Source organism: Nocardia nova, from assembly GCF_002933465.1.
Classification (GTDB): Bacteria; Actinomycetota; Actinomycetes; order Mycobacteriales; family Mycobacteriaceae; genus Nocardia; species Nocardia nova_B.
Genome location: NZ_PSZE01000004.1, coordinates 1 through 57671 on the forward strand (window position 1 = coordinate 1; position 57671 = coordinate 57671).

Sequence of the window (57671 nt, forward strand, 5' to 3'; positions counted from 1 at the left end):
GTGGTGGCGCCGGAGCCGGTGCGGCGGGCGCGGGGGTGGCCGGCGGCGCGGCATTCGGATCGGGTGTCGGTGGACCTGCTGGCACCGAACTGCCGGGTCCGGGCGGTGCGGGTGTCTGCGTCGGGTCCGGCGATGTGGGAGCGGAAGAGGTCGGCGGCGCCGGGGTCGGCGCCGAGGGACTCGGTGCCGGGTCGCCGGGTGCGGGCGCGGTTTGCGCCTGCGAAGGCGCGGGTGCGGGTGCGGACGGCGACTGCGGCGCGGGTGTGCCGGGCGCAGTGGCCGAGTTCGGTGCCCGATCCGGCGTCGAGGGCTCCGACTCGGACGACGGTGGGGCGGTAGGGCTTCGGTGCGATTGCGGCCGGTCGCCGTCCGGGCGCGCGGGAGCGCTGGGGCGCGGTCCGCCGGGGTCGGCTTGTGCCGGGGGTTCGGGTAGAGCCGGGACCGCGGTGCCCGCGGCCGAGTACGCCGGTTTGTAGATCATGTTCATCGCCAGAATCGCCTCTTGACGCAGGAGCTCCTGGGCGATGCGCGCATCGATCACATGCGCGGCCTCCAGCACTCGGGCGATGGCGCCCACCGGTCCGGAATCGCCCGGCGGGGGTACCGCCAGTTTGACCGCTTCCGCCGCTCCGGCGACCGCCCCGAGCCGCGCACCGACCTCGCCGAAGATGGCGGCCAACTCGTCGACGGAGGCGGCGAAGCTGTGCGCACTCGCGGCGGCGGCTTCGGCGGCCGGGCCCTGCCAGCCGGCGTGATCCATGATTCGTTCGGCTTGTGAGCGGGTAGCCGGCATGGACCCGGTCAGCGTGGCGGCCGCCTCCAGCCAGATCAGCGAGGCCTGCAGAATCTCACCGGCCTCGATCGTCTCGGTTCCGGCGTGGATCTGCTCATGCGTCATCGACTCGAAATGCTCCATGGCGCTGATGTATTGGGGGTCGGTGCGCGAAGCGGCCGGCCCGTAACGGAATTCGGCGCTCATCGCGACAGTCCGGAGGAGATCGCCCGCAGCGCGGCCGCATGCGCGGAATCGGCCTCCTCGTAGAGCCCGGCGCTGGTCAGGAAGGCCTCTTTCATGCGGTAGGCGGCGGCGATGTACTGGTCGAGCAGTTCGGCCGCATCACGCGCCTTGCGGCCGAAGCCGGCCTGCAGCTGCTGCGCGGAGAAGAAGCCTCCGAAGCCGCTGAGCTGCGCCACCGAATCGAGGCGCTGCTGTAGTTCCCGAAGCCGGTCGGCCTGCTGCTGATAGATCTCCGCGCACCCACGCGCGGCCGCCGGATCGAAGGTGACGGTTCCCCCGCGCGCGGCCTGCAAGAAACGGGTGATATCGGCCTGGCTGGTCTCGATCGTCATGCGCACCCCTGAGATCGGTCGGTCCGATCAGCCTAATGGGGAACGCCCGGAGGCGGCAGCGGAGCATTACCACGTAGGGCTCCCCATTGGGCTGTAATCACACAGCCCGATGAGGGTGGCCGAGGCGGCTTCCCGGTGAGGCTGCGAGTCGACCCAGCTTACTGGTTCCGTCGATGTCCGGTCAGCCCGAGTTGCCCGAATCCGTGCACGCCACAGTCATCGCGGAATCCGTTTTTGCAGATGAGTGCCGATCTGCTGCCGGCTCGCGGGCACGATATGGACTTCGTCGCCCGCCTTGATGAGATAGCGCCCGTCGTCGGCGACGTCGATCCAGGTGTAGTACAGCGGTGCGGGTGGGGTGGCCCGGTCCAATCCGGTTTCGATGCGGATATGTCCCTCGGCGGTATGCGGTTTCAGGAGCAGGCGGCGTATGCGCGGCGCCGGCGGCGAGGTCGGCCGGGGGCAGTCGTCGTCGCGCACCGCTTCGCTCGGCGCCGAGCGTGCGGGTTCGCTTCCGGCCGGGCACTCGGGCAGCAGGGCGGCGATCCGGGCGCCCAGTTTGGCGGTGTGACCGATCGACAAGCGGATGGACCCGCCGAATCCGGGTGTGCGTCCGGGTTCTTGGATCGCGAGTACGGCGTGGTCGTAGATCGCCGCCGCCACCGCCCGGATTTCTGTTCCCGCGCTGTGAGCGCCCCCGATCGCGACCACGCGGGTGTGCGGCGCGGCCAGGATGCGCAGACATGCGGACAGGTCGGGGTCCGCAGCGAGCGGCAGCCGTGCCTCGAGGGTCTTGCGCAAGGTGGCCGCCTCGTCCTCGGTGCGGGGTGACTCGAGGATGCGCAGCGGGAAGGGATGGCGATCGAGGTCGGTCTCGCGCCAGATGTGCGCGAACTCGTCCGGTGTGAATGTCCAACTCACGCCGAATTACACCCTCCACCGATCGTCACGAGCCTCAACGTAGCGTAGCCGCGCGTTCGGCGGGCGGCCAGCCGATCTTGTTCGGAATTCGGTTAACACCGGCGAGCGCGGCCGGTATATCGAGACAACGCCGCGGTGACCGCCTGCGCATCGGGGCATGCCGGATACGTGATCACCGGTATTCCGAAACGTCAAAACTTCAGATATATCGTTACGAACTCTGCGAGCGACCGCTGGGCAGGCGCACGGTCCGCGATGACAGGAGACCTGGTGCACGAATCCGAAGCAAGCCTTGCCGAAGCCGCGGATGCGGGCGGGAAAGCGGCCGGGCTGCGTCGATTGCGCGATGCGGCGTTGCCGGTGCCGGATTGGCTGGTCGTCGAGCCGTCGCTGTTCGAGCACATGCCGACCGAGATCGTCGCGGCGGCAGCGGATTTCGTGACCGCGACCGACCTCGACGAGGCGCTGATCCGCGGCGCCCGGCTGCGCGCGAGCATCATGACCGCCACACCTCCGGATGCTCTCGTCGGCGCGATGGACGAGGTGTGGCGGCGGCTCGGCCGTGGGCCGGTGGCGGTCCGGTCGTCGGCCGCGGTGGAGGACGGATCCGCGTATTCGTTCGCCGGGCAGTTCGATTCGTTCCTGAACGTCTCCGGCGCCGAGGCGATCGCCTCGGTGGTGACGGCCTGCTGGGCCTCGGCGTTGTCGCCGCGGGTGATCACCTACTGTTTCGCGCACGGACTGGCGCTTCCGGACATGCCGGCGGTCATCGTGCAACGCCTGGTCGCGGCGGAGACCAGCGGTGTGCTGTTCACCTGCGATCCGAGCACCGGCGCTACGGACCGGATGCTGATCAGTGCGGTCTACGGACTGGGTGAAGGACTGGTCTCCGGTGCGGTGGACGCCGATACCTATGTCGTGGACAAGTTCTCGGGCACAGTGATCGATACGATCATGGGAGAGAAGGCGACTCGCTATTGTCCCGACGGCGATCAGGGCTGCATCGCGGTGGAGGTCGATCCCGCGCTGCGTTCGCAACCGGCGCTCACCCCCGATCAGGTGACCCGGCTGATCGAGGTCGGCCGTCGGATCGAGAGCGCGACCGGCGCCCCACAGGATGTCGAATGGTCCTTCGATGCAGAAGGCCGGCTCTGGGTGCTGCAGGCACGCCCGGTGACCACCGCGGTCGGAGATTCGTTGCGCGGTGCCGGGGAAGCGGTGCCGGACGGCGACCTGCGAATCTGGGACAACTCCAACATCATCGAGAGTTTCAGCGGCATCACCTCACCACTGACCTTCACCACCGCGGCCGATATCTACGGCCGGGTGTATCGCGGATACGCCGAATCCCTGGGCGTGCCGCGGGCTCAGGTAGCGCAGACCGACAGCTGGACTCCCGTGCTCCTCGGCTACTTCCACGGCCGCGTCTACTACAACCTGCTGCACTGGTATCGGATGGTTGGCATCGCGCCCGGCTATCCGCTCAACCGCCGTGTCCTCGAGGCCGCGCTCGGCGTGGCCGAACCACTGCCCGACGACGTCGCGAAGACGCTGCGCCCGTTCACTTTCGGCAATCCGGTGCGGCGAGTGCTGTGCCGGGCCCGCACCACCGCGATCTATCTGCGCCGCATCGCCGGTATCGACGCCATGATGCGGCGGTTCCTCGACGAGTTCTACCGCGTCTACGACGATTTCGAATCCCATGACGACAGCGCCGACACCGGCGACCGAGCCTACGCTCGCTATCGCGAACTCGATCGGGAGCTGGTGCATCGGTGGGGGCCGATGATGGTTCTGGACGCCATGCTGCTGACCCTCACCGGCCTGTTGTACGTGCTCACCCGGCTATTCCTGCCGAAGGCGCCGGAGTGGTTCCTCTACGCCGTCGCCGGGCCCGGCGCCGACGTCGAATCCGCCGAGCCGGCCCGCGCGATGTCCGCGCTCGCGGCCACCGTCCGCGAGCACGCCGAACTGCGCACACTGCTGGAAAGCACTGCACCGGAAGGTGTTTACCACGCACTGGTGACGGGGGGCCACGACGACTTCCGGGCGCGCGTCGACGACTACATCGACCGCTACGGCTATCGCAGCCTCGACGAACTGAAGCTCGAGACGCCGGATCTGCGGGAGGATCCGTCGGGCCTGTTCGTCATGGTGCTGGCCGCGCTGCCGGAACAGCAGGACCGCGCCGCCGACGACGCGCAACGATATCTCGATGCGCACCTGCGCGGTTGGCGCCGTGCGATCTATGAACGCCTGCGGCGCAAGGTGGCTCGTTGTGCGGGGCATCGGGAGAGTCTGCGCTTCTGCCGCACCCGCGCCTTCGGCATGGTCAAGCGAACAATCCGAATCATGGGACGAGACCTGGTGCGGCGCAATATCATCGACGAATTCTCCGATGTGTTCTATCTGACGCTGCCGCAACTGCGGAGCTGCTACGAGGGCGGCGAGACGGCCGGTCTGCGCGCGGTGGTCGCCGCCCGCAAACAGCAGCGCGCCGCCGACGCACGCCTGGTCGCGCCGGCCCGCTTCGACACCCTCGGCGGTGGTTTCGGTCCGGCCGAGCTCGCGGCGGTCGGCTGGGTGCCGATCACCGACACTCCGGCGGCGACCGCGGGTGCGGTCTTCACCGGGACGCCGTCGGGCGGCGGTATCGGGACGGGACCGGCGGTGGTGGTCGACGAACCGCGCGATGTGGCGGGCGGTGTGCTCGTCACCTATCGAACCGACCCGGGCTGGGTGGCGGTGTTGCCGTCGGCGACCGCACTGGTCGTCGAGCGCGGCAGCCCGCTCACTCATGTCGCCATCGTCGCGCGCGAACTCGGTGTGCCGACGGTGGTGCAGATTCCGGGCGTCACCAGATCCGTTCGTACCGGTATGCCGTTGCGGGTCGACGGCAGCAGCGGAACCGTCACCGTGCTCGACCAAGGGGAGGCAAGCGATGCCCAGTGAACTGCCGACGACCAGCGACGACCAGGAATTGGTGCGCGGCTGGCTGGTGAATCCCGCCACCGCCACCGGCATCCACCTCGCCGACGAAGCGGACGGCTGGCAGTTCCGCAGCTACGCGGAGCTCGCCGAGCTGACCTGGTCGGTCGCGGGCCGGCTGCGCGAACGGGGGCTCGCGGGCGATGACGAGGCCGGTGTCTGCGTCGTCATGCCGACCGGATTCCCCTGTGTCGCCGCGTTTTACGCCGTCTGGGCCTGCGGCGGGGTGTTCACGCCCATCGCGCCGCCGATGTTCGCCGATGTGGAGCAGTACATCGCGCATGTCGCGGCGATACTCGACCAAGCCGCGCCCCGCGTGGTCGTCACCTCGGTGGAGCTGGAAGCACTGGTCCGGCAGGCGATGACCGCGGCCGGGCGCGCCGACGAACCGGTCGTCGTGGCCGAAACCGGGACGCCCGCCGAACGAACGCTCGCGCCCGTGGTCGAGACGGCACTGCTGCAATTCACCTCCGGGTCGACCGGAACCCCGCGCGGCGTGCGCGTGTCGTGGCACAACCTGGCCAACAACATCCGGATGATCAGCCGGCTGATCGACTGGCGGCCAGGCGAGGCGATGGTCTCGTGGCTGCCGCTCTACCACGATATGGGCCTCGTCGGCGCATTCCTCACCACGGTCGCCAATCAGGGGGACCTGTATCTGATGCGGCCCGATCAGTTCGTGCGCGACCCCGCGCGCTGGCTGCGGGCGATGGCGCACGCCCAGCATTCGCCGTCGCCGTCGTTCGCCCTCGGCTATGTCGCACACCGCGTTTCCCCGGACGACATCGCCGATCTGGACCTGTCCGGATGGCGAACCCTGGCGGTCGGTTCCGAGCCGGTCGAAGTCGAGGATCTGCGGTCGTTCGCCGAACTCACCGGCGCGCGCGGCTTTTCCGCTCGGGCCTACACCCTCGCCTACGGCCTGGCCGAGGCCACCCTGATGGTCACCTCCTCGGCGCGCGACCGGCCGCTGACGGCACTGCGGGTCGATACCGCGACCCTGCGGCCCGGTGAGCGGGTGCGAGTCGACGCGGAGGTCGCACTCGCCGACGATCGGTGGGTGAGCGGCCCGGGCTGGATCACCGGACTCGGCTTCTCCACTCCCGAATCCACCGTCGTGGTGGTGGGCGAGGACGGCCGCGAACTGCCAGACGGAGTGCTCGGGGAGATGGTGGTGATCGGCGATTCGGTCGCGCTCGGTTATACCGACGGCGCCGGCGGCGCAACGCGCATCACCGACGGCCGGCTCTATACCGGCGACGCCGGATTCCGTTATCACGACGAGGTTTTCGTGCTGGGCCGGATGGGCACGAGTCTGAAGGTACGGGGACGTTCGGTGTTCATGGAGGACATCGAATCGCGGGTGGCCCGCGAAACCGGTATCACCAAGGGCAAACTCGCGGCGGTCTCGCTGTCCGGTGGCGCCGCACCCGGCATCGTGCTGTTCGCCGAAACCGCGCCGGGGGAGTGGATTGCCCGAGCCCGGACCGTGGTGCGTGGCGAACTGGGTCCCGCGGGCACCGTGGGCGTCGTCACCGGACCGCGCGGCTTCATCCGCCGCACCTCGAGCGGCAAACCGCGCCGCCGCCACATGTGGCAGCTGTATACCGAGGGGCGTTTGGCGGGCGCCACCGACCATCGCGCCACCGACCATCGCGCCACCGACACCGCCGCGACCAGCCTGTCCACCGAGCCGGCGCTGCCGCTCGATCGTGCCGAGCGGCTGCTGGCCGCCGCACTGGAAACGGTCTCGATCCCGCCGGATTCCGCCGCCCTGTTCGAGGGGTCGCTGGCGGAGGGATTCGGCAACGATGGTTCCGATATCGACTTTCTGATCGTGGCACCCGGTGCCGAGGAGATGCCGACGCTTCCGACCGTGGTGTTCGCCGACGGCCGCCGCATCGAGATCCGCACTCGATCCGAGGCGCAACTGCGGGCGCAACTCGCGCGGGTGGCCGGTGCGGACGGCGCCGGCTACCTCGACGAGGACGTGCTGAACCGCTGTCAGCGGTTCCGGAACGCGACGGTGGTGCGGTCGAGCGCGGCCGTGGATCTGGACGGGCTGTCGGCGCTGCTGCCCGCCGGCGCCTTCGCGGCGACCGTATCCGCCTGGTGGGCGCGGCGCAGTCGGCACGCGTTGTGGTTCGCGGTCGCGTTGCAGGCCATGGGCGCCGGCGCGGAAGCCGACGGGTGGGCCCGCGACGGCCTTCTCCAAGCCGTCAAGTCGTGGAGCGCGACGCGCGGGGAGACCTATATCGAGACGAAATGGCTTCCGCGACAGCTCGATCGAATCGCGTCGGCCGATCCGGGCGCCGCGGAGCTGATCGACGCCTACCGTGCTCTTCCCGACACCGCGACGCTCGACGAGCTGCTCGCACTGGCTCGGCGATTCGGCATCGCGGATGTCGCCGGTGATCTCGACCGGATTCTGCTGGCCCGGATCGACGGCGTGACCACCTGGCCCATCGGGAGCCGGATCCATGTCCTGCGCGAGGACAAGGATGTCTTCGCACTCTCGGCTCGCGGTGCCGCCGCCTGGCGTGCCGTCGTCGCCCGCAAGTCGGTCGCCGACATACTGCGCCGGTCGCCGATCGGTACCGAACTCGCCGAGTTCGTCCGCCTCGGTTTCATCGGACTGTCCCTGCGCGGCGGCGAGACACTGCGTCCCGCGCTCGCCATGTGCAAACCGCTGCGCCCCGTCACGCCGATTCCGTCCACGCGGATGCCCGCGCTCGGGCTCGCCGGTGGCGGCGCGGACCGCGATATCGCGACCCTGTCACCGCTGCCGGCTCAGCGTTTCGTCGCCTGTGCGATGGAGGTGGTTTGGTCGAACGTGGTGCTGGAGAACGCCCGCGAGGATCTGATGGGCGCGGTCAAGGCCGGCCAGGGCGCGGTTGCCGATATCGCGGCGCATCGCGCCATCGCCATGTGTGTGCGAATGATGCTGTCCACCTACGGTATTCACCCGCTGCCCGCGGACGTCGCGCCCGGTCCGACGCTGACCGCGCTGGTACCGGAGGTGGGATCGCTGCGGGAGCTGGTCGACCGCGCGTCGGCACTGCGCTTCTCCGCGGTCCTCGCAGCGGGTGCGAGCGGCCTGGACGAGCTGGCCGTGCTGGACGAACTCGCGGCGGCCGTGCGAGAGATCGCGGGCGGCACGCAGTTCCCGGCGTCGTTCGATTCGCGGGAGCAATGGCGGCGCACCCTCGACATCAGCTACGACTGGCTGCGCCCGGCCGCCTATCTCGACACCGAACTGCCCCTCGACGAGGCCCGCGACCTGCTCGGCTCGGGCGGGCGGCAACCCCACCAGCACGACGGAGGACAGTGATGACGAATGTGGACAGCCCAGTGGCGGAACGGGTTCGCCAACTCGTCGTCGCGATGGCGCCGGCGCCGCCCGCCGAACCGGGTGACCGGTTGCGGCTGATCGAGGACCTCGGCTTCGACTCGCTTCGCTTGATGGAGCTGACAATGGTCCTCGAACAGGCCTTCGGCCTACCGCGCTACCGCCCCGAACAGCTGGCCGGCGTGCGCCGCATCGGGGACGTGGTGACCCTGATCGAGGGAGTGGGACCGTGACCGGGCGCGACGCCGTACTGGTGACCGGCGCGGGCGGCTTGGTCGGTGCCGAGGTGGTGGCCCGTCTCGGGGCAGCGGGCCGGCCCGTCGTCGGTGTACTGCACAGCAACTCGCGGATCGTCGGCAACGACGGTTCCCAGCTCGACGGCATCGAGACGGTGCGCGGCGATATCCGGCGGCTGGGTTTCGGCCTGTCCCGGCACGACGCCGCCGAACTCGGTTCCCGCATCGGCTTGATCGTGCATGCCGCGGCGACCACCGCTTTCGATGCCACCACCGGGGACTACGAGGAACTGAACGTGCGCGGCACCGCGCACGCGATCGAGCTGGCGTTGCGCTGGGACGTGCCGCTGGTGTACGTGAGCACCGCCTACGTCTGCGGGATGCGGACGGGTGTCGTCGCCGAGGCGGAACTCGACGTCGGGCAAGCCTTCGGAAACGGCTACGAGGACAGTAAGTTCCGCGCCGAACGCCAGGTGCGCTGTACACCGGGACTGCGCTGGGCGGTCGTGCGCCCCGGCGTTGTGACCGGTGCCGCCGGCACCGGCGTGATCCGTGACTACAAGAACCTCTACACCGTGGTGAAGTTGATCGTCGAGGGCAAACTGCGCTCGCTGCCCGGCCGCTACGACGCCACGATCGCACCCGCGCCGGTCGACTTCGTCGCCGATGTGATCACCGCCGCCGCCATCGACTTCGAATCCACTGTGGGACAGACCTTTCACGCTGTCGGCGCCGATGCGCTGTCGCTGCGCGATATTTCGGACGTTCTCGCCGAATACCCGTCCTTCCACGTCGCGACCTTCGTTCCCCAAGCCTCGTTCGCGGTGGACGACCTGGAACCGCTGGAACGCGAATACTTCCAGCGCATCGGCGCTCTCTATACGAGCTACTTCGCCCGACGCCCGCTGTTCGACACCACCGCGACACGCGCTCTGCTCGGACGGGATTGTCCCGCGACCGGCAAGCCGTATCTGCGACTGCTCCTGGATCACTGCCTGGAGAGCGGCTACCTCGGCGATCCGCTGCCGTCGGTAGCGGAGGTGCTGGCGCGCTTCGCCTCGGGCGCGAAGGCGGGAGGCAGCCGATGAATCTGACGCAACTGCTGGCGGCGTCCACACCGCTGCCGGACAAGGCGGCCGCCTATGCCGAGGACACCTACGTTCAGGAGACCGTCGACCAACTCGGTGCGGCCGGACTCGACGTGGTCGAATTCTCCCGCCGATACTCACTGCTGTTGCTGAAACCGGATGCGATCGTGGCCCGGTCGGTCGAACCGACCCTGCAGTGGCTGCAGGACAACGATTTCCGTGTCGTGGCCGCCCGCATCTGCGCCGTCGACCGGCATCTGGTGCGTGCGCTGTGGTATTTCGCGTGGAATATCGCCTCGCCGGAGCGGCGGCGGCTGGCCGATCTGCTGACCGAGATTTCCGATGCGCTGGTCCTCGTCGTCTCCGGCGAACCCACAGGGCTGCCGACCTCGGTGCGGCTCACGGCGGCCAAGGGACCGACCGATCCGGGCAAGCGCCGGCCGGGCGAATTACGTTATGTTCTCGGCAGATACAGCTATCTGCTGAATCTGGTGCATTCACCGGACGATCCGGCCGATGTGCTGCGGGAGTTCGCGATCTACTTCGACACCGACACCCGGGCACGGGTGCTGCGGGAGATCGGGACCGGGGAGGACCGCGGTGTCGAAGCCGCCGCCTGCGGCGCGCGGCTGTACTCCCGCACTCCCGCAAGGGTTTTCGACCGTTCCGCCGCGATCGCGCGTCTGATCGCCGACCTCGGCGAGGTTCCGGCGGACTTCGATCCCGATCGGGACGAGGACTGTGCGCTGCTGTTGCGGCGCGCGTGGGCCACGGGCCGTGCGATCGATCCGTGGTCGGCCATCGTCCTCGGCTCCCAGGTACTTCCCATGCGCAACGGCGGGCGGCGCCAGATCCTGCCCCCGGTATCCGCACACGACTGGTTGGAGGCACGACCATGACGATCGACACCGCGACCATCCCGACCGCGAGCCATGTGCACACCATCTCCCGCCATCTCGCCCACCGCTGCGCGGTATCGGAGGTCTTCGTCACCTCCCTGCACGCCACGCGGTCCGACGAATTCGTGGTCGGCGCCCAGCTGCCCCGCATGCACGCCTTCTACGGCGACCACCTGGCACCGTGGGAGGGCACCTACGACCCCATGCTGGTGATGGAGGCGGCCCGCCAGGCCGCGATCGCGCTCACGCACGAATACTTCGGGGTACCACAGGATTTCGGTTTCGTCGTGCGCACCTTCAACGGTGCGGTGGCCGAGAGCGACGACTGGGCGATCGGGGCCGCGCCCGCGGATCTGGTGATGTCGGTGCAGATTTCGCGCCGCCATCGTCGCGGCGAGGTGCTGCAGGGGGTGGATATGGTGCTCGACATCGAATGCGGCGGGGTGCCGCTGATGATCGTGGACGGATCCTTCACCTGGGTGTCGCCGTCGCGGTGGGAGGGGCTGCGCAGTGGGTTGCGCACCGGACTGGGCCTCGGCGACATCGGCGCCGCGCTACCGCCCGGGCAGTCGGCGGCGGCGGTCGACGTGGGCCGGGCCAACGGGCGCAATGTGGTGATCGGCCCGATGCGGCGGGTCGGCGCGGCCGCGGTCGCCGAGCTGGTGATCGACACCGGGCATCCGATCCTGTTCGACCATCCGGTGGATCACGTGCCCGGCAGTGTACTGCTCGAGGCGGCACGTCAGACGGCCACCGCGATGTCGGTGTCGGAGCCGAGCCGGCTGATCGGGGTCTCCAGTTCCTTCGAGCAATTCGTGGAACTGGACCACCGCGCCGAATGTGTGGTGCGCCCCTCGGATTCCGTTCCGGGACAGATCGATTGCGAAATCCACCAATGCGGTGGGGTGGCCGCGCGCATCGGCCTGCGCTACGACACCGACGAGGCGGAATGCTGAGCGGTTCCGCCGGCCGGTCGGAGCAGGCAGCCCCCGCGAATCGGAATCGAGCGTCCGGATCGGCCCCCGCGCGGATCGCACGGTTCACCGTCGCGCGTTACGAAACGCATCATCTGCTCTACGCGGTCCTGTTCGTCGCCGCTGTGGAGGGCACCGCCGCGGTGGTGTCACATCCGGATGCCGCATGGCGCCCAGGATGGGCGACGGCGGTGCGCGTCGCCGTCGTCGCGGTACTGCTGTTGTATCTGCGCATGGTCGACGAGATCAAGGACCTCGACTACGACCGCGTGCACAATCCGGATCGGCCGCTGGTCACGGGTGCGGTGGGTGTCGGCGAACTGTGGGCCGCGATCGGGGTGATCGCGGTGGCGCTGACCGTGGTGTCGGCGCTGCTGTCGTGGTGGTCCGCGGCCCTCGTCGTCGCCGCGATGGCGTACGGCCTCGCGCTGTGGGGGCTGGAGAGCGTGTCGGCGCGGGTACGCGGCGACCTGCTGCTGAACCTGGCCGTGACCTACCCGGTGCAGTTGTGGATCATCGCCTACCTCGTCGGTTCGGCGATCGACACCGGTCAGGTCGAATCCGGCTGGCGGACAGCCTGGGTCGCACCGATCTTCGCGGGCGCCTTCCTGCACTTCGAATTCGCGCGCAAGACGGCGGCCGAGGTCAGGCCGGGGCAGTGGTACTACTCGAATGTGCTGGGAGTGCGGGGGAGCGTCGTCGCGACCGTGGGTTTCGCGGCCCTCGCCGTCGGTACCGATGTGGTGCTGAGCCGACCGTGGGACCATCCGCTGCCGTGGGCACTGCTGCTGTGGATACCGGTGGGACTGTTGCTACTTCCGGCCCTCGTGGCAGGCTCGTTCCTGACCCGCGCCTCGGTCCAGCCGTCGCCACCCGCGCCTGCCCGAGCCGGGCCGGCGTCGCCCGGTGAATCCGGAGGCGAGTCGGATACGACCACCCGCGCGTATCCCGTAATCCCGGCTGTGGTATTCGTACTGGTGTTGTATCTGATTCTCATCGCCACGGCCGCGGCCTGGCGATAGGTTCCCCCATGGCGGGCGGGGGCTCACGGCCCAGGGGCATCGGAAGGCCACTGAAAGGGCAGTGACCGGGCCGCCGCGAGCGCGCACGCTTGGAAGTAGCACCCGGCGCCGCAGGATTGCCCCCTTCGCATCGTGCGGCACACCGGATCCGGCGCGGTTTGCCCTTGCCGCGTCGGGCTCGCGGTCCGGTGTCTCGTTCGTGGCGTCGGGTGCAACCACGACCCCTCCGGAGGTATCCGATGTCCGCCGCCCCGCAGCCGTACGGCCGCGCCGCGCGGACCGGCCCGGGTGGGCTGCGCGGCCGGTGCGCCGCCGCGGTGGACCGGGGCGCCGTGGGGACGGGCGCCCCGGGCACGGCGGCCGAACTTCACCCCGAGATACCCGACGGGCACGAACTACTCGCCGCCTGCTGCGGCCATATCGGCGACCAGGCCGGCGACCATCCGGTCACCCGGGCCGCCCGCCAACTGGCCGAACTCCACCTCGCCCGCCGTCGCTTCCCGGTGCGGGTCGCGGAGATCGACTGCCGCAGAAGGGAAATCGTCGTCCACATCGACCGCTGGGTCAGCGACCGCACCACCGCCCCGGCGCATGCGCGGTCCCTCGGCGCGGCCGTCGACGGACTCGCCGCCGCGCAGGTGCGCGCCACGATCCTGCTGCGGGACGCCGAGACGGTCGACGACGAACGAATCAGGGCCGCATGGTTTCTGGCAGGCTCCCTGGCCAACTGGTGGGGAGAACTGGTCGAGCAGCATTTCGGCAGCGCCCGCCCGTACCCGCGCCGGCGTCCTCGCGGTCCGCGATAGCGCAGGCGGCCCTCATACCGGTCGCGCCTCGATCACGGATTCCGGTGACACCGTCGCCGTGATGCGGGTCAGCGCGAAACCACAGCGCGCGAGCAGATCGCGGTAGTTATCGGCGGTGCGCTCGCGGCCGCCGCTGTTGATCAACATCTCCAGGTCGGTGTACTTGCCCGGATGCGGCCGATTGTCTCGCGGCAGAACGATTTCCACGATGATCAGCCGGGCGTGCGGAGCCATCGCGGCGCGCACGGTCCGCAGGATCTGTTCGGCGCGCGCATCCGGCCAATCGTGAATCACGTGTTTGAGTAGATACGCCTCCGCGCCTGCGGGAACGGATTCGAAGAAGGACCCCGGCGCCACCTCGGCTCGCCCGCCGAATCCGGCGGCCGCGAACCGCTCCGCCGCACCGTCGACCACATCGGGCAGGTCGAACAGGATGCCCCGGGTGTCGGGTGCGCGCGAGAGGATCTCGGAGACCATCGCGCCGCGCCCGCCGCCGACGTCCACGATCGTCGCAAAGCGCCCGAAATCGTATGCGGCGAACAAGGACTCCGTGGTGAGCGATCCGATGCTGGTCATCGCGCGGTCGAACAGATCACCGAATCGACGGTCGGTGCGGATGTATTCGAAGAAGGGCGCCCCGTCCAGCTGCGGTCCTACCGGCTCGCCCGTCCGTACCGCATCGACCACATGTGTCCAATGCGCCCGGTGCGTCGCCGAGCCGAAGAACAGTGCCGCATCACGCAGCGATTCTGGGGAGTCGCTGCACAGCGCACGGGCGGGCGCGGTGAGCCCATACCGTCCGTCGCGTCGCTGCGCGAAGATTCCATGACTGATGAGCAGCCGCAACAGCCGGCGCAGCGCGTCCTCGTCCGCGCCCACTCGCCGCGCCAGCTCGGCACCGGTGAGCGGTCCCCGCGCCAGCTCATCGGCGATCCCCAGCGCAGCCGCCGCATGAATCGCCTGCGCCAGCCACCCCGCCGCCAGCAACTCCATCAACGACAGCGGCGCCGGCGCCAACCGTCGATAGGCTTCGCCCAGCGCGTAGCGAACGGTCTCGACGGCCCGCACCACCGGCAGCGGCGGCAGTTTCGGTAACCCGAATACCATGCACAACTCCTCCGATATGCGGACAGGGTCGCGCTCCGCAGCCTACGGCGTAAACCCGAAACGCGGCCACCGTAACGCGGGACTGCGGAAACTGCCCGTCGCGGGAGGGAGTGATCGCCGACATCGCAGCCTGGGTGACGGCGGTCGCGATCGCGGAGCCGGGGGCAGAGGCGGCCGGCGGGGGATCGTAAGGGCGCGGCCGCGAGTCGGCAGGGGTGGCGCAGCATCGCCACGACGAGGTCCTCCTTCCCGGCCGAGGAGCACGGGGTGGACATACCCTGCGGTGGCCACGGGCGGCGACGGGATCAGTAACCGGCCGCCGGATCGATTCGAGCGATGAGCTCACGCCCTTGCGCGAAGCGGCGGACGTTCTCGGCGACGTGTTCGGCGAACGCGGCGGTTCGCAGCTGCGGCGGGTTGGAGTCGTGCGGGGTGATGATCACATTCGGGAGATCCCATAGCGGATGGCCATCGGGGAGCGGTTCGGGATCGGTGACGTCCAGGCCCGCGCCGCCGATGGCGCCCTCCCGCAAGGCGGCGACCAGAGCTTCGGTGTCGATCAGCGAGCCGCGGGCGACATTGACCACCCACGAATGCGGTTTCAGTTGGGCCAGTTCGTCGTTGCCGATCAGGTGCCGGGTGCCGTCGGTCGCGGGCGCGGCGACGACCACGTGATCGGCGCGAGCCCACACCTCCGAAAGCCGTTCCGCCGGAACCGTGTCCGCCACGTTGGAGGCCTCGATCGGCCGGCCGGAGCGGTTGACGGCGATCACCCGGGCCCCGAACGGCTCCAGCATGGCGATGACCTCGCGGCCGATACCGCCCGCGCCGACCACCGCGACAGTCGCCCCGCGCAAGGTCCCGATATGGGGAAAGAACTCGCCCTGCCGCCAGCTGTGGGCGCGGATATGTTCCGGCAGATACCGCACACCGGCGAGCAGCAGCGCCATCGTGCCCTCGGCAACACTTTTCGCGAAAGCGCCTGCGGCCGAGGTGAACACCACATTCGGACGGCGTTCGAAGATGCCGGCGGCGAAGAACTCCTCGACCCCGGCGGAGTACAGCTGTACCCATTCGATCGATTCGGGCAGGTCGGGGAATCCGTTCGGACCGCCGTCCCACACCAGCGCCCTGGCCTCACCCAGCTCCGCGAGTTCCGCTCCCGCGCCGGTGATCGCCTGTGCCACACGGTCATCGGTGATCGGTGCCAGTGCGATGCGGGGTGCGCCGGTCATGCTTCGTGTGCTCCTTCGTCGTCGTCGAGATCCACCTCGACCCGGTCGCGGTCCGCCCACTCCAGCAGCGTATTCAGGTCGAAGACCGCGTCGTCGATACCCGCGTGCAGGTCGCCGAGTTCGGCGTAGCGGGCGGGGACGGTGTTGATCGTGAAGTCGTTCGGTTCGATATCGGGAATCTCGTTCCACCTCACCGGGGTCGAGACGGTCGCGGCCGCATTCCCGCGTACCGAGTAGGCGGCGGCGATCGTGTGATCGCGGGCGTTCTGGTTGTAGTCGACGAACAGCAGTGCCGGATCACGGTCGCGGCGCCACCACGTCGTGGTCACATCATCGGGGGCGCGGCGCTCCACCTCCTGCGCGAAGGCCAGCGCGGCGCGGCGCACCTGCTGGAAGCCGTGCTCGGGGGCGATGCGCACATAGATGTGCACACCGTGTCCGCCGGAGGTCTTGGGCCAGCCGACCGCGCCCAGCTCGTCGAGGACCTCGTGCGCGACCTCCGCGACGCGCTGCACTCGCGACCACGGGCAATCCGGCATCGGATCGAGATCGATGCGCCATTCGTCCGGCTTCTCGGTGTCGAAGCGGCGCGAGTTCCACGGATGGAACTCCACCGTCGACATCTGCACCGCCCAGATCACGTCCGCCAGTTCCCGCACGCACAGTTCGTCCGCATACCGGTTGTAGCGCGGAAAGTGCACGCGCACGGTCGGAATCCAGTCCGGCGCTCCCGCCGGGAGCCGCTTTTGATGTACCTTCCCGCCCGGCAGTCCCTTCGGGAAGCGGTGCAGCATGCACGGCCGGTCCCGCAGGGCGTTGACGATCCCGTCGCCGACGCTCAGGTAGTACTGCACCAGATCGAGTTTGGTCGCCCCGAGTTCCGGAAAGTACACCCGATCGGGATTCGACACCCGCACCGTATGCTCGCCGACCGTCAACTCCACCGCCGGCGTCGACTTACTGGTCACCGGATCGACGATAGTGGGTGATCGATCGCCGGGCACTGTACGCGCCGCGTCCGGGCCTCACGTCGGGGTCGCCAGGGCGAAGGGGAGGACGGCGGGCGCGCCGGCGTGGCGGAGGGTGCGAGCCGCGAGGGTCAGGGTCCAGCCGGTGTCGGTGTGGGTGTCGACCAGCAGGACGGGAGTGTCGAGGCCAGTGAGGTCGGGGGTTTCCCACGAGTCGAACAGGGCTGCCACGCGGTGGGCGGAGTTGGCGGCCGACACCGGCGGCCGGTCGGGCCGGGTGTGCAGGACTCCGAGGTCGGTGAGACGTCCGATGCGGGCAAGGCGGGCGGCCAGGTCGGCGGCCAGTGCCGGATGGGTCGCCGATTGCACTGCCATCACCGCCCCGGGGCGTTGCGTCCAATTCCATTCCCGCAGAACGGCAATGCAGGCGTCGACGATATGGTCGGGCGCGGGGCCGTCGGGGGCGTCGAGCAGGGTTCGCAGGCGCTGACCCCATCCTAGATCGCTGAGCCGGCCCAGCACCCGGCCGACCTCGGGGCCGTCGGATATCTTGCCGGACAACGGAACTCCCAGCTTCGACAGCCCGGTCGGCCATTGCTTGCGAGGCAGGAGATCGATTCCGGGCCGGTCCAGCCGGGCGCGGATGGTGGCCACCTCGCCGGCGTCGACGGAGATGTCGAAACGGCGGCCGGTGCAGTTGTCGCAGCGGCCACAGCCGGGCGCGTCCGGGGCGAGGCCCGGATCGTCGAGTTGGCGGCGCAGGAAGTTCATCCGGCACTCGGTGGTGCTCTGATACTCGAGCATGGCCTGCTGTTCCGCTTCCCGCGCCCGGTCGAGGCGCTCGTAGCGTTCGGTGTCGTAGGTCCACGGTTCGCCGGTGGCCAGCCAGCCGCCCCGCACTCGCCGCACGGCGCCGTCCACATCCAGCACCTTGAGCACCATCTCCAACCGTGACCGGCTCAGTTCCACCAGGGGTTCGAGGGCCACGGTGGACAGGGGCCGTTCGTAGTCCAGCGCGGCCAGCACCGACCGCACCACCTGCTCCCGCGGGAAGGCCACGGAGGCAAAGTAATTCCAGATCCGCCGGTCCTCGGGACCGGGCAACAGGATGACCTCTGCGCGGGCCGCGCGATCGGACGGGGCGGAGGCGCTCGGGACCAGTCCACGGCCGGCGCGGCCGACCTGCTGGTAGTAGGCGATGGGCGAGGAGGGGGCGCCGACATGGACCACGAAGCCGAGGTCGGGTTTGTCGAAGCCCATGCCGAGCGCCGAGGTGGCGACCAGCGCCTTCACGTGGTTGTCCAGCAGGGCCTGTTCCAGGGTTTCGCGTTCCCCGGGTTCGGTGCGGCCGGTGTAGGCCGCGACGGGGTAGCCGTGGTCGGCGAGGACGTCGGCCAGGTCGTGGGCGGCCGCCACGGTGAGGGTGTAGATGATTCCGGAGCCGGGCAGATCGCCCAGTTGCCGGCTGAGCCAGGTGGTGCGCTGGACGGCATCGTCGATCCGCACGACGGACAGATGCAGCGACTCCCGGTCCAGGGTGCCGCGCAACACCAGGGTGTCGGTGCCGATCTGGGTGGCGACGTCGGTGACCACCCGGTTGTTGGCGGTCGCGGTGGTCGCCAGGACCGGGATGTCCTCGCCGAGGTCGGCGATCAGGGTGCGGATGCGGCGGTAGTCGGGACGGAAATCGTGGCCCCAGTCGGAGATGCAGTGCGCCTCGTCGACCACGACCAGGCCCGCGTCGGCGGCCAGCTTGGGCAGCACCGAATCGCGGAAATCGGGATTGTTCAACCGTTCCGGGCTGACGAGCAGCACATCGACCGCACCGGCGGCGACCCGCTGATGGATGTCGTCCCATTCGGTGACATTGCCGGAGTTGATCGTCTCCGCGATCACGCCCGCCCGGCGCGCGGCGGCGACCTGGTTGCGCATCAACGCCAGCAGCGGTGACACGATCACCGTCGGTCCACGCCCTTGCGACCGCAGCAACCGGGCGGCGATGAAGTACACCGCCGATTTTCCCCAGCCGGTGCGCTGGACGACGAGCGCCCGCCGCCGCTGGACGACCAGCGCCTCGATCGCCGTCCACTGGTCCTCGCGCAGCCGTGACTCGGGCCCGGCCAGCTCACGCAGCAGGGATTCGGCGGATTCGCGCAGCTCGGTGGTAGTCACGCGCTCCATCGTGCCCGAGCCCTCCGACACCTGGCCACCATCCGGCTACAGCCGCACCCCGTGCCCGAAAACGTGGTCGGAGAACCGGCCGGCTCGGGAGAGGACGGCCGGGTCGCAGCGATTTCTAGCCGGTTTCGGCGGCCAGCGCCAGTAACCGGTCCCGGACGAGGTCCGGGCGCTCCTCCGGGATGAAATGCCCGCAGCCGTGGACGTATTCGACGGTGTAGTCGTCGGCCCGCGCGGTCTCCGCGGCGGCCAGCGCCGGGTGGATGGCCGCATCGCCGGTGCCGAACAGCGCACGGATCGGGATCGTCGCGCGGCGGCGTTCGGGATGGCGGGCGGCGGGAAGTTCCCGCAACCAGAAGGTGCGGTAGGTGTCGGTGGCCGCGCGGGCCACCGCCGGATCGCGGAACCGCTCGCCGTAGATCCGGGCGAGTTCCGGGGTGAACGTGCGCCGGGCCTCGGCGTTCAGCCGCAACAGGCGATCGACGAACGGCGTGTAGCGCTGCAGCGGCATGCCGAATGTGGCCACCAGCGGCTGATACATCACGAAACGCCACGCATGCGGTGCGAAGGTGCGGGCGGTGATCCACGGGTGCGCGATATTGAGTGGCAGGTAGCCCTCGAACCGCTCCGGCTCCCGCAGCACCATGAGGAATCCGACGAACCCGCCCCAGTCGTGACCGGCGAGCAGCAGCCGGGGCAGTTCGAGCTCGTCGACCAGCGCCAGCAGATCGGAGGCGACGTCCTCCTTGGCCCAGCGATGCGGCGGTGGTCCGGACCATCCGTAACCCGGCAGGTCCGGGGCGACGAGGCGCAGCCCGGCGGGGGGATCGGCGAGCAGATGCCGGTAGGCGTAGTGGTGCTGCGGCCATCCATGCAGCAGCAGCACCGGCCGACCGTCGGGCACCCCGGCCTCGGTGACGTGGAATCGCACGCCGCGGGCCTCGATGAAACTGCGGCGCACTCCGGGAATTTCGGGCGGCCGGGCAGATCCGGATGTCGAGGGCATAGCCGATGCTAACCACCGGCAACCCGGGACCGCCACGCCGCGAATGTTTTCCGCCCGGCGTCGGGCATTTTCGGCCGCGAGGCAGGACAATGAGGGCGATCGGACTGCGAGGTCCGCTGGCATGCGCGGGAATGCGGGAGGAACGGGCGATGGCCGAGAAGTTCGAATCACCTGCGGATTGGGCCCCACCGGGGGCGCAATTCCAAAGCCGCGGTGTCACCAGCCGGACCCTCTCGGGTGTGTTGTTCGGGCTGGTCGTGACGCCCGTCGGAATCGCGTTCGCCGCCAAGGGGGGAGCCGATATCCGGTACTGGGTCATCGTCGGTGCCGTAACCGATCGCTGGACCGCGGCGCTGGAGATCTTCGGCGGCTCCCTGCTGCTGTTGTTCGTCGCGGCGATGGCCGCGTTCTCGCCGGTCGGCACGATCGTGGCCAGCCTGGTGTGGGGAATCTTTCCCGGTGTGCTGCATCTGCTGTACCCGGACGACACCTTCCGCCTGATCGGGGACCTACCCTTCACCGATGCCACGATGCAGGTGGCGTTGCACTCCTGGGTGACCTACGGCTTCGCGCTCATTTCGGGCATGATGCTGCTGGGCGCGGGCATGGTGGGTGTGCTGCGCAAATAGCTCCGGTCGCATTCAGCCCCGGTCGCATTCAGCCCCGGTCGCATTCAGCCCTTCACGCACAGCACCTGACGCAATGTCGCGACCACGTCGACCAGATCGCTCTGCGCCGCGATGACGGCGTCGATGTCCTTGTAGGCCGCGGGGATCTCGTCGATCACCCCGGCGTCCTTGCGCGACTCCACGCCGTCGGTCTGCGCGATCAGATCCGCGACGGTGAACTGCCGCTTGGCCGCATTGCGGCTCATGCGGCGGCCCGCACCGTGGGATGCGGACTGGAACGAGGCGGAATTTCCCTTGCCCCGCACCACATACGAGCGGGTGCCCATGGATCCGGGGATCAGAGCGAGGTCACCGGCCCCGGCTCGGACCGCGCCCTTGCGGGTCACCAGCATGGGCATGCCGTCGATGATCTCTTCCGACACGTAGTTGTGGTGGCAGGAGATCGGCTCGTCGAAACGCACCGCCAGCGAATCGAATTCGTCACGCACCGCACCGCACACCAGGTCGAGCATCACCGCCCGGTTGCGGGCCGCGTACTCCTGCGCCCAGGTGAGATCACGCCGGTAGGCAGCCATTTCCGGTGTGCCGGAAAGGAATACAGCCAAATCGCGGTCCGGCAGGTCTCGGTTCTGCGGCAAGGTGCGTGCCACGGCGATATGCCGCTCCGCCAGTTCCTTGCCGATATTGCGGCTTCCGGAGTGCAGGAGAATCCACACCCGCTGTTCGGTGTCGAGGCAGACCTCGATGAAGTGGTTACCGCCGCCGAGGGTACCCATCTGCTTGTGCGCCTTGGACTCTCGCTGCCGCACCGCCGGATCGAGATCGCCGAACCGGCTCCAGAACGCGGACCAACCGGCCCGCAAGGTGGCGCCGGTCGCCCGGCGGCCGTGCATGTCCATCTGCAGGTGGGTGACCTTCACCGGCTCCTTGTGCGCGTTGAATCCGACCGGAACGGCGGCCTCGATGCGCGAACGCAGCGAATGCAGATCGTCCGGAAGATCGGAGGCGGTCAGCGAGGTCTTGACCGCTTCCATTCCGCAGCCGATGTCGACGCCCACGGCGGCCGGGGCGACGGCATCCTTCATGGCGATGACGGACCCGACCGTGGCTCCCTTACCGAGATGCACGTCGGGCATCACGCGGACGCCGTAGACCCACTCCAGTTGGGCGAGGGTGCGCAGCTGCTGCAGCGCGGCCGGCTCGACCTCGTGTTCGTGGGCCCACATGAGCGTCTGCGCCTTGGTGCCGCGCAGCTCGACGGGAAACATGATCCGATCCTTTCGTGAACGAACTCTCCCTGTTCACGGTAGGGATCTCAGGGCGAGGATGCACTCGAATATTCGATCGGTTGCCCGTCGCGGGCGAGCCGGCACACGCCCACCGGCCAGGACATCCGCTCTGGTGAGCTGGGAACTCGGGCGGCCGTGTGTCGTCGGATGCGGGCCGGGTGTCGTGGACGGTGCGGTCCTCGACGATGTGCTCAGGCTCGCCGAATGGGCGGACGTCGCACCCGATGAGCTTGCGGGGGCGCTCGCCGGCGACGCGAAAGTCGTTGTGGCAGAAGCCGTTGTCCGAAGCGTGAGCAAGCTGGAACTGCTGCGGCACTGGCGATGTTGCGAGCCGCGCTGGTCACCGAGTGGTGAAGGCCCTCACCGCGAATAGTCGCGGAAGGTCATCACGAAGGCGGGTGCGGCAATCATGACGAGCAGGATGTAGGCCAGGACCTGCAGGCCGACATACGGCAGGTCGTGCACCCAGATACCCAGGATCAGAACGCCCAACAGCAGCACCACGCCGTAGAGCGGTGTTCGTTGCGGGTGGTCGCCCATACCCATGACTCCACGATACTCAGCCGGGCCGCCGTCCGACAGCGCTCGATGGGCCGCCGGCTCGAACCCTGCTGTGACCGGCGATCCATGGGAGAATCCGGAATCGACGATGGCCGACGCCGGGAGGAATCCATGCCCACCCAACCGTTGACCCAGCAGAACTTCGAGCAGGTGATCGCGAGCCATGCGATCGTGCTCGTCGACTTCTGGGCCTCCTGGTGCGGCTGGTGCACGCGCTTCGCGCCGATCTTCGCCGAATCCGCGGCCGCGCACGCGGAGATCGTGCACGCCACTGTGGACACCGAGGCCGAGCAGGCCCTCACCGCCGCCGCCCAGATCACCAGCCTGCCGACCCTCGTCGCCTTCCGCGAGGGCCTGCTCGTCTACTCCAATCCGGGCTTCCAGACCGCCGCCCAATTGGAAGAGGTCATCCAGCAGATTCGCTGGCTCGACATGGACGAGATGCGTCGCGAACTCGGCGTCCGGACCCCGGCGGTCCCCGTGCCGGCTCCGCCGATGGCTCGTGCCGGCGCCGCCACCGGCCGCCCCCGCTACGGCTGGCCGGGTCTGAGCCCCGGCTAGGTTCCGGGCGACTCGCGGTGATCGCCCGCGCCGACGCGGCGCACTCGGGTGGCGCGGTATCGAAAACTGTCCTGCTGTGCGGACTCGTAGTCGAATTCCACGCGCTCGCCCGCGGCCAGCTCTCGAAAGCCCTCGCCTTCGATCGCGCTGAAGTGCACCCAGGCGTCGCAGCCGTCCGGGAGTTCCGCCGCGGTGATCGCGCCCCAGCCCTTCTCCGGCCGGAAGAATTTCACGGTTCCGATCGCCATCGGTCCATGATGTCAGTCGATCAGGTCGCGACCGTGGGGCGACGAGTCCGAACAGATCGCTGATCGTGGTGCGGGCGGCCGCGTGTACCGCATCGGCCTCGAGGAGCCGCAGGGCGGAGCGCTGGGCGGGGCGGGCGCCCGGTCCGGTCGTCGTGGGTGAGATCAGGCGGAGGTACGGAACCGCCGGCGGTATGCGCCGGGGTTGGTACCCGGCCGTCGCAGGAACGCCCGGTGCAGGGTCTCCACCGAACCCAGTCCGGCGGACCGGGCTACGCGCGAGAGCGGGAGGTCGCTGGTTTCCAGCAACCGCCGGGCCGATCGAAACGCGTTCGGACCGGACCACATCGGCGATGTCGGTCCCGCGTGCCGGCGGACGGTGGAAACGGGAATAGGCTGAGACGGCGAACCGATACTCGACCCGCGGTCCGTCGGGGCCGCGGACCCACAGACCCCTCGTCCCCAGGAGGCCCGCAGTGCGGATCGGCATCATGCTCAGCGAACAGACCGGACCGGATGCGCTCGTGCGCCTGACCGACGAACTGCGGCAGGTGGCCGACGAGGGTTTCGAATCGGCGTGGCTGTCGCACATCTTCGGTCTCGACGCGCTGACCGCGCTCGCCGTCGCCGGCAGCAAGGTGCCGAATATCGAACTCGGCACGGCCGTGGTGCCGACCTATCCGCGGCACCCGGGCGCCCTGGCCCAGCAGGCCGCCACCACCGCGCTCGCGGTCGGTCGCGGACGGCTCACCCTGGGCATCGGACTGTCGCATCAGATCGTCATCGAGAACATGTTCGGCTACGACTTCGGCCGCCCGGCCCGCCACATGAAGGAGTATTTGTCGATTCTCGGGCCGCTGCTCGACGGGCAGCCGGTGTCGTACCGGGGCGAGACCCTGAGCGCGAACCTCGGCCTGACCGCGGGGGAGACTGGCCGGATCCCGGTGCTCGTGGCCGCGATGGGAACCCAGATGCTGAAATTGGCCGCGCGCCGCACCGACGGCACCGTGCTGTGGATGACCGGCCCCGCGACCATCGCCGATCACATCGCGCCGACCATCACCGCGGCCGCTGCCGAGGCCGGCCGGCCCGCGCCGCGGCTGGTCTGCGCGCTGCCGGTGCTGGTCACCGACGATGTGGATCGCGGCCGGGAGAAGGCCGCGACCGTCTTCGCCGCCTACGGTTCGCTGCCCTCGTATCGGGCCATGATGGATCGCGAGGGCGCCGAGGGACCGGCCGATCTGGCGATCATCGGCACCGAGGAGCAGGTCGCCGCCCGCATCGAGAAGGTGTTCGCCGCCGGTGCCACGGAATTCGTGGCCGCCCCCTTCGCCAGCGGACAGGCCGGCGAGCGCACCCGCACACTGCTGACCCAGCTGGCGGACTGAGGGGCGGCGATGGCGCGCCGGGCGCGGCTCGGGGACGTGGAACAGCTCGCCCTGGCGATGCCACATGTCACCGTGGTACGGGGGTCGAGCGGTAATCCGGTCTACCAGGTCGGTGGCAGGTCGTTCATCTTCTTCCGCACTCCGCGCCCCGACGCCGTCGATCCGGAAACCGGCGAGCGGTATCCCGATGTGATCGTCTTCTGGGTGCCGTCGGAGTCGGACAAGCGTGCGCTCGTTCAGGATCCGGATTCGCCGTTTTTCACCACCGCTCATTTCGACGGACATCTGTCGGTACTGCTGCGCGGGGCGCATATCGGCGAACTCGACCTCGACGAGTTGCGTGAGATCGTCCAGGATGCCTGGGTGTCGCGCGCATCAGCGACGCGGGCTCGGCGGTGGCTCGCCGAACATCGGCTCTGACGTCGGCGTAATCCTTTGCAGCACAACTTATTTCAGTTCGCCGCAGCGGACGCGACGTCGAGCCCGGGCAGCTGGTGGCGCATCCGCTCCCGTTTGGTGCGCAGATAGCGGACATTGTGCTCGGTCGGGTCGGTCTGCAGCGGAATCCGGCGCGTGACCGCGATGCCGTGCGCCTGCAAGCCGGCCTGCTTATCCGGATTGTTGCTGAGCAACCGCACCGATTCGACACCCAGATCGCTCAGGATCTGCGCACCCGCGCCGTAGCGGCGGGCGTCGATCGGCAGGCCGAGGCGCAGGTTCGCGTCCACGGTGTCGGCGCCCGCGTCCTGTAGTTCGTAGGCGCGCAACTTGTTCAGCAGGCCGATGCCGCGGCCCTCCTGGCCCCGCAGATACACCACGACACCGCGTCCTTCGGCGGCCACCGCGCGCAGGGCGGCGTCGAGCTGTTCACCGCAATCGCAGCGCAGCGAGCCGAACGCGTCGCCGGTCAGGCATTCCGAATGCAGCCGGGCCAGGACGTCGGTTCCGGACGGATCGCCGAAGACCAGGGCGAGATGTTCGACCGGTTGCGCGCCGGAGTCGGAGTCGCGGTAGCCGAAGACCTGGAAATCGCCGTAGCGGGTGGGCAGCCGGGTCTGCGCGAGCCGGGTGACGGTGTGCTCGCGGTGCTTGCGGTACTCGATGAGATCGGCGATGGAGATGATCGGCAACTCGTGCTCGCGCGCGAAGGTCAGCAGCTGCGGCAACCGTGCCATCGATCCGTCCTCGTTGACGACCTCCGCGATCACGCCCGCGGGCCGCAACCCGGCCGCGCGCAACAGGTCGACGGTCGCCTCGGTGTGCCCGGCGCGGCCCAGCACGCCGCGCGGATGTGCCCGCAGCGGGAACACGTGCCCGGGGCGGGTCAGATCGGCCGGGGTGGTGCGCGGATCGGCCAGCAGCCGCATGGTGTGGGCGCGGTCGGCCGCCGAAATACCCGTGCTGACGCCCGTGGCCGCATCTACCGATACGGTGTAGGCGGTGCCCTTGGGATCCTCATTGACCGCCGTCATCGGGGGCAGCGAGAGCCGGTCGAGATCGGCGCCGGGCATCGGCACGCACAGCACGCCGCTGGTGTGGCGGATCAGGAATCCGATGGTCTGCGCGGTCGCGAACTCCGCGGCCAGGACGAGATCACCTTCGTTCTCCCGATCCTCGTCGTCGACCACCACGACCGGCCGGCCGGCGGCCAGAGCGTCGAGTGCGTTCTGAATGGAATCGAGTTCACCGGTCATCGTGCACCTCCTATGCCTAATAGAAATATTCCGAAACGCTTCTCGCTAGGAAGGGTTCCGCTCAGTGAGATTCTGGGGACGGCGATTTTCCGGCACCCGGCGTCGGCGTTGACCTCGAGTGCGGTTGAGGGTGCACGCTGGAGTCATGACACAGGCCGCAGAGTTCTGGAACATCGTCTACGACGACGACACCGCTCCCTGGGTGATCGGTGAGCCGCAGCCGGCGATCGTGGAGGTGGAACGCGAGGGGTTGATCCGGGGGCGGGTGCTCGATGTCGGAACGGGTGCGGGGGAGCACACTATCGCTCTCTCCGCCCTGGGCTACGACGTGCTGGGTATCGACTTGTCGCCGAGCGCCGTCGAGTACGCGCGGCGCAACGCCGCCGCGAAGGGGGTGCCGGCGGCGCGCTTCCGGGTGGCCGATGCGGTCCGGCTCGGCGCCGATCCCGCAGCGGCCGCCGAACTCGGCGTCTTCGACACGATCGTCGACAGCGCCCTGTTCCACATCTTCCGCGAGGACCCCGGCACTCGCGCCGCCTACGTCCGGTCGCTGCACACTCTGTGTGCACCGGGCGGTCTGGTGCATGTGCTGGCACTCTCCGACACCGACCCGGGGTTCGGGCCGCGCATCAGCGATCGGATGCTGCGTGAATCATTCGGTGCGGGGTGGGAATTGGAGGATTTGCGGCCCGCGTCCTATCGCGGCCGGGTCACCCCGGTGGTCGCCGATCAGGTCGCCGGGCTGCACGTGGCCGAGGACGGAACCGTGGATACCGCCGCGTGGCTCGCCCGGTTCCGGCGAGTGTAGCGACGGATTCGGTGCCTACCGGCCGCGCCGTGTCGTTCGGCCGTGCCCGCTATCGACGACGAGCCTTCGACTTCGGCGGTGCGAGCGGTGCCTCGCGATTGCGGGGCAACCGGCCGCGCTTGTTCAACGCCTCCAGGTCGTCGAGCAGATCTTCGGCCAGTTGGCGCTCCGCCTCGTAGTGGCGGATGCACCACCGCAACACGGCGCTGGGAAAGGCCCAATCCGGGTTGGCGTCGGACCCCTCGGCGTCGGCGGCGGCGCGGCGGCGCGTCTTCTCCGCGTAATCGATATGCGCGGTGAGGATTTCGCGCAGCCGCTCCGGCTCGGCCAGATGACCGAGCCACGCCCGCAACAGCACACTGTGTTTCAGCACCGGCGCCTCCACCGGTGAATGATTGACCCAGTGCGCCACGGCATCCCGGCCGCTCGTGGTGATCGCGTACATCCGCTTGCCCCGCACACCATCCTCGGAGGTCACGGTGCGCGAGGTGACGTACCCGTGCTTCTCGAGGCGTTTGAGTTCGGCGTAGATCTGGCTGAACGACGGGCTCCAGTAGAAGAACTGCAAACTCCAGTCCGCCCACTTCTTCAGGTCGTAGCCGGACAATTCGTCCGTGTGCGACAGCATCCCGAGTACGGCCCACGAAGTGGTCGGCAGATCGGTGCCAGATGTCATCGCCGAACTATACCGCCCAGTCATATGCGGATCCGAAATCAGCGCCAGCGGGTGCGGTGCGGGAACAGCGCCCGCCCGGCCTCGTGCACGACCTCGAGGACGACCCGGGTCAGCCGGTCGTAACTCATCGCCTCGGCCCGTCCCGACAGCGAGAGCGCGGCCGGTGGGGCGCCGCGTCCGCGCAGCGGCGCGGCCACACACGCGATGCCGGCCATCGCCTTGTCCAGGTAGACGACTTCGCGGCCGTCGAGCACCGCCAGATTGCCCCTTATGCCCGTCCGCTGCGCTCATATGCAGTCTAGAAATATTTCGACTAGGCATGTTCGGTTTCGGCATTTGTGCCACCTATCACAGTGGCTGCCACCACACCGCTCGCGAATCGGTGGAACTACGTAAGCGCTACCGAACTCTCTCCCGTTCATCAGCTGCGCCGCTGGTACGAGCAGTTCCACACCGACGTCGCCGACATCTCGGAGGAGATGACCGCGCGCTTCGAATTCGAGGTCGACACCACCCGCGCGGTCACCGCCTGGGAGGCCGAGGTCGCCGAGAACCTCGCCAAGCGGGCGCGCGGCTGAGCGGTCGTCACCACCGTGCGGCGGCCGGCACGCGGTGACGCGACGCGGCGGCCACAGGGTTTCAGAGGTCGGGTTCCGCCAGGTCGGTGAACGTGACCCGCACCGAGATCGGATCGGTCTGCAATGCGGCGAATCCGGCGGCGGTCAGCGGTGCGAGCGCCGGGTGCGGGGCGAAGGCGCGGGCCCGGGCGACCACATCGTCGTCCGGGCGCAACTCCGCCGTGGCCGCGCGCCAGGTTCCGTTGTGCCGCAGGCGCACCGAGGGATTGGCTCGCACATTGTTACCCCAGCCCGACCGCATGCCATGCTGGCAGATGATCCACGCCCCGTCGTGGTCGAACAGCACCGATACCGGAACCCGGCGCGGCTGACCGGATTTGCGGCCGATGGTCTCCAGTTCGGTCGCGAAGGTGGACCGCACACCCAGCCGGTCCAGTGCGGCGAATCCGGGATTGACCAGATAACGGCCAATGGCCCGTTCGATCCGGAACTTCGTCGACTTCCGGTCGGTACCGGCGGTTGCGCGCTTGGATCGGAAAGCATCGAGTCCGTTGCGGCGCAGCATGGTTATCGCGGTCGACCACGGTGACCTGGCCGGATCCGGATCCAGCCCGGTGCCGAGGCGATGCAGCTGATCGGTATGCCATTGCAGATCCAGGGCGCCGTCGACCGCGCGCAGGGTGCCGCTGCGAGCGATGCGGCCGCGCAGACCGAGCGAAATCGACGGCGGCCGGAGGACTTCCGTCCCGCCGGTGAGCAGGTCGGCGGCAGCGGCCGGGTACACCGTGGTGGGGCGGCCGAGCCCCACCGCATCGCAGGCGCCGGAGTCGACCGCACCGGCCATCGCCGTCCGGCTGCGGAAGCCTCCGGTGACCGCCAGCGGCACCGCGGCCCCGACCTGCCGCACGGTCTCCGCGTACTCCAGGAAGTAGGCCTCCCGCGCTCGCGTACTCGCCGCCGCGCTGCGAGACCGGCCCATCATCGCCGGGGATTCGTAACTGCCGCCACTGATCTCGATCAGATCCAGCGGCTGCCGGGTCAACTGCCGAACCACCTCCCGCGATTCCTCCTCGGTGAAACCGCCGCGCTGGAAATCCGCCGAATTCAGTTTGACGGCCACCGCGAAGCCCGGCTGGACCGCCGCGCGAATCGCGCCGACCACCTCGAACAGAAAGCGCGCCCGGCGTTGCGCGTCACCGCCCCAGTCGTCGGTGCGTTGATTGGCCAGCGGCGACAGGAACTGCGACACCAGGTAGCCGTGGGCGCCGTGTATCTGTACCCCGTCGAAGCCGGTCGATTCCGCGATCCGCGCCGCGTCGGCGAAGCGCCGGATCAGGTCGTGAATGTCGGCCTCGGTGAGCGCCCGCGGCGTGGGCAGACCCGGCACTCCCGAGGCGATCGCCGAGGGCGCCACCGGCCGCTGCCGGGTAGCCAGCGGATTGGCCTGGCGGCCGGGATGATTCAGCTGCATCCAGATCGGGGTGCCGCCGTCCTTGGCAGCCTTGGCCCAGCGCGTCAGCGCGGCGAGATCGCGATCGTCGTCGACGACCACATTGCCCGGCTCGCCGAGCTGGGTGCGATCGATCATCACATTGCCGGTGACGATCAGGCCGTAGCCGCCCGCTCCCCAGCGGCGATACAGCTGGACCAGCCGGTCGTCGGGAGCATGGGCCGCGGTGCCGAGTCCCTCGCTGAGCGCCGATTTCATGATCCGGTTGGGCAGAACCTGGCCACAGGGCAGGGGGAGCGGGTCGTGTAGTCCGGTCATGCCTATCCTCCAGGGCGCGGATCGGAAATGGGTATACCAATCGGTATAGTCGGCACGGTAGTACACCGATCGGTCTAGGGCAACGGTAGGCTGGATCGTGCAGCGTGCACGAGGAAAGGGGTCACATCATGGGAGCCCGCGACCGGCTCATCGACAGCGCCGTCGATCTGATGCGCAGCAACGGTGTGGCCGGCACCGGCATCGCGCAGCTGCTCGACCACAGCGGCATCTCGCGCCGCTCGGTGTACCTCAACTTTCCCGGCGGTAAATCGGAACTGATCGCGGAGGCGACCCGCGCGGCCGGCGCCGCCTACAGTGCGCTGCTGCGCACGATCACCGCGGGGGCCGATGTGGCATCGTGTGTCGGCGCTTTCCCCGCCTTGTGGCGCGAGAAGCTCGCGGCGAGCGACTTCACCGCTGGCTGCCCGATCGTCGCGGCCGCGCTGGGCCGGTCGGAAGCGCCCGAAGCGGCCGACGCCGCCGGTGCGACCTTCACCGAATGGGAAACCATTCTCGCCGAGCGCCTCGAAACCGAGGACGTCGAGCCCGATCTGGCGATATCGCTGGCCACCACGGTCGTCGCGGCGCTGGAGGGGGCGGTGATCCTCTCGCTGGCGACCCGCTCGATGGCGCCGCTGGAACGGGTGGGCGCCCAGATGTCCGAACTCGTCGCTCGCCACACCGCGAAGTAGTCCGGACAGTCCGTCACCACGGGCGCGTTATTCGGTGAGTGCCCGCGCTATCGCCGCGGCGGTGGGAATGGACGCGGTGGCACCGACGACGGTGGTGGCCAAGGCGCCGGCGGTGCAGGCCCAGGCCAGAGCGGCGGCAGGCCCCTCGTGCCAGTGCGCGGCCAGTGCGCCGGTGAACGTGTCCCCGGCGCCGGTCGTGTCGACGACCTCGACACGCATGCCCGGATGAGCGAGCTCGCCCTCGGGGCCGCGATAACGCGCGCCTTCGCCACCGCGGGTGGTCAGCACATGCGGGACCGCCCGGAGTTCCGAATTCACTTGCGCCGCTTCGCCCTCGTTGACCACCGCGATGTCGACCGCCGCCCACAGCCGCGGCGGCAGTGACCGTGCGGGGGACGGATTGAGCAGAACGAGAGTGCCGTGATCACGGGCGCAGCGGGCGGCCTCGAGCACGGTCTCCACCGGAATCTCGAGCTGGCACAGCAGGATATCCGCATCGGCGACGAGGGCGCGATCGCCCGCGGTGAGCCCGGACAACTCGGCATTGGCTCCGCCGACCACGATGATCGTATTCTCGCCGGCTTCGTCGACCACGATGGTGGCGGTCCCGCTCGACCCCTCGACGGTGCGCAGCCCGGTGGTCCCGACCTCGTTGTCCTCGAGCACTTTTCGCAACTCGGCGCCGAAGACGTCGGTTCCGATCGCGCCGACGAAATCGACCGCCGCGCCCGCACGCCGGGCGGCGATCGCCTGGTTCGCACCCTTTCCGCCGGGCACCGTATCGAAGGCGGTGCCGAGGACGGTCTCACCGGGCCGCGGCCGCCGCGGCGTGCGGGTCACCAGATCCATATTGATACTGCCGACCACTGCGATCCGTGCCATGCACGCACCGTAGCCCGCCGCGGCGCGTGTGGACTCGAACGTCGCCGCGGTCAGGCGCGGTCGGCCGCCGTCGCCACCGCGGCCAGCCGGTCGAGGGATCCGAGAAGTTTGTCCGAGGTCGTCGCCCGGGCCCGGGGCAGCCGGACCTCGTCGGTCAGCCGGGTCCAGTCGTAGGTGTGCCGCACCAGCGTCCGGCTCTCGTCGACGGGTTCGAGCTCCCACCGCCACAGATGCCCCGGCGGCCGCTGCCCGGATTCCGCGGGCAGCCAGGCGATCCGGCGTCCCTCCTCGAACTCCACCACGTGGTTCTCCCGCACACTCCCGTTGGTGAGTGTCATCGCGAAGACATCACCCACACTCCGCACGCGCTGTCCGATCTCCGCCCGGTCGAGATTGTCGTTCCCGTCCCATCGCGGCTGCTGCGCCGGATCGGCGATCAATTCGAAGATGTGCCCGGCCGGCGCGGCGACTTCACGCTCCGCCGACACCACCCTGTCGATATCTGCCATGACACCATCGAATCATCCGCGGGAATCGTCGACAACGCGGCCGCGAACGGCATTCGGAGACAGGCTGTTCCGTGCGTGCGTCTCACTCCTGGTTCTCGACCGGGCCGGACGTCGATTCGGCGTGCCGGGGCTCCAAGGGCGGCCCCGCGACCGGGCAGTTGACCTTGCATTGCGGCGTGGCCTCTGGGCTCGCGCTGTCGAGCGCGTCGTCGCGGACGGTGACCACGGTCAGTGCCGCGGCCGCGGACATGACGATCGCGCAGATGAGCATGGCCTCGTGGAACCCGCGCTCGAAGGCGGCGGGGTCGGTGTAGGCGGCCCCGGTGAGTCCGGTGAGCGGCGGGACAGCCGCTACCGCAAGCAATCCGGCCGCTCGGGCGACGGCATTGTTGACGCCGCTGGCCACCCCCGCGTGCCGTTCGTCGGCCGTGGCCAGCACGGTCGCGGTCAGCGGGGCGACGGCCAGGGTGAGCCCGAGGCCGAACACGAGGGCGGCGGGCAGCACATCGGTGGCATAGGAGGCGTCGGTGCCGATCCGCATCATCAGCAGCATTCCGGCGGCGGCCAGCAGCACACCCGCGGTGATCGGGATGCGCGGTCCGATGCGCTGAGCCAGATCGCCCGAGCGGGCGGAGAACAACAGCATCAGCACGGTGGCCGGCAGCATCGCGGTCCCGGCCGCCATCGGACTGAAACCGGCCACCACCTGCAGCGTGAGCACCAGCAGGAAGAACACCACGCCCATCGCGCCGTACATCACGAAGGTGACCGCGTTGATCGCGCTGAACTGCCGCGAGGCGAAAATCTCGACCGGCAGCATCGGCGGCGGCCCGTGGTGTCCGGGTGCGTCGTAACGCGCCGACCGCCGCCGCTCGACGACGACGAAGGCCACCCCGGCGAGCACACCGATCACCGCCGTCGCCACCACGGCCGCCCGGCTGCTCCCGTGTTCGGGCGCCATGGTCAGTGCGTAGGTGATGCCTGCCAGGCACAGTGCCGCGAGGAACGCCCCCAGCACATCGAAGCCCTCATGTGCCGGGCCGCCGGATGCGGGAGCCGGGCGGGTGGTCGCCGAGCCGTCGGACGCGCCGGAACCGTAGGTCTCCGGCACATGCCGCACCGCGACCAGCACCACCACCGCGGCCAGCGGAATGTTCAGCAGGAACACCCAGCGCCACCCGGCCGCACCGACCAGCCATCCGCCGAGGAAGGGGCCGATCGCACCGGCGACCCCGCCGAGCCCGGACCACGCGCCCACCGCGCGGGCGCGATCCGATTTCGCGAAAGAGGCCTGGATGATCGCCAGCGAGCCGGGCGTGAGCAGCGCACCGCCCACGCCCTGCAGTGCGCGGGCGGCGATGAGCATCGGAATGCCCTGTGCCGCACCGCAGATCGCCGAGGCCAGTGCGAACCAGACCACGCCGACGACGAAGATCCGCCGCCGTCCGAATCGGTCACCCAGTGAGCCGCCGAGCAGAATCAGTCCGGCCAGCGTGAGCGTGTACGCGTTGACTGTCCACTGCAGACCCGCCATGGAGGCGCCGAATTCGTTACCGATGCGGGGCAGTGCGACATTGACCACGGTCGCGTCCAGCATCGCCATCCCAGAGCCCAGCACCGTGGCCAGCAGCACCCAGCGACCTGAACCCGACGACAACCGGATGGTGGCGACCATGAGGACACGGTAGCGGCGGGCACCGGCGGAAGCGGGCGTTCGGCGGTTATCCGGCGGCGGCGTCCGCGGCCCGGTCAGTAGGCTGTTCACCATGACTGCTGGAACTGTCGGCGAAGTGGATACCGTGCGCGAGGCGGTGCACGAGGCGGCGCGGCGGGCTCGGGTGGCGTCACGGACGCTGGCACAGCTGACGACCGCGCAGAAGGATGCGGCCCTGCACGCCGCGGCCGATGCGCTGCTCGCGGCGAAGGATGCCGTCCTGGCCGCCAATGCCGAGGACATCGCGACCGCGGAGGCGGGCGGAACCGCGGCCTCGCTGCTGGATCGCCTGCGGCTGACCGAGCCGCGCATCGAGGGCATCGCCTCCGGGTTGCGTCAGGTCGCCGGCCTGCCGGATCCGGTTGGTGAGGTGCTGCGCGGATCGACGCTGGCCAACGGACTGGAGATCCGGCAGGTGCGCGTGCCGCTGGGCGTGGTCGGCATGGTCTACGAGGCCCGCCCGAACGTCACCGTCGACGCCTTCGGCTTGGCGTTGAAGTCCGGTAACGCGGCCCTGCTGCGCGGCTCGTCCTCGGCGGCCCGATCGAATGCCGCCCTGGTCGAGGTCATGCGCGAAGCCCTTGTCGCCCAGGGGCTTGCGGCCGACGCGGTCCAACTGCTGCCGAGTGAGGATCGCTCGAGCGTCACCCATCTGATCCGGGCCCGTGGCCTGGTGGACGTGGTCATCCCGCGCGGCGGGGCCGGGCTGATCAACGCGGTGGTGCGCGATGCGCAGGTCCCGACCATCGAAACCGGCACCGGCAACTGTCACGTCTACGTGCACGCCGCCGCCGATCTCGAGATGGCGGAATCGATTCTGCTGAACTCGAAGACCCGCCGGCCCAGCGTCTGCAATACCGCCGAGACGGTGCTCATCGATCGCGCGATCGCCGAGACCGCGGTCCCGCGCCTGATCGAAGCGCTGGAACGGGCTCAGGTCACCATCCATGGCGATCTGCCCGGCCTGGTTCCCGCGACGGAGGAGGATTGGGCCGACGAGTACCTGTCGCTCGATATCGCGCTCAAGGTCGTCGACGGTCTGGACGCCGCGGTCGACCACATCAACCAGTGGGGCACCGGCCACACCGAGGCCATCGTGACCGCCGATCTGAAGGCGGCGCGCGACTTCACCGCCCGGGTGGACGCGGCCGCGGTGATGGTGAACGCCTCCACCGCCTTCACCGACGGCGAGCAGTTCGGATTCGGCGCGGAGATCGGCATCTCCACCCAGAAGCTGCATGCCCGCGGTCCGATGGCGCTGCCGGAGCTGACCTCCACCAAGTGGATCGTCTGGGGCGACGGCCAGATTCGGCCGAGCTGAACCAACCCCGTCCCGGCCGTGACTGTCGGTGCCGGCCGGGCCTGTGTTCTTGCCGACACCGGAGTTTCGAACCCGGCCCGCGGGTGTGTACCGTCGTGAGCAGCTGTTCTTTACGGTGCATACCTGCAGTGGGCTGCGCTGTTCCCGAAGGAGGGCCCTACTGTGCAGACGACCGTGCACGAGCCGATTTTCGCCTCGGTCGACGATGTGATCGACCGGCTGGCCACCACCGGCTACCTGGCCGACAAGGCCACCGCCACCTCGGTGTTCCTGGCCGACCGGCTCGCCAAGCCGCTGCTGATCGAGGGGCCCGCCGGCGTCGGTAAGACCGAACTGTCACGCGCGGTCGCCCAGGTCGCCGATGCCGAACTGGTCCGCCTGCAGTGCTATGAGGGGATCGACGAGGCGCGGGCCCTCTACGAGTGGAACCACGCCAAGCAGATTCTGCGCATCCAGTCCGCCACCTCCGGCGGGTCGGATTCGGGTAACGCCTGGGCCGACACCAAAGCCGATGTGTTCAGCGAGGAATTCCTGCTGCAGCGCCCGCTGCTGACCGCTATCCGGCGCACCGAACCCACCGTGCTGCTGATCGACGAGGCGGACAAGGCCGATGTCGAGATCGAGGGCCTGATGCTGGAGGTGCTGAGCGACTTCGCCGTCACCGTGCCGGAACTCGGCACGATCACCGCCACCCGCCGCCCGTTCGTGGTACTCACCTCCAACGCGACCCGCGAACTGTCGGAGGCGTTGAAGCGCCGTTGCCTCTACCTGCACATCGACTTCCCGGACGAGGAACTCGAGCGCCGCATCCTCGCCAGCCGGGTGCCGGAGCTGAAACCGGCGGTGGCCGCACAGCTGGTCCGCGTGGTGCACGTGCTGCGCGGGATGCAGTTGAAGAAGTTGCCGTCGGTCGCCGAATCCATCGACTGGGCCCGGACGCTGCTGGCGCTGGGACTGAAGGATCTCGACGACAAGACCGTGCGTGCGACGCTCGGCGTGGTCCTCAAACACCAGAGCGACCACCAGCGCGCCCTGGCCGAGCTGAAATTGGCCTGAGCGGTGTCCGGTAAGCGCACCACGCCCCGCGAGCTGGTGTCCGCGGCGCTGCGGGGTGGGGCAGCGTCGGCGGCCCAGGGTGCCCCGCAACCCGGCGAGACCGCGCCGCACGGACTTTCCGGGCATGTGGTCGGCTTCGTGGAAGCCCTGCGCGCCAGGGGAATTCCGGTCGGCCCGTCGGAAACCGTGGACGCGGGCCGAGTGCTCACCGTGGTCGATCTGATGGATCGCGAGATGTTGCGCGAGGGCCTGGCCTGTGCGCTGCTGCGCAGGCCCACGCAGCGTGCCACCTTCGACGGTATGTTCGAGCTGTGGTTCCCCGCCGCACTGGGAGAGCGCGCGGGTGCCGAGGACATCGAGCTGCCGCGGCGCGACGACGGTGAAATCGACCTGTTCGAGTTGCGGCGCATGCTGGCCGAGATGCTGGCCGCCGAGCCGACCGGGGACCAGGCCCGGCAGCTGCGGAATCTGGCCGCGCAGATGGTCGAGCAGATGGGGCAGTATCAATCGACGAACGGGCCCTCGTTCTCGGCGTATCAAACGCTGAAGGATGTGCAACCCGAGGTGCTGATCAGCAAGATCCTCGCGGGACTGGCCGCCGGGCAGCACAACTCGGAGTTCGACACCGAGGTCGCCCGCCGCGCCGCCCGGGAACGGGTCAAGGCGTTTCGCGGCACGGTCGAGGCCGAGACCCGGCGGCGAGTGGCCGAGCGGCTGGGCCGCGAGCGCGTGGCGACCTACGGTGTCGGGCGCCAGGCGGAGGATGCCGACTTCCTGCGGATCTCGGAGAACGAACTGGCCGAACTGCGGCGCGGCTCGCAGCGATTGGCCCGGGTGCTGGCGTCCCGCCTGGCCGCGCGTCGCCGCCGTTCCCGGCGCGGCGAAATCGATCTGCGCAAGACGCTGCGCAAATCCATGTCCACCGGTGGGGTGCCGATCACGCTGCAGACCCGCAAACCGCGGCCCGGCCGACCGGATCTGGTGCTGCTGTGCGACATCTCGGGATCGGTCGCCGGATTCTCCAGTTTCACCATGCTGCTGGTGGATTCGCTGCGTGAGCAGTTCTCGCGGGTACGGATCTTCGCGTTCGTCGACCAGGCGGACGAGGTGACCCACATCTTCGATCAGGTCACGCCGCTGGATCAGGTGACCCGGCGCATTTTCACCGAGACGAAGGTGGTCGGCTTCGAGGGACATTCGGATTACGGTGCGGCGCTGCGCGGTTTCGCGCAGGACTGGCCCGACGTGGTGACCAGCCGTACCTCCCTGCTGATCCTCGGCGACGCCCGCACCAACTATCGCGATCCCGCGCTCGATATCTTGCGGGAACTCGTCCAGGTGGCCAAGCACGCGCACTGGCTGAATCCGGAGGCCGAAAGGATGTGGGGCACCGGCGATTCGGCGGCCGATCGCTACGCCGAGGTCATCGAGATGCACGAATGCCGGTCGGCGCGCCAGCTGACCGGTGTGGTGAGCAGGCTGCTTCCGGTCTAGGCATCCAGGAGGGGCATGAGCGATCTGCTGCGGAATTGCCTCGGCAAGCCGGGAGCGTGACGCGACGAACCCTGGGAGGGCGACGTCGTCGCGAAGGTCGGCGATGGGACCATCAGCGGCTGTTAAGCGCTTTCCAAGCAGGGCCGTCGATCATTCGCGCGTGCCGTGCCCATCGGGGGAGTCCGCCGACGAAATCCCCGCCGACCAGCCGAGCGCCCCTGCGGCGCAACGACATCCCCACGACCGGGATGCCGAGCCTCCCGATTCCGAGCCACCCGTTGCCGGGCCCTGCGCTCCTGAGCGATCCGGTTCCGAACCGGCTGCGTCCGAGTGCCGGGCACGCGCAACGGATGAGGCGGCGCCGGGAGATACCCGGCGGCGGGCGCGGGAACTGACCGAGGCCGCGACCGCCCTGCTCGGCACCAGCCCCGCGGCCGCCGAACGAATGTTGTTGCAGGCGTTGAACTGTGGCACCGGCGTACTGTCCGGTGAACAACTCGCGCGGCTGTGCTCGCTGGTGGTGACGGCGGTCGCCGGCCAGCCGGGCCGGGAGCACGACCTGGCGGTCGCGGCGGCCGCGGCGGCCGAGAGCTGGACCGGTATCTCCGCTGCCGACGCGGCCCACCACACGCTGCTCGCCGCCCGCGTCCACTACCGCAACGGTCACCATCGCCGTGCGGCCGCCCTGTTCGCCGAGGCCCTTGGCTGCGATGCGCTGCCTTATCCGCCGGAAGAGGTCGCGGTGCTGTACGAGCAGCTCGGACGATGTCTGGGACAGTGCCATCGCCACCGTGCCGCGGCACGGGCCTACGCCGCGGGTGCGGCCGCCGTCGCCGGCCGGCCCCAGTGGGACGAACTGCACGGCGACCTGATCGAGGCGGCGACCCGGTCCCGGCGCTCGGCGCGCAACCCGGCCGCGATGGTGCGGGCATATCTGTCGGCGCGGCGGACGCGGTGAGTTCGGTACCTCCGGATCGCCGGCGTGTGCCGGTCCGCAGCGGCGGCGGCTCTCGTCCCGGCGCGTCCGAACGCGGCCCCGGAATCGGCGTCGCCCGGGCCTCTCGCGGGCGGGATCGGCCGACGAGACCCGCCCCCGCTCGGGCCGCCCAGTAAGCTCGGCATTCGTGCAAAACACAGGCCTGCGCAAACTGGGCGTGATGGGCGGTACGTTCGATCCGATCCATCACGGGCATCTGGTTGCCGCCAGTGAGGTCGCCAACCGGTTCGACCTCGACGAAGTGATTTTCGTACCCACCGGGCAGCCGTGGCAGAAGTCCGCACGGCAGGTCTCCCCGGCGGAGGACCGCTATCTGATGACGGTCATCGCCACCGCATCCAATCCGCGGTTCTCGGTCAGCCGGGCCGACATCGACCGGGAGAAGGCCACCTACACCGTCGATACCCTTCGTGACCTGCAGAATCAGCATCCAGACGCGGATCTGTACTTCATCACGGGTGCGGACGCGCTGGCCAGCATCCTCACATGGCAGGATTGGGCGGAACTGTTCGAGCTGGCGAAGTTCGTCGGGGTGAGCCGTCCGGGGTACGAATTGAATGTCGACCACCTTGAGGAACATCTGCGGAATCAGCCGGCCGATGCGGTCACCGTCATCGAGATCCCGGCCCTGGCGATCTCGTCGAGCGAATGCCGTCGCCGCGCCGCCGAGGGGCGTCCGGTGTGGTACCTCGTTCCCGACGGCGTCGTGCAGTACATATCGAAACGGCACCTGTACGTGCCGGGAGGGAACGGGAAGGTGAGCCCAGCATGAGCGGTCAGGCGCGCAGGAGGCAGCGGAGCGTAACCACGGAGCGTCCCGCTCATGCTCGAGGAGACCACGCATGACGGCATCCGCACAGGCGGTGGAGATGGCGCAGGTCGCCGCGCGGGCCGCCGACGAGAAGCTGGCGACCGACGTGGTCGTCCTCGATGTCTCCGATCAGCTGGTGATCACCGACTGCTTCGTCATCGCCTCCGCGCCGAACGAGCGTCAGGTCAACGCGATCGTCGACAACGTCGAGGAGAAGTTGCGTCTCGCCGGGCACAAGCCGGTCCGCCGCGAGGGCACTCGAGAAGGTCGCTGGGTGCTGCTGGACTACGTCGACGTCGTGGTGCACATCCAGCACAGCGACGAACGCAATTTCTATGCGCTGGAACGGTTGTGGAAGGACTGCCCGCAGGTCGAGGTGCCGGGTCTGGCGGCTCCCGCTCAGGCTCCGGCGAGTGGTAGCGGGGACCCCGCGTGAGCCACCGGCCCGAAGGCGACACCGCGCGTGATCCCGAAGCGGCCGGGGAGCGTGGCATCGAGTCCGGTCAGAGCGACGCGGCCGAAGGTGTTGCGCCGGCGGCCGGCTCGCGAGCGACGAAGTATCCGGGGGTGCGCCGGCTGATCCTGCTGCGACACGGGCAGACGGAATGGAACGCCGCCGACCGTATGCAGGGCCAGATCGACACCGAGCTCAGCGAATTGGGCCGGCGCCAGGCGAAAGACGCTGCGCGCGAGCTCGTTTCCCAGGATGCCGTCGCGATCGTCTCCTCGGATCTGCGGCGCGCCTACGACACCGCACTCGCCCTGGCCGAACACAGCGGACTCGAGGTCGTGCGGGATGCGCGGCTGCGGGAGACCAGCCTCGGCGACTGGGAAGGTCTCGACCACCTCGAGGTGGACGCGCGGTATCCGGGTGCCCGCAAGGCGTGGCGGCTGGATCCCACGGTGACCCCGCCGGGCGGGGAGAGCAAACTCGAGGTCGGCGCGCGGGCGCTGCCGGTGGTTCGCGAGCTGTTCGCCGAGCGTGCGGACTGGCCCGGCCGTACCATCATCCTGGTCGCGCACGGCGGGCTGATCGCGGCCCTGACCGCCGCGCTGCTGGAACTGCCCGAGCACAAATGGCCGATCCTGGGCGGATTGGCCAACACCAGCTGGGTGCAGCTGAGCAGCCACGGTCCGGGCATCGAGCAGCCGGGCTGGCGGCTGGATGTGTGGAATGCGGCGGCGAAGGTAGCTCCTGATGTCCTCTGAACGCTCCTCCGACGACCGGGACGAACCGGTCCGGCAGGTATCCGACGAACTGTTGCGCAAGGCGTCCGAAGGGCCCGTCCGGCGGCTGCCGGATGCGCTGTTCGGCGGTCCGGTCGAACCGGTCGGGGAATCCCTCGCGGCCTCCGAATCGGGCGACGACGGTGGATCGACCGGCCCACCAGGGGCCGGCGAGGATGTGCGCCCGGCGGCTGCGGAATCGGCCGAAGGCGCGGTGGAGGATGGCGTGCCCGGTGGTTCCGGCGCGGCCTCGTCCACGGAACCGACAACCACTCGAGCCGACGATGCGGCGGTAGCCGGTGACGCGGATGCGGCGTTCGCTGCGCCCCGGGGGAGCGACACCGCTTCCGGTGCGGCTGCTCCCGGGGAGCAGACCGTGTCGAGCGCGGCCGTCGACGCGGTATCCGGAATCGACGAGGCGGTATCCGCGGATGCGCAGCCGAGTATCGAAGTACCGGCCGAATCGGTCGGTACCCCTGCGGATTCGACGCGCCCCGTGCTGGTCGTGATCGCGGATTCGCTGTCGTACTTCGGGCCGAAGGGCGGCCTGCCCGCCGACCATCCGCGCATCTGGCCGAATCTGGTTGCCGCGGAACTCGATTGGGACGTCGAATTGGTGGCGCGGATCGGCTGGACCTGCCGCGACGCCTATTGGGCGCTCATCGGCGATCCGCGCGTGTGGGCCGCGGTGCCGCGCGCGGGAGCGGTCGTCGTGGCCACGGGCGGGATGGACACGCTGCCGTCTCCGCTCCCCACGGCGCTGCGCGAATTGATCCGGTATCTGCGCCCGCCGGCGCTGCGCCGGCAGGTGCGTACCGGATACCAGTGGCTGCAACCGCGGCTGTCGAAACTCGGTCGCCCCGTGGCACTTCCGCCGCATGTGAGCATCGACTACCTGGAACAGTCACGGCATGCGCTGGCCCAGTTGCGGCCGGATCTGCCGGTGGTCTCGGTACTGCCCTCGGTCCACGATTGCGAGGCCTACGGCCGGGTGCACACCGGGCGTGCGCCCGCGGTGCGAGCGCTGCGAGAGTGGTCGGCGAAATCCGGTGTGCCGCTGGTGGATCTGGGCGAAGCCGTGCGTGACGACATCTTCTCGGGCGAGGCGAATCCGGACGGGATCCACTGGGGCTGGGAGGGACATGCCGCGGTGGCACGGGCCATGGTGAAGGTGCTGTCGGAGGTGCGTTCGGTCGAGGCCGGTGCATGAATCGGTTCGGATAGCCGATGACCGTCGTGGTGGTCACGGATTCGGCGGCGAGCGTTCCCGCCGAACTGGTATCGGAGTTGGGCATCGTGGTGGTGCCGCTGCATGTGCTGGTCGACGATCGTGCGATCGCCGAGGGCGTCGACGAATGCGATATCGACTACGGCGCGTCCACGGTGACGACCTCGTCCGCCTCCCCGGGGGAATTGCGCGCCGCCTATGAGCGCGCTCTGGAGCTCAGCGGGGGCGACGGAGTTGTGGCCGTGCATATTTCGCGTCAGCTCTCGGCGACCTGGGAAGCCGGGCGCCAGGCCGTGCAGGATATGGATGCCGCCGATCGGGTGCGGCTGGTGGATTCGCTGAGCGCGGGCCTGGGTACGGGGCTGCCCGTACTCGCCGCGGCCCGTCGCGCGAAATCGGGTGCGGCGCTGGATGTCGTCTACGACACCGCGGTCGCCGCCGCCGGGCGATCTCGCACCTTCATCGTCGTCAATCGGACCGAGCAGTTGCGCCGCGGCGGGCGGCTCAGCACCGCGGCCATGTTCTTCGGCACCGAACTGGTGACCAAGCCGATACTGCAGATCGTCGACGGCAAACTGGAGCTGCGGGAGAAGGCGCGGACGCGATCCAAGGCCTACGCGAAACTCGTCGCGGCAGCGGTCGATGCGGCCGGTGACGACGGGGCGGCGGTGGCGGTTCAGCATCTCGGTGCCGCCTCGGCGGCGGCCACGATCGCCGGACAGCTCGGCGAACTCATTCCTGGTATGCGGGAGCTCGTGACCGCCGAATTCGGCCCCACACTCGGCGTGCACGTGGGAACCGGTGCGGTCGGTGTCCTGGTGGTCCCCGGCGGCTGCGGCTGAGCGCCTACCACCGCCGGCCGACGAGCTCCGCCCCCGCACCGGGAGTTGTCCACAGCTCGACGCCTGTCCCCAGACATTCCGAAGCCCCAGTTCGCGCCCCGCGGCTCGGCCCGCCGCGCACCTACGGTCACGGTCATGGCGCGACACGAGGATCGGACCCTACTGCGGCAGCGACTGCACGACGTATCACCCGGGCTGGGAGCGCTCGGCACCCTTGCCCCCGCCCCGGAGGACCCGACTGACGAAGGGCGGTGGGACCTCACCCCCACACCCATCGACTCGGTCGGCGGCCGAACAGTCGTCGCAGCGCGACCGAATCCGAAGGCCGCCCCGGACGACGCTGTCGCCGGTGCGCGGGCCGGCGACAGCGGCCGGACCGAGCCGAGCCGGCCGTATTCGCTGAGTCGTATCCGGCGCAGACGTGACGATGCCGCGTCGCATACCGCGAGTGCGGGAGTTACCGACCGACGCGGCGGGGACGGCTGGGATGGTGACGAAGGCCCCGCAGTAACCGGCGCGCCGGTGACGTTCGCCGATGCGCCGGAGAGCCCCCGACTTCCGCAGTGGCTCAGTGAGCCGGTGGGCGCGGTGACGATCTGGCAGCGGCTCGTTCCGGAGCGTCTCCGGGGAGTTCGCGTGGATCCGGGGCGGCGGGGAGTGTGGGTGCTGGCCGGTGCCGGCGTGGCAGCGGTGATCGTCGCGGCGGCGGCCGCACACCGAGACGATCCGGTGGCAGGGCCGGTGGCGCCTCTCCCGGCCGTGCGGACGGCTGCGGAAACCTCGGCCGTGCCCGCACCGACGGATGGCCCCGGCCTGGCCGTGCGGTCCGATCCGCCGGGCCGGGCGACGCCGTCGTCGGCTCCCGGCGGCGATCTGGTGGTGAGTGTCATCGGTTTGGTCGAACATCCGGGACTATTGCATCTCGCACCCGGAACGCGGGTCGCCGACGCCGTCGCGGTGGCCGTCGCGCGAGACGGCGCGGATCTCGCCGGGCTGAATCTCGCCCAGCGGCTCGCCGACGGAGACCAGATCGTCGTCGGCGCGCCCGGCCCCGCGAGCGGCCCTCGCCTCGGCAGCATGGTCGTTCCGGGGGCACCGCATCCGGCCTCGGCATCGGGTGCCCTCGCGCCACCGGGACACAAGGTCAACCTCAACACCGCGACGGAACAGGATCTCGACTCTCTCACCGGGGTGGGCCCCACCACCGCCGCGGCCATCATCGGCTGGCGCAATCAGCACGGCCGCTTCACCAGCATCGACCAGCTCGCCGAAGTCACCGGCATCGGCCCCGCCAAGCTCAACCGCCTCCGCGATCAGGTCACCCTGTGAACCGCGGCGGATCGAACGGCGGTCGAATCCGGCCAGAGCGGGTCCCGGATTCCGCCTGCGGTGCCGAACGGGGGATGGCGGGTCCCGGAGGCACTGCAGTGGACGCGCGGCTGCTTCCCGCGGCGCTGGGGTGCTGGGGCGCGGCCATTGCGGGCATATCGCTGGGGTGGCGAGCCGGCATGGGAGTGTGCGCTGGGCTCGGAATCTCGGCTGCCGGAGCGGGAATCATCTTGGCAGGTAGCCGTTTTCGGGTGTCGCATCGAGCGGTATGGTGGGTGGCGCTGGCCGCGCTGCTGGCCTCCACCGGGTTCGGGGTGGCGGCGTCGTGGCACGCATATCGCGTGAGTGCGCATCCGCTCGGGCGGCTGGCGGCGGGCAGTGTGGTGACGGCCGAGATGGTGGCGGGAGATCCGAAACCTCTCCCGGCCCGTTCCTTCGGTGGGCGGCAATGGACGATGCGCGCGACGGTGCGCGAATTCCGTTACGGCGCAACATCGGTGCACGGCGATGCGGCGGTGACGGTAATCATGCCGGAGCGGGTCTGGTCGGATCTGGTGCCGGGGCAGCACGTCACCTTCCGGGCTCGGCTCGATCGCCCGTGGCGGCGGGACCTGACGGTCGCCGTACTGCGGGCACAGGGGCCGCCGACCCGAGTCGGTACGCGCCCGTGGTGGCAGTCGGCAGCCGCGACGGTGCGGGAGAATCTGTCCGAGGCGGCCCGGCGTGCACTGCCACCGGATGCGGCCGGAGTGCTGCCGGGGCTGATCGACGGCGATATCTCCCGGCTGCCGGATCACGTGCGGGAGGACTTCCGAGCGGTCGATCTCACGCATCTGGTCGCCGTGTCCGGGACCAATGTTTCGATTGTTCTGGCCGGCGTGCTGCTCGCGACCCGCGCTCTGACGCTCGATCCGCGCTGGGGCGCGGTACTCGCCGGGTTGGCGCTCATCGGATTCGTCATTCTGGCGCGCCCGTCGCCGTCGGTATTGCGGGCGGCGGCGATGGGTGCGATCGCGGTACTCGCCATGGCGACGGGACGCCGGAAGCAAGCGCTCCCCGCCCTGTGCGCCGCGGTGATCGTGTTGATCGCGTTCTCGCCGCAGCTGGCGGTCGATATCGGCTTCGCCCTGTCGGTTCTGGCCACCGCTGGCCTGATCCTGTTGGCGCCGATCTGGTCGCACTGGCTCGAACAGCGCGGATGGCCCCCGCTGGTGGCCGAGGCGTTCGGTGTCGCGGCGGCGGCCTTCGCGGTCACCACGCCGATCATCACCGCACTCACCGGACATGTCAGTGGTGTGGCGATCGTGGCGAATGTGCTGGTCGAACCCGTCGTCGCACCGATCACGCTGCTCGGCGTCGGCGCGGCCGCCCTGTCCTGCTGCTGGCAACCGGCGGCGATCGTGGTGCTGAAACTGGCCGAGCCGCCGCTGTGGTGGTTGCTGTTCGTCGCCGAACGCGGTGCGGCACTGGGGATTTCGCTGCGGATGCCCGCGGGCGCGACGGGTGCGGCATTGGCCGGAGCGCTCATCGGCTGTGGTGTCGCCGTGCTCGCCCGCCTCGGCTCGCGCCGCGGCCGCACGCGTGCGGGTCCGCCGCCGCCACCCGCATCCGGCGACGGGTCGGTGAACCTGTCATCGGCCACCCGTAGGATCGTGCCGTGACCGATCACCTGGCTGCCTTACATCTGGTACTCGGTGAGGAGGAACTGCTCATCGAACGGGCGGTCGCCTCGATCGTGGCGCAGGCGCGGGCCGCGACCAACGCTCCCGCCGCGATGCCGGTGGATCGGCTCCGGGCGGGGGATGCGAGTTCCGCCGAACTGGCCGAACTGCTGAGCCCCTCGCTGTTCGCCGAGGATCGGGTGATCGTGCTCGAGGCCGCCGCGGAGGCCGGCAAGGACGCGGTGGCGCTGGTCACCGCGGCCGCCGGTGATCTGCCCGAGGGAGTCGTGCTCGTGGTTCTGCATTCCGGCGGCGGCCGGGCCAAGGCGCTGGCGCCGGCATTGCAGAAGCAGGGCGCCCAGGTGCACAACTGCGCCAAGATCAGCAAGGCGAATGAGCGAAACGAATTCGTGCGCAACGAATTTCGCACCGCCGGAGTCCGCGTCCCGGCTGACGTGGTGCAGGCCGTGGTGGAGGCGATCGGATCGGATCTGCGAGAGCTGGCCGCGGCCTGTTCCCAGCTGGCCGCCGATACTGGTGGCAAGGTGGATGTCGACGCCGTGCGCCGGTACTACTCCGGTCGTGCCGAGGTCACCGGATTCGAGGTCGCCGATCTGGCCGTCGCCGGTGACCGCCCCGCGGCCATGGAGGCATTGCGCTGGGCGACCGACCGTGGCGTTCCCGCCGTTCTGCTCGCCGACGCGCTCGCCGATTCCGTGCACACCATCGCGAGGGTCGGATCCGCCGGACGTGGCGATCCGTTCGCGCTGGCCTCGCAACTCGGCATGCCGCCCTGGAAGGTGAAGAAGGCGCAGACCCAGGCGCGCGGCTGGACCGCCGCCACCATCGGGAGCGCCCTGCACGTGGTGGCTGCCCTCAATGCCGACGTCAAAGGCGGTGCGGCCGATACGGATTACGCGCTCGAACACGCCGTGGCCGCGATCCTGGACCTGCACGCCGCCGCGCACTGAGCCGGCGCAGCTCCGGATGGGTAGGTCGGCCGCTGCGCTCGTGCGGTGCGCTGTCCGGATCTAGCGGTGGTTGTGCGCGATGATCTCGCCGACGAGTGCGGGACCCGGGAAGTCGGTCATCACGACGCCGGTGGCCGTGCCGGGACGGGAGCGGAGATAGTCGAGTGCGCGCTGATTCTCGTATTCGGCGTAGCGGTGGGGAAATTTCGTCGGATCGGGCACTCCGGAGGCCGACAGGAAGTCCACCGACAGCGCGTGGGCGCCGATGGCCGGGGCCTGCGCGAGATGGGCGGCGACGGCCGCCCATTTGTCCTCGCGAGAGGGTTTGTCCCACAGATCCTGCGCGTCGATCGGCAGACCACGGTCGTCGATCCCGTCGGCCCGGATGACGACGATGGCGCCGCGCACGTCACCCAGCCGGGGAAGCGCGACCGGTCCGGTCGCCGCGGGTCGCCACACCCGCGGATGCGCGTTCAGGTACCGATCCAGCAGCGGCGGGTCGGGCGGTAGCCCATCCGCGTCCTCGCAGTGAAACGTCTTGTCCTCGTTCGTGCATTCGGCCTTCACGCGCATCAGGATCGTCTCGCGTGGATGCCGGTTCAGGAATTGCTCGCTGGCCCGCAACACGTCGTCGAGACCGGCCTGCTGATAGAAGCTGCCGTGCTGGACGCCGAGATTGCCGGCCTCGTCGCGCCGGACACGGATATCGAGCGCCCGGATGCCGGCCTCGAGCTGGGTGCTCGCGGTCCGTTGCGAGGCGCAGGCGGGCTCGGTGCAACCGGTATCGAATTTCTCCTGGGTGACCACGGCCGGTCCGGCCTTACCGCCGTGGATCGACAGGGTGTCGTGGGTGCCGGGAACGGACATCTCGCCGAGCGAGGTGCTGTCGGGCAGTGCGCCCATCCAGTCCGGATTGCTCGCGGAATCGAGGTGATCGATCGCGCCGGCGGTGGCTGCCCGGGGCATCCCGGCGGCTTCGGTGCCCGGCGCGGCCGATGCCGGCGCCGCGTGTGCCGCGGCGGCGGATCGTGCGGGGACCGATTGATCACACCCGGTCAGCAGCGCGCTCGACGCCGCCACCATCACGAGGAAAAGGCCCGTGCTTCTGCGAATCTCCCCACCCCACACCCGCACCACGGTAGCGGACGCGAATCAACGACAAAAACCGCCGTGGTCATCTGCGATGCAGATCCTCTGCCACGGCGGCGTTGCGAATGCTGTTGTGCGGCAGAATCAGCCGCGTCGGTTCCGGCCGCGGCCGGAACCCGGGAAATCAGCCCAGCTTGTTGAAGGCCAGCGAGAGGGCCGACTTCTTGTTGGCGGCCTGGTTGGCGTGGATGACGCCCTTCGAGGCGGCCTTGTCCAGGCTGCGGCTCGCCGAACGCATCAGCTCGAGCGCCTTGTCCTTCTCGCCCGCCGCAGCGGCCTCGCGGAACTTGCGGATCGAGGTGCGCAGCGCGGACTTCACCGACTGGTTGCGCACCCGCGCCGCCTCGTTGGTGCGGATCCGCTTCATCTGGGACTTGATGTTGGCCACGCCTGTTCCTCTGATTCCTTCTCGTCAGTTGATGTGCTCTTGATGTTCGTGAAAAGTCTCTGGGCGCACTACACCGAAACAGGTAGCGCCGCGCCGACGATCGAGGTTACCAGCTGGGGTGCTGCGAAGTGAAATCGTCCCGGCCAGGCCACTCGATCGGGTCGCCCGACCGGGAACGCCGCTCTTGTCGGAGCGAACTTACCCGGTGCGTGATCGTTGTATACCCGACCTCTTTCGCGTACCGTCCGATCGGTACGACCGTACCGGTCGGACGGTTAATTCCTGAATCTCCGCGTAGTACCTGGTCTCGAAGCTCAGCTCGAAGAGGGAAGGTGGCAGATGTCTCCGACTGCTCAGGAAGTGATCGAAGATGTGGTCGAGCAGCGCGAAGTGCCGCTGTCTCGCAAACTGGTAGCCGAGGCGATAGGGACATTCGTCTTGGTGTTCGGCGGCGTCGGCACCGCCGTTTTCGCCGGAGCCAGGGTCGGTACGCTCGGTATCGCATTGGCCTTCGGCTTCAGTCTGTTGCTGCTGGTGTACGCCATCGGCCCGATTTCGGGCTGTCACGTCAACCCGGCGGTCACCATCGGCCAGCTGGCGATGGGACGGATTAGGTGGCTCGTCGCCGTCTACTACATCGTGGCGCAGCTGGTCGGCGGCTTCGTCGCCGGCGCCGTGGTCTTCGCCATCGCCAAGGATCTGCCGTCGTACAACCGCGCGTCAGACGGACTCGCGGCCAACGGCTGGGGCCCGCACAGTCCGTCGAAGGTGCAGGTTCGGGGGCCGATGGCCACCATCACCCAAGATGGCTACGGCCTGGCGGCGGCGATCACCGTCGAAGTGGTGCTCACCGCATTGCTGGTGTTCGTGGTGCTCGCGTCCACGGACCGGCTGTCCCATGTGCGGATGGCGGGTCTGAGCATCGGCATCACCCTCGCGGTGACCAATCTGATCTCCATACCGATCGACAACACGTCGGTGAACCCTGCCCGCAGCCTGGCCGTCGCGCCGTACCAGGACGGTGCCATCGCGCAGGTATGGGCCTTCGTCGTCTTCCCGCTGATCGGCGGTCTGTTGGGGGCATTGATCTACAGCGCGCTGTTCGGGCGCACGAGGCACCTCACCGACTGATGTCGTCACGACGCTAGCCCCAGTTGTATTCCGCGCACAGCCGGTGTGCGACCAGATCGAAGGTCTTCCGCGGCAGGATCGCGCCCTCACGCCGAATGCCGGCCTCGGGCACTTCCAGAACGCGATCCAGCCGGACCCAGCTGTCGCGCCCCTCGTAATCCCAAGGGCCCGAGCCGATTCCGATCCAATTGTGCTCGGCGCCCCGCGCAGGATTCGACGAGAGCATCAGACCGAGCAGAGTCTTGCGTTCCCGGCCCACGACCAGTACGGGGCGATCCTTGCCATTGGCAGGGTCCTCCTCGTACGGCACCCAGGTCCATACGATCTCGCCCGGATCGGCGCGGCCGTCGAGCTGGGGGCAGTAGACGATCTGGCGGGCACGTTCACGGGTGGGCACCGGAGCCGAGGCCGCGGGCCGCACCGCGACCGTGTCCTTGCGGCGGCCGCCGAGAGCGCGGTCCCACATCGAGGAGCGCTGCATCCGGTCGACGAGTTTCGGCGCCTGCTTCTTGACGATCCGGGGCCCCTGCTCCTTGGCAATGGTCCCCAACTGCTTGCCCAGAGAGCTCCATGTGCTGGCCATATCGGCAGAGCTTAACGGCGAACCGCGCTCGGCTCATCCCTGCCGGATTCGCCTGTGCCGGGCGGGGAATCGAGTGTGCCGCCGCTCACATCCGGGCCGCCGGCGCTGGAACTGCGTCGTTGCCGCCGATGCCGGCCCGCCGGTGCGTGCACGACCATGCGGTATGCGCACGTAGACTGCCGCATGGCGACTTATCGACTTGTTCACGGGTAGGAGTGTCCCATCAGCACGTTTGCCGACACGACGTTCACCGATCCCTCGCGGATCCGGAACTTCTGCATCATCGCGCATATCGACCACGGCAAGTCCACGCTGGCCGACCGCATGCTGCAGTTGACCGGGGTGGTCGAGGAACGGCAGATGCGTGCGCAGTATCTGGACCGGATGGATATCGAGCGCGAGCGCGGTATCACCATCAAGGCCCAGAATGTGCGGCTGCCCTGGAACGTCGATGGCGCCGACTACGTCCTGCACCTGATCGACACCCCCGGGCACGTGGACTTCACCTACGAGGTCTCGCGGGCGCTCGAGGCGTGTGAGGGCGCGATCCTGCTGGTCGACGCCGCCCAGGGCATCGAGGCGCAGACGCTGGCCAACCTCTATCTGGCGCTGGACAAGGATCTCGAGATCATCCCGGTGCTGAACAAGATCGACTTGCCCGCCGCCGATCCGGACCGCTACGCCGCCGAGCTGGCCCATATCGTCGGCTGCGAACCCGAGGACGTGCTGCGCGTATCCGGAAAGACCGGTGTCGGCGTGCCCGAACTGCTCAACAAGGTGATCGAGACGGTCCCGCCGCCGGTCGGCGAGGCCGATGCCCCGGCCCGCGCGCTGATCTTCGACTCGGTCTACGACACCTACCGCGGTGTCGTCACCTACGTGCGTGTGGTGGACGGCAAGCTCACCCCGCGCCAGAAGATCAAGATGATGTCGACCGGCGCCACTCATGAACTGCTGGAGATCGGCATCGTCTCGCCCGAGCCCAAGCCCACCCAGGGCCTCGGCGTCGGTGAGGTGGGCTATCTCATCACCGGTGTGAAGGACGTGCGGCAGTCGAAGGTCGGTGACACCGTCACCACCGCACGCGACGGCGCCACCGAGGCGCTGACCGGCTATCGCGAGCCGCGCCCGATGGTCTACTCCGGTCTCTATCCGGTCGACGGTTCGGACTATCCGGATCTGCGTGACGCGCTGGACAAACTGCAGCTCAACGACGCCGCGCTCACCTACGTACCGGAGACCTCGGTCGCGCTGGGCTTCGGTTTCCGCTGTGGCTTCCTCGGACTGCTGCATATGGAGATCACCCGGGAGCGGTTGCAGCGCGAGTTCAACCTCGACCTGATCTCGACCGCGCCCAACGTGATCTACCGCGTGATCATGGAGGACGGCACCGAACACGTCGTCACCAATCCGTCGTTCTGGCCCGAGGGCAAGGTGCGCCAGATCTTCGAACCGGTGACCAAGTGCACGATCATCGCGCCGAGTGAGTTCGTCGGCACCATCATGGAACTGTGCCAGTCGCGCCGCGGTGAACTGCTCGGCATGGACTATCTGTCCGAGACCCGCGTCGAGATGCGGTACACCCTGCCGATGGCGGAGATCATCTTCGACTTCTTCGATTCGCTGAAATCGCGCACGCGCGGTTACGCCTCGCTGGACTACGAGGAGGCGGGTGAGCAGGAGGCCGCGCTGGTCAAGGTCGACATCCTGTTGCAGGGCGAGGCCGTCGACGCCTTCTCTGCCATCGTGCACAAGGACGCGGCCCAGGCCTACGGCCACAAGATGACCACCAAACTGCGCGAACTCATTCCGAGGCAGCAGTTCGAGGTGCCGATCCAGGCGGCCATCGGCTCGAAGGTCATCGCCCGCGAGAACATTCGCGCGATCCGCAAGGACGTGCTGGCCAAGTGCTACGGCGGCGATATCTCGCGTAAGCGCAAGCTGCTCGAGAAGCAGAAGGAGGGCAAGAAGCGGATGAAGACCATCGGCCGGGTCGATGTTCCGCAGGAGGCGTTCGTGGCCGCGCTCTCGACCGATTCGTCATCGGACAAGCCGAAGAGGTAATCTTCAAGGTTCCGTGAGATCAGTTGGACCGTTGACCGAGTCAACTGCCGGTTGATCTCGGGGCTTTCCGGTCACGACCGCCGGTGGCAAGCTCAGAAAGCATCACTGTGGCCTGTCATCCGTCCGCCTGAAAGAAACCTGAAGGATGTGACAGGCAAGTTTTCCGGAAATAAGGTGTAAAAGGACCCCAATTCGGTAACACCCAGTTCGGTTTCGCCAGCCGAACGCTGAGAGCGGAGTTTGTATGACGCGTGAGCTGCCCTTCGACGATGATGCGGACGCGGGCGATCATGCGAACGATGCCGCATATCGCGTCGCGACCGGTGTCGCGCGGGTGGCTCGGGCCGGTGCGTACGTCACCGGCGGCGCGCTGATCGCCTCCAACGGGTCGCCCGCGCCGGAGAACGAATCGCACAACAGCCACATCACCGGCTGGTCCACCGCCGATCCGCATCCGGACGTGCCGAGTCCGGTGGTGACCTATCCGGATCTGTCACCGGACTCCGTCCCGCCGGACCTCGGGACCTCCGCGCCGCACCCCCCGGCCGCACTGGCGCCGGGATTGGCGCTGCCGGAACAACGCGGCACGGATGCCTATCCGGGGCTGCAATTGCCCTTCGCCGACGGTGGCCGGCCCGTGCCCGGTATCGGCGGCCTGCCCATCTCGCCCGACGGCGGATCGACGGCGCCGCCCTTCTCGATTCCCGGTTCTCCCTCTCATCCCGGCAATCCGTATTCCGGCAACGGTGGTTTCAGTAACCCAGGATTCGGTGGGGGCCAAGGCTTTACGATTCCCGGGACGCACCATGCCAGTGCCCCGGCCGGTTTCGGCCTGCCCGGTGCGCCGGAATCGGAGACCTCGGGAGGCTTCGGCGTGCCCGGTCAGCCCGACGCGTCGGGAGCCTTCGGGCTGCCCGGTGCCGAGGACGCGGTGGACCAGCGGCAGGCCGATGTCGACACGACCGGCGCCGATCCCTACCCCACCGCACCGCTGCCCGGGCACGGACTGGGCCTGCCCGGCACCAACGGACTTCATCTGCCCGGGATGAACGGGTTCGGCCCCGGCGGGTTCGGCGGTCTGTCGGATCCGCATCCCGGGGCCTTCGACGGTGTCGGGGACGGCGGCAATCCCGGCGTCTTCCTCGGCACCGAGATGAAGATCGATGCGCATGTCGGATTCGACGGAATCTGGGTGACGACCGAGACCAAGGTCGATTTCTCCGTCGGCGACGTCGGGCACCAGCTCGACGACTATGGGCAGTGGCTCGGCAGCGGCACCCACCAGATCCCCGGTGGGGCAACCGAATCGGATGCCTCCGGCTGGACCGGCCAATTCGGGGGTCCGGCCTCGAGCCCCCATGCGTCCGGTAGTGCGGCCGACGGTGTCGCCCCGGATGCGGCGGTGGCGTCCCCCGGCGCGGCGACGCATGCCGGGGCCGCGAACGGTCCTGCGGGCGCGGCGGTGAACGGACCTGCCGCCGCCGCCGCGAACGGACCCGGCGCCGCAGTGCCGGGTTCGGCGGCGTTCGCGCCGCAATCCGGGCCGATCGCCACCTCGGCCGCCCCCGGCCCGGCGCCGTTCGCCACTGCTCAAACGTCTGCGCCGGTGACGAATGTCGCTGCGCCACAACCGGTTTCGACCGCACCGGTCATTGCCACGCCGGTGCCGGCCACACCCGCTCCGGCGCCCGCGCTCGTCCAACCGGTCTCGGCGACGCCACTGCAGACCACGATTCAGCCCGAGGCCGCTACCCACCCGATCGCGAACGTGATCACCACGCATGCGGGACCGTCCCCGCTGACCGCGCCCGCGGTGGCCGTTCCGGCGCTGTTCGACGATCGGCCCCGCCATGCCGGTACCGATGCCGGATTGCCGGGCGGTGCCGGCGATCCGTCGGAATCGGGCGCCGGGCGGACCACCACATCGCACGGCGCCACCGCGACCCACGGCGCCGATGCGACGAAGACGCCGGCCGCGCCGAGCACCTCGCACACGCCGGGGACCACGCCCGGCGACGAGCACACCACCACCCGTCCGGGTACCTCGACCGGGCGGGATTCGGCCGATCACGATTCCATCGACCGGCCCACGCCGACCGTGACGGTGCCGCGCGACACCGATTCCGGCCATCCCACCCGCACTCCCGGTTCGACGCCGTCGGATACCGACAGCGGCTCCGGGCCGTCGACCTCCGCCGGCGCGGATGCGTCGACGCCGGGCCATACCGCGACGCACACGCCGGGTACCTCCTCGGGGTCGGACACCGCCGCCAACGGCAACGCCGATGACCCGACTGCGCCGGCACGCGGCTCCCAGTTGCCGACCCACGATCAGGATTCCGCACCCACGCAGCAGGTTCCTACACAGCAGGTGCCGACCCAGCACGTGACGCCGCCGAGCCACGACCAGGCCGTCCCCACACACGAACCGACCGTGCCGACCGCGCAGCACACCGCACCCGTGGAGCCGCCGACCGTGATCAAACCGCCGACCACCATCGATCCCGCGCCGAATGCGCACATTCCGGTGAAACCTGTTGCGGCCGTGAACGATTCGTATGACACCTCGCTGTGGACCGATCCCGGCCACGGCCTGACGAGCGTGTCCGCCGCCGGACTGTCCGGCGGTCTGTACGAAACCACCTTCGCCGAGATGCACCATCCGGTGGACCACCCTGTCGTCGATTTCCACGTGCTTCCGCTGTGACGGCGGTGGAGTCGCCGGGTGCCAAACACCCCGACGAGATGGCGCCGCTGCTCGCGCAGCTCGACGAACTGCTCGACCTGACCCGCGCTGCGGGCCGGGCCGACCTCACCGCACGGTTGGGGATGTCGCGGGCTCGGGTGGCCGATCCGCGCGTGCGGCTGGTGGTCGTCGGCGAACCCAAGAACGGGATGAGCACGCTGGTCAACGGTTTGGTGGGCAGCGCGGTGAGCGCGACCGGCAGTCCGGTCAGCGTTCCGGTGATCGCGGAGTACGGTCCGGGGGCGACCGCCACGCTGGTGCGCTCGTTGCCCGGCGGTCGCACCGAACGCCAGCCCGTCGACCCGCTGAACCCCGGTCCGGCGCTGAGCGCGCCCGGCGTGATCCGAGCCGAGTTCACCGACCCGAGCCCGCTGCTGGCCGAGGGGTTCGTGGTGATGGACGCACCCGGCGCACCCGCCGACGCACCGACCACCTGGTCGCTGATCGCCGCCGCCGACGCGGTGCTCTACGTCACCGACGCGGCCGCGGAATACACGTCCGAGCAGATCGCCCTGCTGCAGCGCATCCGGCAGGTGTGCCCGACCGTGGTATGCGTACTCAACAAGATCGATCGTTACGGCCACTGGAGCCGGGTGCAGCAGCGCAATCGCGAGCTGCTCGACGCCGCCGGCCTGGGTTTCGCGGTCGCCCCGATCTCCGCCGACCTGCACCTGCGTGCCGGTGACGATCACCGCCGCGATATCGAATCCGGTGTGCCACAACTCATCGACCATCTGCGCGGATACGTCCTCGCTCGTGCCGACGCCGTGGCCCGGGAGGCGGCGCTGCGCGACATCCGCACCATCACCGACCATCTGGGGCTGGCGCTGCGCAGTGAGGCCGAAACCCTGCGCGATCCGCAGCGCTACACCGCGATCACCGATCAACTGCGCGCCGCGCGCGCCGAGGCCGACGATCTGCGCCACCGCAGCGCCAACTGGCAGGTCACGCTCGCCGACGGCTGTTCGGAACTGATGGCCGATATCGAACACGATCTGCGGCACCGGCTGCGCGTGCTGGTTCGCCACGCCGAATCGGAGATCGCCAAGCGCGATCCGGCTCGCAGCTGGGAAGAATTCGGCGCCGATCTGGATTCCCGGATCTGCGAGGCGGTCGAGGAGAATTTCGTCGTCGCCCACTATCGCGCGGTGGAACTGGCCGAACAGGTGACCGCGAAGTTCCCCGCCGACTCGCGCGATGTGCCGCTGCCAGATCTGCGGCTCGAGGATCCGGGCGACGTCCTCGAACCGGTGGCCTCGCTGGAGCCGCTGGATACCGCGAAGGTGAGTTTCACCTCGTCGCTGCTGAACGTGATGCGTGGTTCCTACGGTGGCCTGCTGATGGTCGGATTGCTCACCAGTTTGCTGAAAATGCCGCTGGTGAACTGGTATTCGGGCGCGGCGGCCGCCCTGCTGGGTATCAACGCCCTGTGGGAGGACCGCAAGCTGCGCCGTGAGCGGCGCCAGTCCGAGGCCAAAGTGGCGGTAGCTCGTCTGATGGACGATGTGATCTTCCAGGTCGGCAAGGAATCGCGGCACCGGTTGCGGGCCACGCAGCGCACGTTGCGCGACCACTTCACCGATCTGGCCGATCAGACGCTGCGGTCGGTGGACGAATCGCTGCGCGCGGCCGAGGAGGCGGCGGCGATCCACTCGCCGGAGAGCCGCGAACGGCGCCTCACCGAAATCGAGCGATCGATGGTGCGGTTGCGGGAGATCCGCGAAAACGCCGACGTGCCCTAGCGTTTGTGGGGCCCTAGTGTTTGTGGCGTCCTAGCGTTCGTGGTGCGCCGACATCTGTGGCGGGTGGTCCGGGGCATACCGGACCACCCGCTTCCTTGTCAGCCCGCGGGATGAGCTGGATGGAATTCACCGGCCCCGGTGGAATGTTCGGCCCGGATCACGTGCATCACCGCGTTGATCAAAGCCAGGTGGGTGAATGCCTGCGGAAAGTTACCGAGATGCCGTCCGGTGTAGGGGTCGATCTCCTCGGCGTAGAGCTTGAGCGGGCTGGCGTATCCGAGCAGCCGTTCCAGCAGATGCCGCGCCCGGCGCACCTCGCCGATCTCCACCAGCGCCGAGACCAGCCAGAACGAGCAGATGGTGAATGTGCCCTCCGCGCCGGACAATCCGTCGTCGGTGGTGTCGGTACGGTAGCGCAGCACCAGACCGTGCTGGGTCAGGTCGGACGCGATGGCCAGGACCGTGGCGCGCACCCGCGGATCGGTGGGCGGCAGGAAACGCAGGAGCACGACCAGCAGCAGTGAGGCATCGAGGCTGTCGCCACCGTAGGTCTGGGTGAAGATGCCCTTGTCGTTCACGCCGTGGGTGAGTACATCGGCGTGGATCTCTGCGGCGAGTGCGGCCCACTTCTCGGCGTAGTCGGCCTCGCCGTGCAACTCGGCGAGTTTGGCGCCGCGGTCCAGCGCGACCCAGCACATCACCTTGGAGGACGTGAAATGTTGCGGTTCGCCGCGTACCTCCCAGATGCCGCGGTCGGGTTTGCGCCAGTTCTCGATCGCCGCCTCGACCTGTCGCTTCAACATCGGCCAC

General features: G+C 69.1%; 52 protein-coding genes and 1 pseudogene (1 of these 53 running past the window's edge). 31 read left to right on the forward strand and 22 right to left on the reverse strand.

Features of this window, described 5'->3' with window-relative positions; genetic code table 11:
* The 3 genes from C5E41_RS35695 to C5E41_RS06110 form a co-directional block, all read right to left on the reverse strand.
* A partial coding sequence (locus tag C5E41_RS35695) for a hypothetical protein (RefSeq protein WP_104374875.1) occupies positions 1-979 on the reverse strand: 979 nt, incomplete at its 3' end.
* Positions 976-1350: a hypothetical protein gene (locus C5E41_RS06105; RefSeq protein ID WP_036508059.1), complete on the reverse strand. Its 375-nt coding sequence runs from the start codon at positions 1348-1350 to the stop codon at positions 976-978. The genes C5E41_RS06105 and C5E41_RS35695, both read right to left, overlap by 4 nt.
* A gap of 216 nt (positions 1351-1566) precedes the next feature.
* Positions 1567-2271, reverse strand: coding sequence for an ESX secretion-associated protein EspG (locus tag C5E41_RS06110; RefSeq protein ID WP_104374876.1), 705 nt, complete (start codon positions 2269-2271; stop codon positions 1567-1569).
* 270 nt (positions 2272-2541) lie between these two features.
* Between C5E41_RS06110 and C5E41_RS06115 the strand changes: the two genes are divergently transcribed.
* The 8 genes from C5E41_RS06115 to C5E41_RS06150 all read left to right on the forward strand — a co-directional run bounded on the left by C5E41_RS06115 (position 2542) and on the right by C5E41_RS06150 (position 13633).
* Positions 2542-5223, forward strand: a complete 2682-nt coding sequence (locus C5E41_RS06115) for a phosphoenolpyruvate synthase (RefSeq protein WP_258080786.1) — start codon at positions 2542-2544, stop codon at positions 5221-5223.
* Entirely contained in the window at positions 5213-8590 is a 3378-nt protein-coding gene (locus tag C5E41_RS06120) for an AMP-binding protein (protein ID WP_104374878.1), read from the forward strand. Before C5E41_RS06115 ends, C5E41_RS06120 begins: the two co-directional genes overlap by 11 nt.
* A complete protein-coding gene (locus tag C5E41_RS06125; protein ID WP_104374879.1) occupies positions 8590-8841 on the forward strand; it encodes an acyl carrier protein in 252 nt (83 codons plus the stop codon). The genes C5E41_RS06120 and C5E41_RS06125 overlap by 1 nt, the downstream gene beginning before the upstream one ends.
* Entirely contained in the window at positions 8838-9932 is a 1095-nt protein-coding gene (locus tag C5E41_RS06130) for an SDR family oxidoreductase (protein WP_104374880.1), read from the forward strand. The genes C5E41_RS06125 and C5E41_RS06130 overlap by 4 nt, the downstream gene beginning before the upstream one ends.
* Positions 9929-10831 (forward strand): nucleoside-diphosphate kinase, encoded by a 903-nt coding sequence (locus tag C5E41_RS06135; RefSeq protein WP_104374881.1) that lies wholly within the window; start codon positions 9929-9931, stop codon positions 10829-10831. Before C5E41_RS06130 ends, C5E41_RS06135 begins: the two co-directional genes overlap by 4 nt.
* On the forward strand, positions 10828-11787 hold the full coding sequence (locus tag C5E41_RS06140; RefSeq protein WP_104374882.1) for a ScbA/BarX family gamma-butyrolactone biosynthesis protein: 960 nt from the start codon (positions 10828-10830) through the stop codon (positions 11785-11787). The genes C5E41_RS06135 and C5E41_RS06140 overlap by 4 nt, the downstream gene beginning before the upstream one ends.
* Entirely contained in the window at positions 11781-12827 is a 1047-nt protein-coding gene (locus C5E41_RS06145) for a hypothetical protein (RefSeq protein WP_104374883.1), read from the forward strand. Before C5E41_RS06140 ends, C5E41_RS06145 begins: the two co-directional genes overlap by 7 nt.
* A gap of 239 nt (positions 12828-13066) precedes the next feature.
* The gene (locus C5E41_RS06150) at positions 13067-13633 is read left to right on the forward strand and encodes a DUF4254 domain-containing protein (protein WP_104374884.1); all 567 of its coding nucleotides are present in this window, start codon (positions 13067-13069) and stop codon (positions 13631-13633) included.
* Between the two features lie 12 nt (positions 13634-13645).
* Here C5E41_RS06150 and C5E41_RS06155 read toward each other — a convergent pair whose 3' ends face one another.
* The 5 genes from C5E41_RS06155 to C5E41_RS06175 all read right to left on the reverse strand — a co-directional run bounded on the left by C5E41_RS06155 (position 13646) and on the right by C5E41_RS06175 (position 20127).
* The gene (locus C5E41_RS06155) at positions 13646-14740 is read right to left on the reverse strand and encodes a methyltransferase (protein WP_181063122.1); all 1095 of its coding nucleotides are present in this window, start codon (positions 14738-14740) and stop codon (positions 13646-13648) included.
* A gap of 305 nt (positions 14741-15045) precedes the next feature.
* Complete coding sequence (locus C5E41_RS06160; protein WP_104374885.1) at positions 15046-15975, reverse strand: D-isomer specific 2-hydroxyacid dehydrogenase family protein; 930 nt, start codon at positions 15973-15975, stop codon at positions 15046-15048.
* Positions 15972-16943, reverse strand: coding sequence for a non-homologous end-joining DNA ligase (gene ligD / locus C5E41_RS06165; RefSeq protein ID WP_104374886.1), 972 nt, complete (start codon positions 16941-16943; stop codon positions 15972-15974). Before ligD ends, C5E41_RS06160 begins: the two co-directional genes overlap by 4 nt.
* Positions 16944-17000: 57 nt before the next feature.
* A complete protein-coding gene (locus tag C5E41_RS06170; RefSeq protein ID WP_104374887.1) occupies positions 17001-19124 on the reverse strand; it encodes a RecQ family ATP-dependent DNA helicase in 2124 nt (707 codons plus the stop codon).
* Between the two features lie 115 nt (positions 19125-19239).
* Positions 19240-20127 (reverse strand): alpha/beta fold hydrolase, encoded by an 888-nt coding sequence (locus C5E41_RS06175; RefSeq protein WP_104374888.1) that lies wholly within the window; start codon positions 20125-20127, stop codon positions 19240-19242.
* Positions 20128-20276: 149 nt separating this feature from the next.
* Between C5E41_RS06175 and C5E41_RS06180 the strand changes: the two genes are divergently transcribed.
* Positions 20277-20756, forward strand: coding sequence for a hypothetical protein (locus tag C5E41_RS06180; protein WP_104375125.1), 480 nt, complete (start codon positions 20277-20279; stop codon positions 20754-20756).
* Positions 20757-20800: 44 nt separating this feature from the next.
* Here the strand turns inward: C5E41_RS06180 and C5E41_RS06185 are convergent, their stop codons facing one another.
* Positions 20801-22024, reverse strand: a complete 1224-nt coding sequence (locus tag C5E41_RS06185; RefSeq protein WP_104374889.1) for an RtcB family protein — start codon at positions 22022-22024, stop codon at positions 20801-20803.
* 381 nt (positions 22025-22405) lie between these two features.
* Positions 22406-22591 carry a hypothetical protein gene (locus C5E41_RS06190; protein WP_104374890.1) on the reverse strand — a complete coding sequence of 62 codons (186 nt, stop codon included), beginning with the start codon at positions 22589-22591 and terminating at the stop codon, positions 22406-22408.
* Between the two features lie 126 nt (positions 22592-22717).
* Between C5E41_RS06190 and C5E41_RS06195 the strand changes: the two genes are divergently transcribed.
* Positions 22718-23167 (forward strand): thioredoxin family protein, encoded by a 450-nt coding sequence (locus C5E41_RS06195; protein WP_104375126.1) that lies wholly within the window; start codon positions 22718-22720, stop codon positions 23165-23167.
* Here the strand turns inward: C5E41_RS06195 and C5E41_RS06200 are convergent.
* The gene (locus C5E41_RS06200) at positions 23164-23415 is read right to left on the reverse strand and encodes a cold-shock protein (RefSeq protein ID WP_104374891.1); all 252 of its coding nucleotides are present in this window, start codon (positions 23413-23415) and stop codon (positions 23164-23166) included. The genes C5E41_RS06195 and C5E41_RS06200 overlap by 4 nt on opposite strands.
* Positions 23416-23888: 473 nt before the next feature.
* Between C5E41_RS06200 and C5E41_RS06210 the strand changes: the two genes are divergently transcribed.
* Both C5E41_RS06210 and C5E41_RS06215 read left to right on the forward strand, forming a co-directional pair.
* Positions 23889-24800 (forward strand): TIGR03564 family F420-dependent LLM class oxidoreductase, encoded by a 912-nt coding sequence (locus C5E41_RS06210; RefSeq protein ID WP_104374892.1) that lies wholly within the window; start codon positions 23889-23891, stop codon positions 24798-24800.
* Positions 24801-24809: 9 nt separating this feature from the next.
* Positions 24810-25220, forward strand: coding sequence for an MmcQ/YjbR family DNA-binding protein (locus C5E41_RS06215; RefSeq protein WP_181063123.1), 411 nt, complete (start codon positions 24810-24812; stop codon positions 25218-25220).
* A 32-nt stretch (positions 25221-25252) separates the two neighbouring features.
* Here C5E41_RS06215 and C5E41_RS06220 read toward each other — a convergent pair whose 3' ends face one another.
* Positions 25253-26494, reverse strand: a complete 1242-nt coding sequence (locus tag C5E41_RS06220) for a bifunctional 3,4-dihydroxy-2-butanone-4-phosphate synthase/GTP cyclohydrolase II (RefSeq protein ID WP_104374893.1) — start codon at positions 26492-26494, stop codon at positions 25253-25255.
* A gap of 145 nt (positions 26495-26639) precedes the next feature.
* On the opposite strand from C5E41_RS06220, the gene C5E41_RS06225 reads away from it, so the two are divergent.
* Positions 26640-27302: a class I SAM-dependent methyltransferase gene (locus C5E41_RS06225; RefSeq protein ID WP_104374894.1), complete on the forward strand. Its 663-nt coding sequence runs from the start codon at positions 26640-26642 to the stop codon at positions 27300-27302.
* 49 nt (positions 27303-27351) lie between these two features.
* On the opposite strand, the gene C5E41_RS06230 is transcribed toward C5E41_RS06225, so the two are convergent.
* Together C5E41_RS06230 and C5E41_RS06235 are read right to left on the reverse strand one after the other, a co-directional pair.
* On the reverse strand, positions 27352-27978 hold the full coding sequence (locus C5E41_RS06230; protein ID WP_104374895.1) for a helix-turn-helix transcriptional regulator: 627 nt from the start codon (positions 27976-27978) through the stop codon (positions 27352-27354).
* A 38-nt stretch (positions 27979-28016) separates the two neighbouring features.
* The gene (locus C5E41_RS06235) at positions 28017-28232 is read right to left on the reverse strand and encodes an IclR family transcriptional regulator domain-containing protein (protein ID WP_104374896.1); all 216 of its coding nucleotides are present in this window, start codon (positions 28230-28232) and stop codon (positions 28017-28019) included.
* Between the two features lie 150 nt (positions 28233-28382).
* Here C5E41_RS06235 and C5E41_RS06240 point away from each other — a divergent pair.
* A pseudogene (locus tag C5E41_RS06240) lies at positions 28383-28556 on the forward strand (3-ketosteroid-9-alpha-hydroxylase); the annotation flags it as partial.
* A gap of 61 nt (positions 28557-28617) precedes the next feature.
* Here C5E41_RS06240 and C5E41_RS06245 read toward each other — a convergent pair.
* The gene (locus C5E41_RS06245) at positions 28618-30324 is read right to left on the reverse strand and encodes a nitroreductase family deazaflavin-dependent oxidoreductase (RefSeq protein ID WP_104374897.1); all 1707 of its coding nucleotides are present in this window, start codon (positions 30322-30324) and stop codon (positions 28618-28620) included.
* Positions 30325-30452: 128 nt separating this feature from the next.
* Between C5E41_RS06245 and C5E41_RS06250 the strand changes: the two genes are divergently transcribed.
* Positions 30453-31016 carry a TetR/AcrR family transcriptional regulator gene (locus C5E41_RS06250; RefSeq protein WP_104374898.1) on the forward strand — a complete coding sequence of 188 codons (564 nt, stop codon included), beginning with the start codon at positions 30453-30455 and terminating at the stop codon, positions 31014-31016.
* Positions 31017-31043: 27 nt separating this feature from the next.
* Here the strand turns inward: C5E41_RS06250 and C5E41_RS06255 are convergent, their stop codons facing one another.
* The 3 genes from C5E41_RS06255 to C5E41_RS06265 form a co-directional block, all read right to left on the reverse strand.
* Positions 31044-31898 (reverse strand): ribokinase, encoded by an 855-nt coding sequence (locus tag C5E41_RS06255; RefSeq protein ID WP_104374899.1) that lies wholly within the window; start codon positions 31896-31898, stop codon positions 31044-31046.
* Positions 31899-31948: 50 nt separating this feature from the next.
* Positions 31949-32407 carry an SRPBCC family protein gene (locus tag C5E41_RS06260; RefSeq protein ID WP_104374900.1) on the reverse strand — a complete coding sequence of 153 codons (459 nt, stop codon included), beginning with the start codon at positions 32405-32407 and terminating at the stop codon, positions 31949-31951.
* Positions 32408-32489: 82 nt separating this feature from the next.
* Positions 32490-34082 carry an MFS transporter gene (locus C5E41_RS06265; RefSeq protein ID WP_104375128.1) on the reverse strand — a complete coding sequence of 531 codons (1593 nt, stop codon included), beginning with the start codon at positions 34080-34082 and terminating at the stop codon, positions 32490-32492.
* Positions 34083-34173: 91 nt separating this feature from the next.
* On the opposite strand from C5E41_RS06265, the gene C5E41_RS06270 reads away from it, so the two are divergent.
* The 12 genes from C5E41_RS06270 to holA all read left to right on the forward strand — a co-directional run bounded on the left by C5E41_RS06270 (position 34174) and on the right by holA (position 47058).
* The gene (locus C5E41_RS06270) at positions 34174-35442 is read left to right on the forward strand and encodes a glutamate-5-semialdehyde dehydrogenase (protein WP_104374901.1); all 1269 of its coding nucleotides are present in this window, start codon (positions 34174-34176) and stop codon (positions 35440-35442) included.
* A gap of 162 nt (positions 35443-35604) precedes the next feature.
* Entirely contained in the window at positions 35605-36498 is an 894-nt protein-coding gene (locus C5E41_RS06275; RefSeq protein ID WP_104374902.1) for an AAA family ATPase, read from the forward strand.
* 48 nt (positions 36499-36546) lie between these two features.
* Positions 36547-37992, forward strand: a complete 1446-nt coding sequence (locus C5E41_RS06280; RefSeq protein WP_104375129.1) for a vWA domain-containing protein — start codon at positions 36547-36549, stop codon at positions 37990-37992.
* A 160-nt stretch (positions 37993-38152) separates the two neighbouring features.
* On the forward strand, positions 38153-38950 hold the full coding sequence (locus tag C5E41_RS33185; protein ID WP_104380564.1) for a hypothetical protein: 798 nt from the start codon (positions 38153-38155) through the stop codon (positions 38948-38950).
* Between the two features lie 166 nt (positions 38951-39116).
* A complete protein-coding gene (nadD, locus tag C5E41_RS06290) occupies positions 39117-39761 on the forward strand; it encodes a nicotinate-nucleotide adenylyltransferase (RefSeq protein WP_104374904.1) in 645 nt (214 codons plus the stop codon).
* A gap of 70 nt (positions 39762-39831) precedes the next feature.
* Positions 39832-40236: a ribosome silencing factor gene (gene rsfS, locus C5E41_RS06295; protein WP_030512814.1), complete on the forward strand. Its 405-nt coding sequence runs from the start codon at positions 39832-39834 to the stop codon at positions 40234-40236.
* Between the two features lie 131 nt (positions 40237-40367).
* The gene (locus C5E41_RS06300; RefSeq protein WP_030512815.1) at positions 40368-41009 is read left to right on the forward strand and encodes a histidine phosphatase family protein; all 642 of its coding nucleotides are present in this window, start codon (positions 40368-40370) and stop codon (positions 41007-41009) included.
* Positions 41010-41472: 463 nt separating this feature from the next.
* Positions 41473-42237 carry a diglucosylglycerate octanoyltransferase gene (gene octT, locus C5E41_RS35700; RefSeq protein WP_104375130.1) on the forward strand — a complete coding sequence of 255 codons (765 nt, stop codon included), beginning with the start codon at positions 41473-41475 and terminating at the stop codon, positions 42235-42237.
* A gap of 17 nt (positions 42238-42254) precedes the next feature.
* The gene (locus C5E41_RS06310; RefSeq protein ID WP_104374905.1) at positions 42255-43097 is read left to right on the forward strand and encodes a DegV family protein; all 843 of its coding nucleotides are present in this window, start codon (positions 42255-42257) and stop codon (positions 43095-43097) included.
* Positions 43098-43232: 135 nt separating this feature from the next.
* A complete protein-coding gene (locus tag C5E41_RS06315) occupies positions 43233-44426 on the forward strand; it encodes a ComEA family DNA-binding protein (RefSeq protein WP_104374906.1) in 1194 nt (397 codons plus the stop codon).
* Positions 44427-44677: 251 nt separating this feature from the next.
* Positions 44678-46087, forward strand: a complete 1410-nt coding sequence (locus C5E41_RS06320; RefSeq protein WP_258080788.1) for a ComEC/Rec2 family competence protein — start codon at positions 44678-44680, stop codon at positions 46085-46087.
* Positions 46084-47058, forward strand: a complete 975-nt coding sequence (holA, locus tag C5E41_RS06325; protein ID WP_104374908.1) for a DNA polymerase III subunit delta — start codon at positions 46084-46086, stop codon at positions 47056-47058. The genes C5E41_RS06320 and holA overlap by 4 nt, the downstream gene beginning before the upstream one ends.
* A gap of 60 nt (positions 47059-47118) precedes the next feature.
* On the opposite strand, the gene C5E41_RS06330 is transcribed toward holA, so the two are convergent.
* Both C5E41_RS06330 and rpsT read right to left on the reverse strand, forming a co-directional pair.
* Complete coding sequence (locus C5E41_RS06330; RefSeq protein ID WP_104374909.1) at positions 47119-48141, reverse strand: phosphatidylinositol-specific phospholipase C domain-containing protein; 1023 nt, start codon at positions 48139-48141, stop codon at positions 47119-47121.
* Between the two features lie 190 nt (positions 48142-48331).
* Positions 48332-48595, reverse strand: coding sequence for a 30S ribosomal protein S20 (gene rpsT / locus C5E41_RS06335; RefSeq protein ID WP_039777096.1), 264 nt, complete (start codon positions 48593-48595; stop codon positions 48332-48334).
* A 339-nt stretch (positions 48596-48934) separates the two neighbouring features.
* On the opposite strand from rpsT, the gene C5E41_RS06340 reads away from it, so the two are divergent.
* Entirely contained in the window at positions 48935-49726 is a 792-nt protein-coding gene (locus C5E41_RS06340) for an aquaporin (RefSeq protein WP_104374910.1), read from the forward strand.
* Positions 49727-49739: 13 nt separating this feature from the next.
* On the opposite strand, the gene C5E41_RS06345 is transcribed toward C5E41_RS06340, so the two are convergent.
* Positions 49740-50309: a type II toxin-antitoxin system PemK/MazF family toxin gene (locus tag C5E41_RS06345; protein ID WP_104374911.1), complete on the reverse strand. Its 570-nt coding sequence runs from the start codon at positions 50307-50309 to the stop codon at positions 49740-49742.
* 222 nt (positions 50310-50531) lie between these two features.
* Here C5E41_RS06345 and lepA point away from each other — a divergent pair, with 222 nt between their 5' ends.
* The 3 genes from lepA to C5E41_RS06360 all read left to right on the forward strand — a co-directional run bounded on the left by lepA (position 50532) and on the right by C5E41_RS06360 (position 56861).
* A complete protein-coding gene (gene lepA / locus C5E41_RS06350; RefSeq protein ID WP_104374912.1) occupies positions 50532-52373 on the forward strand; it encodes a translation elongation factor 4 in 1842 nt (613 codons plus the stop codon).
* A 244-nt stretch (positions 52374-52617) separates the two neighbouring features.
* Positions 52618-55080, forward strand: a complete 2463-nt coding sequence (locus C5E41_RS06355) for a hypothetical protein (protein WP_104374913.1) — start codon at positions 52618-52620, stop codon at positions 55078-55080.
* Positions 55077-56861, forward strand: coding sequence for a hypothetical protein (locus C5E41_RS06360; protein WP_258080789.1), 1785 nt, complete (start codon positions 55077-55079; stop codon positions 56859-56861). Before C5E41_RS06355 ends, C5E41_RS06360 begins: the two co-directional genes overlap by 4 nt.
* Before the next feature lie 98 nt (positions 56862-56959).
* On the opposite strand, the gene C5E41_RS06365 is transcribed toward C5E41_RS06360, so the two are convergent.
* Positions 56960-57671 carry the 3' end of a glycoside hydrolase family 15 protein gene (locus C5E41_RS06365; RefSeq protein WP_258080790.1) on the reverse strand. 1337 nt of this gene lie beyond the right edge of the window, so only the last 712 of its 2049 coding nucleotides appear in the window; its start codon lies off the right edge, out of view; its stop codon occupies positions 56960-56962.

Bases quoted from the DNA above. Each gene is read 5' to 3' on its own strand.
- C5E41_RS06255 (WP_104374899.1), bottom strand. From the start codon at position 31,898: ATGGCACGGATCGCAGTGGTCGGCAGTATCAATATGGATCTGGTGACC.
- C5E41_RS06245 (WP_104374897.1), bottom strand. From the start codon at position 30,324: ATGACCGGACTACACGACCCGCTCCCCCTGCCCTGTGGCCAGGTTCTG.
- C5E41_RS06195 (WP_104375126.1), top strand. From the start codon at position 22,718: ATGCCCACCCAACCGTTGACCCAGCAGAACTTCGAGCAGGTGATCGCG.
- C5E41_RS06185 (WP_104374889.1), bottom strand. From the start codon at position 22,024: ATGTTTCCCGTCGAGCTGCGCGGCACCAAGGCGCAGACGCTCATGTGG.
- C5E41_RS06345 (WP_104374911.1), bottom strand. From the start codon at position 50,309: ATGGCCAGCACATGGAGCTCTCTGGGCAAGCAGTTGGGGACCATTGCC.
- C5E41_RS06270 (WP_104374901.1), top strand. From the start codon at position 34,174: ATGACTGCTGGAACTGTCGGCGAAGTGGATACCGTGCGCGAGGCGGTG.
- C5E41_RS06170 (WP_104374887.1), bottom strand. From the start codon at position 19,124: ATGGAGCGCGTGACTACCACCGAGCTGCGCGAATCCGCCGAATCCCTG.
- C5E41_RS06225 (WP_104374894.1), top strand. From the start codon at position 26,640: ATGACACAGGCCGCAGAGTTCTGGAACATCGTCTACGACGACGACACC.
- C5E41_RS06135 (WP_104374881.1), top strand. From the start codon at position 9,929: ATGAATCTGACGCAACTGCTGGCGGCGTCCACACCGCTGCCGGACAAG.
- C5E41_RS06180 (WP_104375125.1), top strand. From the start codon at position 20,277: ATGGCCGAGAAGTTCGAATCACCTGCGGATTGGGCCCCACCGGGGGCG.
- C5E41_RS06260 (WP_104374900.1), bottom strand. From the start codon at position 32,407: ATGGCAGATATCGACAGGGTGGTGTCGGCGGAGCGTGAAGTCGCCGCG.
- C5E41_RS06315 (WP_104374906.1), top strand. From the start codon at position 43,233: ATGGCGCGACACGAGGATCGGACCCTACTGCGGCAGCGACTGCACGAC.
- C5E41_RS06230 (WP_104374895.1), bottom strand. From the start codon at position 27,978: ATGACATCTGGCACCGATCTGCCGACCACTTCGTGGGCCGTACTCGGG.
- C5E41_RS06150 (WP_104374884.1), top strand. From the start codon at position 13,067: ATGTCCGCCGCCCCGCAGCCGTACGGCCGCGCCGCGCGGACCGGCCCG.
- C5E41_RS06140 (WP_104374882.1), top strand. From the start codon at position 10,828: ATGACGATCGACACCGCGACCATCCCGACCGCGAGCCATGTGCACACC.
- C5E41_RS06215 (WP_181063123.1), top strand. From the start codon at position 24,810: ATGGCGCGCCGGGCGCGGCTCGGGGACGTGGAACAGCTCGCCCTGGCG.
- C5E41_RS06265 (WP_104375128.1), bottom strand. From the start codon at position 34,082: ATGGTCGCCACCATCCGGTTGTCGTCGGGTTCAGGTCGCTGGGTGCTG.
- C5E41_RS06190 (WP_104374890.1), bottom strand. From the start codon at position 22,591: ATGGGTATGGGCGACCACCCGCAACGAACACCGCTCTACGGCGTGGTG.
- C5E41_RS06105 (WP_036508059.1), bottom strand. From the start codon at position 1,350: ATGACGATCGAGACCAGCCAGGCCGATATCACCCGTTTCTTGCAGGCC.
- C5E41_RS06145 (WP_104374883.1), top strand. From the start codon at position 11,781: ATGCTGAGCGGTTCCGCCGGCCGGTCGGAGCAGGCAGCCCCCGCGAAT.
- C5E41_RS06120 (WP_104374878.1), top strand. From the start codon at position 5,213: ATGCCCAGTGAACTGCCGACGACCAGCGACGACCAGGAATTGGTGCGC.
- C5E41_RS06330 (WP_104374909.1), bottom strand. From the start codon at position 48,141: ATGGTGGCGGCGTCGAGCGCGCTGCTGACCGGGTGTGATCAATCGGTC.
- rsfS (WP_030512814.1), top strand. From the start codon at position 39,832: ATGACGGCATCCGCACAGGCGGTGGAGATGGCGCAGGTCGCCGCGCGG.
- C5E41_RS06340 (WP_104374910.1), top strand. From the start codon at position 48,935: ATGTCTCCGACTGCTCAGGAAGTGATCGAAGATGTGGTCGAGCAGCGC.
- C5E41_RS06250 (WP_104374898.1), top strand. From the start codon at position 30,453: ATGGGAGCCCGCGACCGGCTCATCGACAGCGCCGTCGATCTGATGCGC.
- C5E41_RS06155 (WP_181063122.1), bottom strand. From the start codon at position 14,740: ATGGTATTCGGGTTACCGAAACTGCCGCCGCTGCCGGTGGTGCGGGCC.
- C5E41_RS06200 (WP_104374891.1), bottom strand. From the start codon at position 23,415: ATGGCGATCGGAACCGTGAAATTCTTCCGGCCGGAGAAGGGCTGGGGC.
- C5E41_RS06355 (WP_104374913.1), top strand. From the start codon at position 52,618: ATGACGCGTGAGCTGCCCTTCGACGATGATGCGGACGCGGGCGATCAT.
- C5E41_RS06220 (WP_104374893.1), bottom strand. From the start codon at position 26,494: ATGACCGGTGAACTCGATTCCATTCAGAACGCACTCGACGCTCTGGCC.
- C5E41_RS06310 (WP_104374905.1), top strand. From the start codon at position 42,255: ATGACCGTCGTGGTGGTCACGGATTCGGCGGCGAGCGTTCCCGCCGAA.
- C5E41_RS06125 (WP_104374879.1), top strand. From the start codon at position 8,590: ATGACGAATGTGGACAGCCCAGTGGCGGAACGGGTTCGCCAACTCGTC.
- C5E41_RS06175 (WP_104374888.1), bottom strand. From the start codon at position 20,127: ATGCCCTCGACATCCGGATCTGCCCGGCCGCCCGAAATTCCCGGAGTG.
- C5E41_RS06160 (WP_104374885.1), bottom strand. From the start codon at position 15,975: ATGACCGGCGCACCCCGCATCGCACTGGCACCGATCACCGATGACCGT.